Origin of the sequence: Streptomyces amakusaensis (assembly GCF_039532665.1) — a bacterium.
Taxonomy (GTDB): Bacteria; Actinomycetota; Actinomycetes; order Streptomycetales; family Streptomycetaceae; genus Streptomyces; species Streptomyces amakusaensis.
The window spans coordinates 341170-397741 of sequence record NZ_BAAASB010000002.1 but is presented as its reverse complement, the minus strand read 5'-3'; the positions used below and the strand labels follow the sequence as shown (position 1 = coordinate 397741).

48 protein-coding genes and 1 pseudogene (2 of these 49 running past the window's edge) are annotated in these 56572 nt (G+C 72.3%); 10 read left to right on the top strand and 39 right to left on the bottom strand.

What is annotated here, in order from left to right:
• The 10 genes and pseudogenes from ABD371_RS04305 to ABD371_RS04260 all read right to left on the bottom strand — a co-directional run.
• Window positions 1-1352, bottom strand: partial view of a hypothetical protein gene (locus ABD371_RS04305; protein ID WP_344472864.1) — the 5' portion only. It extends 70 nt beyond the left edge of the window; only the first 1352 of its 1422 coding nucleotides appear in the window; its start codon is at window positions 1350-1352; the stop codon falls past the left edge of the window.
• Between the two features lie 50 nt (window positions 1353-1402).
• The gene (gene cimA, locus ABD371_RS04300) at window positions 1403-3028 is read right to left on the bottom strand and encodes a citramalate synthase (RefSeq protein WP_344472862.1); all 1626 of its coding nucleotides are present in this window, start codon (window positions 3026-3028) and stop codon (window positions 1403-1405) included.
• A gap of 606 nt (window positions 3029-3634) precedes the next feature.
• Window positions 3635-4984 carry an MFS transporter gene (locus tag ABD371_RS04295; RefSeq protein ID WP_344472860.1) on the bottom strand — a complete coding sequence of 450 codons (1350 nt, stop codon included), beginning with the start codon at window positions 4982-4984 and terminating at the stop codon, window positions 3635-3637.
• Window positions 4985-5117: 133 nt separating this feature from the next.
• Complete coding sequence (locus ABD371_RS04290; protein ID WP_344473198.1) at window positions 5118-5732, bottom strand: TetR/AcrR family transcriptional regulator; 615 nt, start codon at window positions 5730-5732, stop codon at window positions 5118-5120.
• A 25-nt stretch (window positions 5733-5757) separates the two neighbouring features.
• Complete coding sequence (locus ABD371_RS04285; RefSeq protein WP_344472857.1) at window positions 5758-5994, bottom strand: hypothetical protein; 237 nt, start codon at window positions 5992-5994, stop codon at window positions 5758-5760.
• Between the two features lie 176 nt (window positions 5995-6170).
• Window positions 6171-6674 carry a tetratricopeptide repeat protein gene (locus tag ABD371_RS04280; protein WP_344472855.1) on the bottom strand — a complete coding sequence of 168 codons (504 nt, stop codon included), beginning with the start codon at window positions 6672-6674 and terminating at the stop codon, window positions 6171-6173.
• A gap of 56 nt (window positions 6675-6730) precedes the next feature.
• The gene (locus ABD371_RS04275; RefSeq protein ID WP_344472853.1) at window positions 6731-7819 is read right to left on the bottom strand and encodes a branched-chain amino acid aminotransferase; all 1089 of its coding nucleotides are present in this window, start codon (window positions 7817-7819) and stop codon (window positions 6731-6733) included.
• Between the two features lie 242 nt (window positions 7820-8061).
• On the bottom strand, window positions 8062-9102 hold the full coding sequence (locus tag ABD371_RS04270) for a 3-isopropylmalate dehydrogenase (RefSeq protein ID WP_344472851.1): 1041 nt from the start codon (window positions 9100-9102) through the stop codon (window positions 8062-8064).
• A 79-nt stretch (window positions 9103-9181) separates the two neighbouring features.
• Window positions 9182-9322, bottom strand: a complete 141-nt coding sequence (locus tag ABD371_RS04265) for a hypothetical protein (RefSeq protein ID WP_344473218.1) — start codon at window positions 9320-9322, stop codon at window positions 9182-9184.
• 294 nt (window positions 9323-9616) lie between these two features.
• A pseudogene (locus ABD371_RS04260) lies at window positions 9617-9877 on the bottom strand (GNAT family N-acetyltransferase); the annotation flags it as partial.
• Between the two features lie 161 nt (window positions 9878-10038).
• On the opposite strand from ABD371_RS04260, the gene ABD371_RS04255 reads away from it, so the two are divergent.
• The gene (locus ABD371_RS04255) at window positions 10039-10497 is read left to right on the top strand and encodes an SRPBCC family protein (RefSeq protein WP_344472849.1); all 459 of its coding nucleotides are present in this window, start codon (window positions 10039-10041) and stop codon (window positions 10495-10497) included.
• 135 nt (window positions 10498-10632) lie between these two features.
• Here ABD371_RS04255 and pruA read toward each other — a convergent pair whose 3' ends face one another.
• Window positions 10633-12264: an L-glutamate gamma-semialdehyde dehydrogenase gene (gene pruA, locus ABD371_RS04250; protein WP_344472846.1), complete on the bottom strand. Its 1632-nt coding sequence runs from the start codon at window positions 12262-12264 to the stop codon at window positions 10633-10635.
• Between the two features lie 46 nt (window positions 12265-12310).
• A complete protein-coding gene (locus tag ABD371_RS04245) occupies window positions 12311-13237 on the bottom strand; it encodes a proline dehydrogenase family protein (protein WP_344472844.1) in 927 nt (308 codons plus the stop codon).
• Window positions 13238-13413: 176 nt separating this feature from the next.
• On the opposite strand from ABD371_RS04245, the gene ABD371_RS04240 reads away from it, so the two are divergent.
• Both ABD371_RS04240 and ABD371_RS04235 read left to right on the top strand, forming a co-directional pair.
• The gene (locus tag ABD371_RS04240; RefSeq protein ID WP_344472842.1) at window positions 13414-14694 is read left to right on the top strand and encodes a PucR family transcriptional regulator; all 1281 of its coding nucleotides are present in this window, start codon (window positions 13414-13416) and stop codon (window positions 14692-14694) included.
• Between the two features lie 503 nt (window positions 14695-15197).
• Window positions 15198-15968, top strand: a complete 771-nt coding sequence (locus ABD371_RS04235) for a class I SAM-dependent methyltransferase (RefSeq protein WP_344472840.1) — start codon at window positions 15198-15200, stop codon at window positions 15966-15968.
• Between the two features lie 85 nt (window positions 15969-16053).
• On the opposite strand, the gene serA is transcribed toward ABD371_RS04235, so the two are convergent.
• The 6 genes from serA to ABD371_RS04205 all read right to left on the bottom strand — a co-directional run bounded on the left by serA (window position 16054) and on the right by ABD371_RS04205 (window position 25994).
• Complete coding sequence (gene serA / locus ABD371_RS04230) at window positions 16054-17658, bottom strand: phosphoglycerate dehydrogenase (RefSeq protein WP_344472838.1); 1605 nt, start codon at window positions 17656-17658, stop codon at window positions 16054-16056.
• A 297-nt stretch (window positions 17659-17955) separates the two neighbouring features.
• Window positions 17956-18957: a ketol-acid reductoisomerase gene (gene ilvC / locus ABD371_RS04225; protein ID WP_190125305.1), complete on the bottom strand. Its 1002-nt coding sequence runs from the start codon at window positions 18955-18957 to the stop codon at window positions 17956-17958.
• Window positions 18958-19106: 149 nt separating this feature from the next.
• A complete protein-coding gene (ilvN, locus tag ABD371_RS04220; protein WP_344472835.1) occupies window positions 19107-19631 on the bottom strand; it encodes an acetolactate synthase small subunit in 525 nt (174 codons plus the stop codon).
• Window positions 19632-19660: 29 nt separating this feature from the next.
• The gene (locus tag ABD371_RS04215) at window positions 19661-21520 is read right to left on the bottom strand and encodes an acetolactate synthase large subunit (RefSeq protein ID WP_344472833.1); all 1860 of its coding nucleotides are present in this window, start codon (window positions 21518-21520) and stop codon (window positions 19661-19663) included.
• A 321-nt stretch (window positions 21521-21841) separates the two neighbouring features.
• Window positions 21842-24604, bottom strand: a complete 2763-nt coding sequence (locus tag ABD371_RS04210; RefSeq protein ID WP_344472831.1) for a putative bifunctional diguanylate cyclase/phosphodiesterase — start codon at window positions 24602-24604, stop codon at window positions 21842-21844.
• Between the two features lie 442 nt (window positions 24605-25046).
• A complete protein-coding gene (locus ABD371_RS04205) occupies window positions 25047-25994 on the bottom strand; it encodes a 2-hydroxyacid dehydrogenase (RefSeq protein WP_344472829.1) in 948 nt (315 codons plus the stop codon).
• Window positions 25995-26216: 222 nt separating this feature from the next.
• Here ABD371_RS04205 and ABD371_RS04200 point away from each other — a divergent pair, with 222 nt between their 5' ends.
• On the top strand, window positions 26217-27230 hold the full coding sequence (locus tag ABD371_RS04200) for an aldo/keto reductase (RefSeq protein ID WP_344472827.1): 1014 nt from the start codon (window positions 26217-26219) through the stop codon (window positions 27228-27230).
• 162 nt (window positions 27231-27392) lie between these two features.
• The gene (locus ABD371_RS04195; protein WP_344472824.1) at window positions 27393-28571 is read left to right on the top strand and encodes a PQQ-dependent sugar dehydrogenase; all 1179 of its coding nucleotides are present in this window, start codon (window positions 27393-27395) and stop codon (window positions 28569-28571) included.
• Window positions 28572-28583: 12 nt separating this feature from the next.
• Here the strand turns inward: ABD371_RS04195 and ABD371_RS04190 are convergent, their stop codons facing one another.
• The 6 genes from ABD371_RS04190 to ABD371_RS04165 form a co-directional block, all read right to left on the bottom strand.
• Window positions 28584-31631: a helix-turn-helix transcriptional regulator gene (locus ABD371_RS04190; protein ID WP_381733127.1), complete on the bottom strand. Its 3048-nt coding sequence runs from the start codon at window positions 31629-31631 to the stop codon at window positions 28584-28586.
• A 59-nt stretch (window positions 31632-31690) separates the two neighbouring features.
• Window positions 31691-31861: a hypothetical protein gene (locus ABD371_RS04185; RefSeq protein WP_344472820.1), complete on the bottom strand. Its 171-nt coding sequence runs from the start codon at window positions 31859-31861 to the stop codon at window positions 31691-31693.
• Between the two features lie 168 nt (window positions 31862-32029).
• Window positions 32030-32863: a GNAT family N-acetyltransferase gene (locus ABD371_RS04180; RefSeq protein ID WP_344472818.1), complete on the bottom strand. Its 834-nt coding sequence runs from the start codon at window positions 32861-32863 to the stop codon at window positions 32030-32032.
• A gap of 63 nt (window positions 32864-32926) precedes the next feature.
• Window positions 32927-33529, bottom strand: coding sequence for a hypothetical protein (locus ABD371_RS04175; RefSeq protein ID WP_344472816.1), 603 nt, complete (start codon window positions 33527-33529; stop codon window positions 32927-32929).
• A 58-nt stretch (window positions 33530-33587) separates the two neighbouring features.
• Entirely contained in the window at window positions 33588-34157 is a 570-nt protein-coding gene (locus ABD371_RS04170) for a GNAT family N-acetyltransferase (RefSeq protein ID WP_344472814.1), read from the bottom strand.
• Window positions 34158-34180: 23 nt separating this feature from the next.
• Entirely contained in the window at window positions 34181-36406 is a 2226-nt protein-coding gene (locus ABD371_RS04165) for an MMPL family transporter (RefSeq protein WP_344472812.1), read from the bottom strand.
• 240 nt (window positions 36407-36646) lie between these two features.
• Here ABD371_RS04165 and ABD371_RS04160 point away from each other — a divergent pair, with 240 nt between their 5' ends.
• Window positions 36647-37546 (top strand): hypothetical protein, encoded by a 900-nt coding sequence (locus tag ABD371_RS04160; protein WP_344472810.1) that lies wholly within the window; start codon window positions 36647-36649, stop codon window positions 37544-37546.
• Between the two features lie 97 nt (window positions 37547-37643).
• Here ABD371_RS04160 and gatB read toward each other — a convergent pair whose 3' ends face one another.
• The 9 genes from gatB to ABD371_RS04115 all read right to left on the bottom strand — a co-directional run bounded on the left by gatB (window position 37644) and on the right by ABD371_RS04115 (window position 48400).
• Window positions 37644-39155 carry an Asp-tRNA(Asn)/Glu-tRNA(Gln) amidotransferase subunit GatB gene (gatB, locus tag ABD371_RS04155; RefSeq protein WP_344472808.1) on the bottom strand — a complete coding sequence of 504 codons (1512 nt, stop codon included), beginning with the start codon at window positions 39153-39155 and terminating at the stop codon, window positions 37644-37646.
• A gap of 16 nt (window positions 39156-39171) precedes the next feature.
• Complete coding sequence (locus ABD371_RS04150; protein WP_190125318.1) at window positions 39172-39411, bottom strand: hypothetical protein; 240 nt, start codon at window positions 39409-39411, stop codon at window positions 39172-39174.
• The gene (gene gatA / locus ABD371_RS04145; RefSeq protein WP_344472805.1) at window positions 39408-40901 is read right to left on the bottom strand and encodes an Asp-tRNA(Asn)/Glu-tRNA(Gln) amidotransferase subunit GatA; all 1494 of its coding nucleotides are present in this window, start codon (window positions 40899-40901) and stop codon (window positions 39408-39410) included. Before gatA ends, ABD371_RS04150 begins: the two co-directional genes overlap by 4 nt.
• Window positions 40902-40908: 7 nt before the next feature.
• The gene (gene gatC / locus ABD371_RS04140) at window positions 40909-41205 is read right to left on the bottom strand and encodes an Asp-tRNA(Asn)/Glu-tRNA(Gln) amidotransferase subunit GatC (RefSeq protein WP_190125320.1); all 297 of its coding nucleotides are present in this window, start codon (window positions 41203-41205) and stop codon (window positions 40909-40911) included.
• Window positions 41206-41335: 130 nt separating this feature from the next.
• Window positions 41336-43489, bottom strand: a complete 2154-nt coding sequence (locus ABD371_RS04135) for a putative bifunctional diguanylate cyclase/phosphodiesterase (RefSeq protein ID WP_344472801.1) — start codon at window positions 43487-43489, stop codon at window positions 41336-41338.
• Window positions 43490-43815: 326 nt separating this feature from the next.
• On the bottom strand, window positions 43816-46053 hold the full coding sequence (ligA, locus tag ABD371_RS04130; protein ID WP_344472798.1) for an NAD-dependent DNA ligase LigA: 2238 nt from the start codon (window positions 46051-46053) through the stop codon (window positions 43816-43818).
• Window positions 46053-47060 carry a methionine synthase gene (locus ABD371_RS04125; protein WP_344472796.1) on the bottom strand — a complete coding sequence of 336 codons (1008 nt, stop codon included), beginning with the start codon at window positions 47058-47060 and terminating at the stop codon, window positions 46053-46055. Before ABD371_RS04125 ends, ligA begins: the two co-directional genes overlap by 1 nt.
• Before the next feature lie 71 nt (window positions 47061-47131).
• Window positions 47132-47839, bottom strand: coding sequence for an SDR family oxidoreductase (locus ABD371_RS04120; RefSeq protein ID WP_344472794.1), 708 nt, complete (start codon window positions 47837-47839; stop codon window positions 47132-47134).
• 21 nt (window positions 47840-47860) lie between these two features.
• Entirely contained in the window at window positions 47861-48400 is a 540-nt protein-coding gene (locus ABD371_RS04115; protein WP_344472792.1) for an LOG family protein, read from the bottom strand.
• 206 nt (window positions 48401-48606) lie between these two features.
• On the opposite strand from ABD371_RS04115, the gene ABD371_RS04110 reads away from it, so the two are divergent.
• Both ABD371_RS04110 and ABD371_RS04105 read left to right on the top strand, forming a co-directional pair.
• The gene (locus tag ABD371_RS04110; RefSeq protein ID WP_344472790.1) at window positions 48607-49458 is read left to right on the top strand and encodes a helix-turn-helix domain-containing protein; all 852 of its coding nucleotides are present in this window, start codon (window positions 48607-48609) and stop codon (window positions 49456-49458) included.
• 12 nt (window positions 49459-49470) lie between these two features.
• Complete coding sequence (locus tag ABD371_RS04105) at window positions 49471-49698, top strand: DUF397 domain-containing protein (protein ID WP_344472788.1); 228 nt, start codon at window positions 49471-49473, stop codon at window positions 49696-49698.
• A gap of 34 nt (window positions 49699-49732) precedes the next feature.
• Here ABD371_RS04105 and mnmA read toward each other — a convergent pair whose 3' ends face one another.
• The gene (gene mnmA / locus ABD371_RS04100) at window positions 49733-50857 is read right to left on the bottom strand and encodes a tRNA 2-thiouridine(34) synthase MnmA (protein WP_344472786.1); all 1125 of its coding nucleotides are present in this window, start codon (window positions 50855-50857) and stop codon (window positions 49733-49735) included.
• Window positions 50858-50917: 60 nt separating this feature from the next.
• Here mnmA and ABD371_RS04095 point away from each other — a divergent pair, with 60 nt between their 5' ends.
• Window positions 50918-51646 carry an N-acetylmuramoyl-L-alanine amidase gene (locus tag ABD371_RS04095; protein ID WP_344472785.1) on the top strand — a complete coding sequence of 243 codons (729 nt, stop codon included), beginning with the start codon at window positions 50918-50920 and terminating at the stop codon, window positions 51644-51646.
• 23 nt (window positions 51647-51669) lie between these two features.
• Here ABD371_RS04095 and ABD371_RS04090 read toward each other — a convergent pair whose 3' ends face one another.
• Both ABD371_RS04090 and ABD371_RS04085 read right to left on the bottom strand, forming a co-directional pair.
• On the bottom strand, window positions 51670-52833 hold the full coding sequence (locus ABD371_RS04090; RefSeq protein WP_344473196.1) for a cysteine desulfurase family protein: 1164 nt from the start codon (window positions 52831-52833) through the stop codon (window positions 51670-51672).
• Between the two features lie 120 nt (window positions 52834-52953).
• A complete protein-coding gene (locus tag ABD371_RS04085; protein ID WP_344472784.1) occupies window positions 52954-53940 on the bottom strand; it encodes a helix-turn-helix transcriptional regulator in 987 nt (328 codons plus the stop codon).
• Between the two features lie 122 nt (window positions 53941-54062).
• Here ABD371_RS04085 and ABD371_RS04080 point away from each other — a divergent pair, with 122 nt between their 5' ends.
• On the top strand, window positions 54063-54635 hold the full coding sequence (locus tag ABD371_RS04080) for a TIGR03086 family metal-binding protein (protein ID WP_344472782.1): 573 nt from the start codon (window positions 54063-54065) through the stop codon (window positions 54633-54635).
• Between the two features lie 20 nt (window positions 54636-54655).
• Here ABD371_RS04080 and ABD371_RS04075 read toward each other — a convergent pair whose 3' ends face one another.
• The 3 genes from ABD371_RS04075 to ABD371_RS04065 form a co-directional block, all read right to left on the bottom strand.
• Window positions 54656-55513, bottom strand: a complete 858-nt coding sequence (locus ABD371_RS04075) for an SRPBCC family protein (RefSeq protein ID WP_344472780.1) — start codon at window positions 55511-55513, stop codon at window positions 54656-54658.
• Between the two features lie 97 nt (window positions 55514-55610).
• On the bottom strand, window positions 55611-56462 hold the full coding sequence (locus ABD371_RS04070; RefSeq protein WP_344472778.1) for a thioesterase family protein: 852 nt from the start codon (window positions 56460-56462) through the stop codon (window positions 55611-55613).
• A 50-nt stretch (window positions 56463-56512) separates the two neighbouring features.
• A protein-coding gene (locus ABD371_RS04065; protein ID WP_190125334.1) for a trimeric intracellular cation channel family protein crosses the window boundary here: on the bottom strand, window positions 56513-56572 show its 3' portion. The gene runs 603 nt beyond the window's last position; the window shows 60 of its 663 coding nt (coding positions 604-663); its start codon lies off the right edge, out of view; its stop codon occupies window positions 56513-56515.

Below are 56572 nucleotides of genomic sequence, written 5' to 3'. Positions count from 1 at the left end.
CAGTCGCCCCCGAAGTCACCTCCGGAGTCGGCGCCCGGCTCCCCGCCGGATCCCGCGTAGTCCTCGCCGCCGTACTCCCCCGCGTACGCCGGGGAGGCGAGCATCCCGCCGAGCACGGTGCCCACCAGCAGCCCCGGGAGCAGGCCGCCGGCGAAGTAGCCGCCGGCCCAGGGGCCGTAGGCCGGGCCCGCCTCCCAGTAGGGTCGGCGGCCCTCCGCCGTGCCGACGGTACGGGCCGAGGGTTCGAGCCCGTCGTCCAGCCGGGCCGCGTCGGCCGCGCAGACCGGGACCTCGCGGGCCGCGCCGCCCGCCGGGGCCCAGCTCCGGTCGGTGACGGAGGGCCCGTGGCGCGGGTCGAAGAAGCAGGGGACGCGCCGGTCCGGGAGCGGCCGGCCGGTGCGGCGGGCGTCCAGGGCGGCCAGGCTGAAGCGGCCGTCCTCCAGGGCCCGGGTGACCTCGCGGACGTCCGATGGCCGCCCGGCGGACGCCATCAGGGACTTCGACCGGTCGTACGCGTCGAGCCCGCGCTCGTAGTCGGCGCGCATGGCGTCGTCCGCGCCCTTCTCCGCCGGGTGGAAGTCCAGCCGGTCCAGCTCCTCGCCGAACGCGGTGATGTCCTCGTCCACGACCACCCGCAGCCGCTCCAGCGCGGCCCGCTCCTCGGCCGCCCTGCGGCGGCGTCCGCGGTGGACGACGGTGTACGCGCCCAGGCCGACGGCGGCCAGGATCGCGCCGAGGGCGATCAGCGCCCCGGTGTTCTTGTCGCCTCCCCCGCCCTGCGCCGCGGCCTCCCAGGAGGCGGGGGCGGTGCCGCGCAGCCGCGGCAGGGCCTGGTCGGCGAAGTTGTTCAGCTGGGTGGCCGCGTCGGCCCCCGGGGGTGTGCGGACCGCCGTGACCAGGTCGCGCACGACGGGCCTGGCGAGGGCCCCGCCGTCCGCGCCCGCGTTGAACCGGTCGCCGAGCCGGACGGCGTACAGACCGCTGACACCGGTCCGGGTACGGAGATCCCTGAGCACGCTGTCCGGCGCGAACTCCGCGCCGGCCGGGAGCACGGCCACGAAGAGGGGCTTGTCCGCCTTCCTGATCCTCTCGGCGAGGGCGTTCGCGTCGGCGGCGGAGAGCTGTGCGGCGGCGCGCGGATCGACATGGACCGGGCCGTCCTCGAACGCCCGCGCCACGGCGGCGGCCCCGTCGGTCCCGGGCGTCGCGTCCAGGGGCGCGGCGGCCCGCGCGGGGCCGGTGGCCGACTGTTCGTGGCCGGTGGCGGCCGACGCTCCCGGGGCCGTGGTGAAGACGGCCGCCGAGAGCGCCAGCAGCAGACCGGACAGTGCGGAGAGCAGCCTGGTCCTCATGCATCGACGCTACCCGAAGAGCCGTTTCCCGGGACCGGCGTCGACGGCGGTCACTCGACCGGCTCGACCCCCGCGCGGAGCAGCCCGTAGGTGTACGCGTCCTCCAGCGCCTGCCAGGAGGCGGCGATGACGTTGTCGGCGACGCCGACGGTGGACCACTCGCCGGTGCCGTCACCGGTGGTGATCAGCACCCGGGTGGTGGAGTCCGAGCCGTGGCGGCCTTCGAGGATGCGGACCTTGTAGTCCACCAGCTGGAGCTTGGCCAGCGGCGGGTAGACCTGCTCCAGGCCGACCCGCATCGCCCGGTCGAGCGCGTTGACCGGGCCGTTGCCCTCGGCGGTGGCGACGATGCGCTCGCCCTTGACCCACAGCTTCACCGTGGCCTCGTTGGCGTGGGTGCCGTCGGGGCGGTCCTCGACGATGGCCCGCCAGGACTCGGTGCGGAAGTAGGTGCGCGCCCTGCCCTCGGCCTCCGCGCGCAGCAGCAGCTCGAAGGAGGCGTCGGCGGCCTCGTAGGTGTAGCCCTTCAGCTCGCGCTCCTTGACGCGTTCGACCACCCGGCCCACCAGCGCGCGGTCGCCGCCGAGCTCGATGCCGAGCTCTCGGCCCTTCAGCTCGACGGAGGCGCGGCCGGCCATGTCGGAGACGAGCATCCGCATGGTGTTGCCGACCAGCGCGGGGTCGATGTGCTGGTAGAGGTCGGGGTCGACCTTGATCGCGGAGGCGTGGAGGCCCGCCTTGTGGGCGAAGGCCGAGACACCCACATAGGGCTGGTGGGTGGAGGGCGTGAGGTTGACGACCTCGGCGATGGCGTGCGAGATACGGGTCATGTCGGCGAGCGCGCCCGGGGGCAGCACCCGCTTGTCGTACTTCAGCTCCAGCGCGGCGACGACCGGGAAGAGATTGGCGTTGCCGACGCGCTCGCCGTAGCCGTTGGCGGTGCACTGGACGTGGGTCGCGCCGGCGTCGACGGCGGCGAGGGTGTTGGCGACGGCGCAGCCGGTGTCGTCCTGGGCGTGGATGCCGAGGCGGGCCCCGGTGTCGGCGAGGACGGTCGCGACCACCGCCTGGATCTGGGCGGGGAGCATTCCGCCATTGGTGTCGCAGAGGACGACGACGTCCGCGCCGGCATCGGCCGCGGCACGGACGACGGACTTGGCGTACTCGGGGTTGGCGCGGTAGCCGTCGAAGAAGTGCTCGCAGTCGACGAAGACCCGGCGGCCCTTCGACCTGAGGTGGGAGACGGTGTCGCGGACCATCTCCAGGTTCTCTTCGAGGGTGGTGCGCAGGGCGAGTTCGACATGGCGGTCGTGGGACTTGGCGACCAGGGTGATCACCGGGGCGCCGGAGTCGAGCAGCGCCTGCACCTGGGGGTCGTCGGCGGCCGAGCCGCCCGCGCGGCGGGTGGCTCCGAAGGCGACCAGCCGGGCGTTCCGGAAGGTGATCTCGCGCTGGGCGCGGGAGAAGAACTCGGTGTCCCGGGGGTTGGCCCCGGGCCAGCCGCCCTCGATGAAGGCCACGCCGAAGTCGTCAAGGTGCCGGGCGATGGTGAGCTTGTCCGCGACGGTCAGATTGATGCCTTCGCGCTGGGCCCCGTCGCGAAGGGTGGTGTCGAAGACATGGAAGCTGTCGTCGGTGGCCGTGCCCATGTCCGTGTCCTTGGGCTGTGTGGTCATGGCTGCTGTGACTCCTGTCGGGTGAGTGGCTCCCGGAATTTCTGGCTCCACTTGCCCCCATTTTCGCGTGCCGCCCATTTCCGTCCGGGGTGGGGCCGGGAAATGAAAAAACCCCTCGCGGGTGCGAGAGGTCTGCGCGCGGGTCTGGGGCGTGGTGGGCGCTGCCGTACGGGTTGGTACGGAGCGATCACGGCGGACCGGCGCGCCTGCTGCCGATAATCATGGCGAACGAAAGCACCGGGGAAGTCTGTCACAACTCCGTGCGAAACGGTGTTCCGTCTCGGGATGCGGTCCCCCGCCCGGCGCACTCCGGCCATCGCGGCGGCGGCCGGATCCCTGGCCGGAATCAACCGTCGGCGCGGTGGGCGGGGAGGCGGTCGGGGAGGGCTGGGCGCGGACCGGGACGGGCCGGGATCCCTGGGGGCGGTGCGGTCGCGCGGGTGGAGTCCTGGGCCGACGTTGAGCCGGAGGCCATGGTTCCCCCCGAAATCATGAGCCCCGGCCCCCGCCGGGCCCTCATGAGATCCGGGGGCACCGCCGGGAGTCAACCGTCCGGCCCGGCGGTGCGCGACCTTCGGCCAAGATCACTCGACCGGGCGGTCCGGTTCAGGAGGAGGTGACCCGGGCGGGCTCCCGCTCCCCGGGCTCCCCCGGATTTCCGGGCCCGCCCGGCTTCCCGGAGCGGCCCACCAGGTTCAGATCGATGTCGCGGGTCTCCCGCATGCTCAGGTACACGATCAGCGAGACGGCCGCGCACCCCGCCACGTACCAGGAGAACCCGGCCTCCATGCCCGAGTCCTTGAACCAGAGCGCCACATACTCGGCGGTGCCGCCGAAGAGCGCGTTGGCGATCGCGTACGGGAGCGCGACGCCCAGCGCGCGTACCCCGGTCGGGAACAGCTCGGCCTTCACACAGGCGTTGATCGAGGTGTAGCCGGTGATCACCACCAGGGCGAGCAGGGAGAGTCCGAACGCGGGCCAGAAGGAGTCCGCGTGCTTGAGCATCGCCATGATCGGCACGGTGAGCAGGGTCGAGCCGACGGCGAAGGTGATCAGCAGCGGGCGGCGGCCGACGCGGTCGGAGAGCATGCCGGCGAGCGGCTGGAGGCAGGCGAAGACGATCAGGGCGCAGAAGGAGACCAGGGTGGCGGTCTGCTTGTCCAGCCCGGCGGAGTTGGAGAGGTACTTGGTGAGATAGGTGGTGTACGTGTAGTACGCGACGGTCCCGCCCATGGTGAGCGCGATGACGAGGAACGCCTCCCGCCGGTGCGCGAGCAGCGCCTTGATGGTGCCCTTCTGGCTCGCGGGGGTGTCGTCGGCGGACTCCTCGTACACCTCGGTCTCCAGCATGTTGCGGCGGAGGTAGAAGACGACCGCCGCGCCGAGTGCGCCGATGACGAAGGGGATGCGCCAGCCCCAGTCGTGCAGGGCCTGGTCCGACATGGTGCGCTGGAGGACGATCAGCAGGCCGAGGCCGAGGATCTGGCCGACGGTCATGGAGACGTACTGGAAGCTGGAGGCGAGGCCCCGGTGCCGGGGGGCGGACGCCTCGGTGAGATAGGTGGCGCTGGCCGCGTACTCGCCGCCGACGGAGAGGCCCTGGAGGAGCCGGGCGACCAGGAGGACGGCCGCGCCGCCGTACCCCGCGACCGCGTAGGTGGGGGCGACGGCGATGAGGAGGGCGGAGGCGGACATCAGGGTCACGGTGAGGGTCAGCGCCGCCTTGCGGCCCTTGCGGTCGCCGACCCGGCCGAGCAGCCAGCCGCCGACCGGGCGCATGAAGAAGCCGACGGCGAAGATCCCCGCCGTGTTCATGAGCTTGGCGGTGTCGTTCCCCTCGGGGAAGAACGCGCCCGCGAAGTAGGTGGCGAAGCTCGCGTAGACGAACCAGTCGAACCACTCGACCATGTTGCCCGCCGAGCCGACCCAGATCTTCTTCCAGTGCTCTCGTCCCATGGGGGGAAACCGTGCCGGAGGGGTGGGGGGCCGACAAGGGCCGCCGGGGCAACGATCGGGAGTACTTGCGTGCGTTGCGTTCCCGCCGTGGCCAGGGCCGGGAGGGGGGCGCTCCGGGGAGCTCCCGAGCGCCTCAGGGCACCGGCGCGAACAGGTTCTCGGCCAGGAACTCGGCGGTGTGGGCGAGGACTTCGGACCGTCCGGTGCCGGGGAGGCCGACGGCGACATGGACGCTGAATCCGTCGAGGAGTGCGCGCAGCCGGGTGGCGTGGCGGTCGGGGTCGACGGCCCGGAACTCGCCCCGGGCGATCCCCTCGGCGAGCAGGGCGACGAGGTCGCGGTGCCAGGCGGCCTCGATCGCTCCCTGGCGGGCGCGGGCGTCCTCGCCGCCGGCGGCCTGGGAGCGGTTCCAGACCTCCAGCCAGAGACTCCAGTGCGGATCGCGCGGCCCGTCGGGGACGTACAGCCCGACATAGGCGGTGAGCCGCTCGGCGGCGGTCCCCGGGCCGGAGAGCAGGGCGGCGCGGTCGGCCCCGAGGAGCGACTCGCTCCACTCCAGGGTACGCAGCAGGAGTTCGTCCTTGGTGCGGAAGTAGTAGAGGAGATGCCCGCTGCTCATTCCGACGTCCCGGCCGAGCCCCGCCATGGTGAGCCGGTCGAGGCCGTGTTCGGCGATGGTGGCCATGGCGGCGGCGAGCACGGCCTCGCGGGGCGGGGCGACATTGCGCCGCCGGGAGGGCGGGGTCATCCGGACGCCTCGGGGTGGGGTTCGTTCACTCATACGTTCTACCCGATCGGCGCGGTGACGTCGGCGGTGTCTCCCCTTCGGGCGGCCGTCGGCGGGCCGCCGTTCCGGCGCGGGGCGAGAGCATCCCGGTGAGCGCGGTGACCGCCGCCACCGCGAGGACGACCGCGAGCAGCGAGAGCGCGGGCGGCGGGTCGTCCGGGGAGTTCTCCTCCGGGCCCCGGTTCCGTACGGTGACCGCGATCACGGCGACGACCGCGATCACCGGGTGGCTCCCGGCCGGTGACGGGCGGCGCGGCACGGTGGGGCGGGCCGCCGGTCGCGCTCGGTCGAAGTCATTCGCATATCACCACATCTCTTATTAGAACAACACTCTAATCAGCTGATGTGGCGAGCAGAAGAGGCCAGTGGGAAACCATTGGGTAACGGCCGAAGTCCGGCTCATCCGGTGATCGCGGTCAGATCCCGGGCATAGTTCTCGATCGCCGCACGGAAGGGGCGTACCGACGGGTCCTCGCTCGTCGCCGCCAGCAGCTCCAGCAGCAGTCGTACGGACTCCTCGTGGCGGCCGGTGTTGAAGAGCGCCATGGCCAGGAAGGCCCGCAGCCCGCCGTGTTCCGGGAACTCCGCCACCCCGAGCCGCAGGGTCCGCTCGGCCTCCTCGTACCGGCCGAGCGCGCGGTAGGTGCTGCCGAGTCCGAGCAGCGCCTCCCGGCGGTCCTCCGGGGTCAGGCCCGGGGCGGCGAGGGCGCGTTCGTAGTGCGGCACGGCCTCCGCCTCGCGTCCGAGGACGTCGTGGGCCCAGGCCGTCTGGTAGGCGATCTCCGGGTCGGCGGGCAGGAGTTCGCCGAGCGCGAGCAGTCGCAGCCGGGCCTCCCCGGCGCTCCCCCGCTCACGCAGAAGGACGGCTTCGGCCAGTGCGCGGTCGCGCTCGGATGCGTTCATGCCCCCATCCTCGCCGCTGTACGGGAGGAGGGGGGCACGAGGGGACGCGGGGCGGGTCAGCCCAGTTCGTGCATCCAGCCGTGGGTGTCGGCGGCGGTGCCGCGCTGGATGTCCAGCAGGGCCTCGCGCAGCTTCATGGTGACCGCGCCGGGCTCGCCGGCGCTCTGGGTCCACTCGCCGCCGGCGGACTTCACCAGCCCGATGGGGGTGATCACCGCGGCGGTGCCGCAGGCGAAGACCTCGGTGAGGGTGCCGTTCTCGGTGTCGCGCCGCCAGTCGTCGGTGGAGATGCGGCTCTCGGCGGACTCGTGGCCGAGATCCTTGGCGAGCTTGAGGAGCGAGTCGCGGGTGATGCCCGCGAGGAGAGAGCCGGTCAGCTCGGGGGTGACGATGCGGTCCCCGTACACGAAGTACAGATTCATCCCGCCCATCTCCTCGACCCAGCGGTGCTCCAGCGCGTCCAGCCAGACGACCTGGTCGCAGCCCTGCGCGGCGGCCTCGGCCTGGGCCAGCAGGGAGGCCGCGTAATTGCCGCCGGTCTTGGCGAAGCCCATGCCGCCGGGGACGGCGCGGACATAGTTCTCGGAGAGCCAGACGGAGACCGGCTTGACGCCGCCGGCGAAGTAGGCGGCGGCCGGGCTGGCGATCACGATGAAGAGGTACTCGTTGGCCGGCCGGACGCCGAGGCCCACCTCGGTCGCGATCATGAACGGACGGAGGTACAGGGAGGCTTCGCCGCCGTGCGCCGGGACCCACGCCTTGTCCTGGCGGATCAGTGCGTCACAGGCCTCGATGAACAGCTCGGTCGGCAGCTCGGGCATGGCGAGCCGGCGGGCGGACCGCTGGAAGCGCTCGGCGTTGGCGTCCGGACGGAAGGTGGCCACCGAGCCGTCGGGACGGCGGTAGGCCTTCAACCCCTCGAAGATCTCCTGCGCGTAGTGCAGGGTCATGTTCGCCGGGTCGAGCGAGAGCGGGGCGTACGGCGTCAGCTGGGCGTCGTGCCAGCCCACTCCCTCGGTCCACTTGATGGTCACCATGTGATCGGTGAAGTGCCGGCCGAACCCGGGGTCGGCGAGGATCGCCTCCCGCTCCGCGTCGGAGAGCGGGTGCGAGGAGGGCTTCAGCTCGATCGTGGGCGTCGTCATGAATGCAATGTCCTTCACCGTTGGTTGTGACGGACCGCGCTCACGCCGCTACTGATGCCAAGGCGTCCGAGCATTCCCGCGAGCCACGGCCCGGTTCGATTATCGCCCGAAGGAGTCGATGCGAGAAACGGGGTGCAACGGGGTGAAAGCGGTCCCGGTTTCGATGGTGCACCCGGGAGCCGCACAGAGAGAAGCCGCCGGGCGCGGAATGCGCGGCCCGGCGGCTGTGGAAGCGTCGGGCCTCAGCTCGCTACTCGTACGGAGAGCGCGTCGCCGATCTCGTCGGTCGTACGGAACGAACCGTCGCGCTCCGCGAGGTCGGCCGAGACGGCCTCCTCGATGCGGACGGCCTCGGGCTCGAAGCCGAGGTGGCGCAGGAGCAGTGCGACGGAGAGGACGGTGGCCGTCGGGTCGGCCTTGCCGGTGCCCGCGATGTCGGGGGCCGAGCCGTGGACCGGCTCGAACATCGACGGGAAGGCGCCCGTCGGGTTGATGTTGCCGGAGGCGGCCAGGCCGATGCCGCCGGAGACGGCAGCGGCGAGGTCGGTGAGGATGTCGCCGAAGAGGTTGTCGGTGACGATGACGTCGAAGCGCTCGGGCTGGGTGACGAAGAAGATCGTCGCGGCGTCGACATGCAGATAGTCGGTGGTGACCTCGGGGTACTCCTGGCCGACCGCGTCGAAGATGTTCTTCCACAGGTGGCCCGCGTAGACGAGGACGTTGTTCTTGTGGACCAGCGTCAGCTTCTTGCGGGGGCGGGCGTTGGCCCGCTCGTACGCGTCACGGACGACGCGCTCCACCCCGTACGCGGTGTTCAGGCTGACCTCGGTCGCGACCTCGGCGGGAGTGCCGGTGCGCAGCGAGCCGCCGTTGCCGGTGTACGGGCCCTCGGTGCCCTCGCGGACGACGACGAAGTCGATCTCCGGCTGGCCGGCGAGGGGGGTGGAGGTGTTCGGGAAGAGCTTCGACGGACGCAGATTGACGTAGTGGTCGAAGGCGAAACGGAGCTTGAGCAGCAGCCCCCGCTCCAGCACGCCGGAGGGCACGGACGGGTCGCCGATGGCTCCGAGGAGGATGGCGTCGTGGCCCTTGAGGGCCTCCAGCTCCGCGTCGGGGAGGGTCTCCCCGGTGCGGTGCCAGCGCTGTGCGCCGAGGTCGTACTCCTTGGTCTCCAGCTTCACATCCTGGGGAAGCACCGTGGAGAGGACTTTCAGGCCCTGGGCCACGACCTCCCGGCCGATGCCGTCACCGGGGATCACTGCGATGTTGAGGCTGCGAGACATGTCGGGCACCCTACTCTCCGTCCCATCCCATGACATGCTCCGTCCACCATGTGGACGAGGCCCACGGGGAGGGCTCTGCTCAGCGCCCGGCGGCCCCGCCGTTGTCCCGGCGGTCCAGGGCGCGCTGGAGCGCCGCCGCCGCGTTCCTGCGGTCGGACTCGGACATACGGGCGGCGGCGTGACGGACTCGGCGGACGGTCTCGGCGGGGATCGCGGGCATGGTGATCGACTCCTTGGAGATCGCTGAATCGAGGGACCGCGGATCGCGGAGATGTTCGAGGACGCCGGGCGGGGCGGGGAGCGGGCCGCAGGGGTCGCCTGCGAGATCGCGCGCTCACGACCGCCCTTCGCTGGATCGAGCGAGGCGTTCGGCTCCTACCAAGCTAAGGCAGCCGGGCCCCCCTGTCTCCACAAGTAGTCGGACTTCCTACTATCTGAGACAGAGATCATGAACTCCGCAGGTCAGACCGGGGGTCGCGGGACTCGGACGGAGCAGCCGAAGGGCTGGGGCCGGTCAGAGAACGTCTCCGTCGCGCCAGTCGAAGGCGAGCGCGCGGGCCGGGTCCGGAGCCTTGCCCCACACGAAGGTGGAGCCCTCCTCCTCCGGGAAGGACACCGCGCCGTCCGGTCCGAGCCCCTGGATCCGGCCCTCCCACAGCCGCCGGCCGCGCGAGCGGTACAGCGCCGCGCCCTGGTCGGAGGCGGAGAGCGCCCCGAAGTCGTAGGCGCGCTCGACGATCTCCTCCAGCGCGTCCATCACCCGGCCGCCCAGCCCCTGGGGTGCGGATCGTCTCGGTCATGCGCCCGAGCCTCTCAGCTCCCCCGGCCCGGCCCCACGCGTTTTCCGGGACGCCCGCAGGGCCGGACGCTCCGGTTGCGGGTCCCGGGCCCGGGTGGGAAATCTGAGGGGGTACATCGGCCGAGGAGGAGACGAGGATGGGCGAGGACCGGATCGACCGGGAGATCGGGATCAGCGCGCCGGTGGAGCGGGTGTGGGCGGTGCTGACCGAGGGGGAGCATGTGGGGAAGTGGTTCGGGCAGGGGGAGCCGGTGCGGGTGGAGTTGTGGCCGGGGGGCACGATGCTGCTGGACCACGGAGAGTACGGGCGGTTCCCGACCACGGTCGTCGCGGTGGACCCGCCGCGCCGGCTCTCCTACCGCTGGGCCTCCGGGCACCCCGGGGAGCAGGCGGCCGAGGGCAATTCGACGCTGGTGGAGTACATCCTCACCGCCGAGGGCGAAGGCACCCGGCTGCGGATCACGGAGAGCGGGTTCGCCTCGGTGGACGTGCCCGAGGAGCACCGGGCGCAGGCCTCGTACGAGAGTCATGACGGCGGCTGGGCCGGTCAGCTGGTCAACATCCGGGATTATGCCGAGGCGCGGGGCGATCGGTGAAGAAATAGTGGCGGCAGGAACCGATCCGGGGGCTCGCTCGTCCTGAACAGATGGAACCGCCCCCGTTCCGGCGTGGGGGCCGGAACGGGGGCGGGTTCTTGGGGGCCGACGATCGGTCGGCCCGGGGGGGAGCGGTCAGCCCATGTGCGGGTAGCCGTACTCCGTCGGAGCGACCAGCGTCTCCTTGATGGCGCGGGTCAGCGTCCAGCGCATCAGGTTCTGCGGGGCGCCCGCCTTGTCGTTGGTGCCCGAGGCACGGCCGCCGCCGAAGGGCTGCTGGCCGACCACGGCGCCGGTCGACTTGTCGTTGATGTAGAAGTTGCCCGCGGCGAAGCGGAGCTTCTCCATCGTGTGCGCGGCGGCGGCGCGGTCGTTGGAGATGACCGCTCCGGTCAGCGCGTAGTCGGAGACCGACTCCATCTGGTCCAGCATGGCGTCGTACTGGTCGTCCTCGTACACGTACACCGCGAGGATCGGACCGAAGTACTCGGCCTTGAAGACCTCGTTCTCCGGGTCGGAGCACTCGATGACGGTCGGGCGGACGAAGTAGCCCACCGAGTCGTCGTAGCTGCCGCCGGCGACGATCGTGCAGCTCGGGTCGGTCTTCGCGCGGTCGATCGCGGCCTTGTTCTTGGCGAACGAGCGGTCGTCGATGACGGCGCCGATGAAGTTCGACAGATCGGTGACGTCACCCATGGTGATGCCGTCGACCTCGGCCGCGAACTCCTCCTTGAAGCCGTCGTTCCAGATGGACGCCGGAACGTACGCACGCGAGGACGCGGAGCACTTCTGGCCCTGGAACTCGAAGGAGCCGCGGGTCAGCGCGGTCTTCAGCACGGCGCGGTCGGCGCTGGGGTGCGCGACCACGAAGTCCTTGCCGCCGGTCTCGCCCACGATGCGCGGGTAGGAGCGGTACTTCTCGATGTTGTTGCCGACCGTCTTCCACAGGTGCTGGAAGGTGCGGGTCGAGCCGGTGAAGTGGATGCCGGCCAGGTCGCGGTGGTTCAGGGCCACCTCGGAGACGGCGATGCCGTCGCCGGTCACCAGGTTGATGACGCCCTTGGGCAGACCGGCCTCCTCCAGCAGCTGCATCAGCAGCACGGCGGAGTGGGTCTGCGTCGGGGAGGGCTTCCACACCACGACATTGCCCATGAGCGCGGGCGCGGTGGGCAGGTTGCCCGCGATGGCGGTGAAGTTGAAGGGCGTGATCGCGTAGACGAAGCCCTCCAGCGGCCGGTGGTCCATGCGGTTCCACACGCCCGGCGCGTTGGCCGGGGGCTGCTCGGCCAGGATGTCGCGGGCGTAGGCGACATTGAAGCGCCAGAAGTCGATCAGCTCACAGGGAGTGTCGATCTCCGCCTGCTGGGCGGTCTTGGACTGGCCCAGCATCGTGGAGGCGGCCAGCGTCTCGCGCCAGGGGCCGGAGAGCAGCTCGGCGGCGCGCAGGATGATCGCGGCGCGGTCGTCGAAGGACATCGCGCGCCACGCGGGGGCCGCGGCCAGGGCGGCGTCGATCGCGTCCTGGGCGTCCTGCTGGGTGGCCCCGGCGAAGGTGCCGAGCACCGCGCCGTGGTTGTGCGGCTGAACGACGTCGACCCGCTCGCCGCCGCCCATCCGGCGCACGCCGCCGATGGTCATCGGCAGCTCGATCGGGTTCTCCGCCAGCTCCTTGAGCTTGGCCTCGAGACGGGCGCGCTCCGGGGAGCCGGGGGCGTAGCCGTGAACCGGCTCGTTGACCGGCGCGGGGACCTTGGTCACAGCGTCCATGGGTGCCGAATCTCCTTAAGCAGTGGGGCGGTCAGATGGGGGGTGTTCAGCCGCGGCTGACCAGCGAGCGCAGGAAGAACGCCAGGTTGGCGGGGCGCTCCGCGAGGCGGCGCATGAAGTATCCGTACCAGTCGGTGCCGTAGGCGATGTAGACACGCACCCGGTGGCCCTCGGCGGCGAGGCGGTGCTGCTCGGCCTCGCGGATGCCGTACAGCATCTGGTACTCGTAGTCCTCCAGCTTACGGCCGGCGCGCCGGGCCAGCTCCTGGCCGATGGAGATGATCCGCGGGTCGTGGGACCCGATCATCGGGTAGCCCTCGCCCTCCATCAGGATCTTCAGGCAGCGGATGTACGCCTTGTCGACCTCGGCCTTGTCCTGGTACGCGACGGTCGCGGGCTCCTTGTAGGCGCCCTTCACCAGCCGGACCCGGGAGCCCGCCCCGGCGAGGGCGTGGCAGTCGTCCTCGGTGCGGAAGAGGTACGACTGGACGACCGCGCCCGTCTCGGGGAAGCGCTGACGCAGCTCGGCGTGGATCGCCAGGGTCGAGTCGACGGTGGTGTGGTCCTCCATGTCGAGGGTGACCGTGGTGCCGATCTCGGCGGCCGCCTCGACGACGGGGGTGACGTTCTTGAGCGCCAGCTCGTGGCCGCCGGTGAGGGCCTGGCCGAAGGAGGAGAGCTTGACCGACATCTCGGCGCGGACGCCGAGGCCGAGCGGCTCGAGGGCCTCGATCAGCTCCAGGTAGGCGTCCCGGGCGCGGAGCGCCTCGGAGGGGTCGGTGATGTCCTCGCCGAGGACGTCGAGCGTGATCTCCAGACCGCGGGCGGCGGTCTCCTGGACGACGGGGATCGTCTCCAGGACCGACTCGCCGGCGATGAAACGGTTCACCACGGGCTTGGTGACCGGGGCGGCCGAAACGATGCGGCGCATCTGGTCGCTGCGCGAGGCGGCGAGGATCACGGGACCCAGCACGGGGACCTCCATCAAGAAGTACGGGCGCCGGGCGGATCGCGGGGAACGGATCCGGAACGGCACGAAGAACCACTGTGAAATTTAAGGATCACCACGGGGTCCGGCCATCGACAGCTGTCACGCATCCGTGGCCCCGATCTCAGACAGATGTCTGAAGGGCATGCCAGAATGTCCGGATGAAGGGCGATTACCAGGAACTGGTCGACGAGATCTCCGGCCTGCTGGCGGCCCCGGCGACGCTGGAGAACCGCGATTTCGGGCTGATCGCCTTCGGCGCGCACGACAGCGACGACGACAGCGAGATGGACCCGGTCAGGACCCGGTCGATCCTCACCCGGAAGTCCTCCCCCGCGGTCCGCGCCTGGTTCGAGGGGTTCGGCATCGCCCGGGCGACGGGCCCGGTGCGCATCCCCGCCGCGCCGGACGCGGGGGTCTTCCGGGACCGGATCTGCCTTCCGGTACGCCACCGGGGCATCGTCCTCGGCTATGTCTGGCTGCTGGACACCAGCCCCGGCCCCTCCGAGGAGCGGCTCGCGGCGGCGATGGAGGTGGCCGAGCGGATCGGCGGACTGCTCGCGGACGAGGAGCGGGCCGGCACGGACCTGGCCCGGGAGCTGCGCGCGGCGCTGACGGCCCGGCGGGGCTGGCAGTACGACATGGCGGTGGCCGCGCTGCGGACGGCGCTGGGCGGCGACGAGCGCGGCTCGGAGGGGCCGCACGCGGTGGTCTGTGTGACCCCCTGGCCCTCGGCGGACCCGGCGTCCGCGCGCTCGCTGCCCGGGGTGGCCGCGGTGTGCACGGTGCCCGCGGGGCCGGTGGAGCAGGACGGGACGCCCTCGGGGGCCGACTCCCCGCCGCCGTCCGATCCCGACCCCGGCTCCGGTTCCGGTTCCGGTCCGGGCGAGGAGGAGCCGGAGCCTTCCGGTTCCTCCGGGGAGGGGCGTACGGGCGTCCACTCGCTCGCCGTGCTGATGCGGCTGCGGGCGGCCGACACCCCGGCCCCCGCGCTCACCGCCGCCGAGCGGCTGCGCGCCTCGGCGGTCGGGGCCGCGACCGCGGGCGTCGGCGAGCCCCGGCGCGGGCTCGCCGAGCTGAACGCGGCCTGGCGGGAGGCCGCCGCGGCGGCCCGGGCCGCCGCGGCCCAGCCGGAGCTGGGCCCGGTCGCCCGGTGGGCGGAGATCGGACCGTACCGGCTGCTGACCGCGCTGGCCCCGCGGACCGCCCCCGACCCGGCCGTCCGGACGCTGCTGGAGCGTTCGCACACCGAGCTGGCCCGTACCGCCGAGGTCTTCCTGGACTGCGCCGGGCAGGCGGGGCGCACCGCTTCGGCGCTCGGCGTCCACCGCCAGACCCTCTACTACCGGCTCTCCCGGGTGGAGCAGCTGACCGGCCTGGATCTGGCGCGGGGCGAGGACCGGCTGCTGCTGCACATGGCGCTGAAGGCGGCCCGGCTCTGAGCACCGGGGAGTACGGGGTGCTCGTACCGGAATCCAGGGCGGGCGGGTGGTCCGCCGGCTCCCGGGGGCCACTGTCGGCTGTCCGGAATAAACCTGTGTCTGGTGTGACAGGAGTTGCGTATGGCCCTCTTGAGGCCCGAGGACCTGCGGGCTAGCATCTGATCTTGTGCCAGGCCCCGTACGCGGTGGCCGATTAGTTCCCTCGATTCCCTTGCCCATCGCCCGATTGACCATCGACGGAAGGCAGGCGAAGAGGAATGTCGGCATCGCAGGGGGTCCCCGCCCCGTTATCCGGCGCGGGAGAGGCTCATCCACCACCGTAGCCGTGCGACGGCAGGCCGTTCCCGGCCGGATTCCGCATGTCTCACGGGCTCTCTCCCGCGACATCGGCACGGTGGGTCCGAGCAGGCCGTCACGGCGTCACCGCATCACCGACAACGGACAAAAACGGTGCGCACCGCAGACAATCATGCCGCTCGACGACTGTACGGAAAGGAGCAGCGATGCTCGGTGAGACCGCTCGCACGTGGCTGCGACGATGGGACGAACAGCAGGAGCGCTACAGCCCGGACCGCGATGAACGGTTCGAGGTGGTCGTCGATGTCACCCGGTGGTCCCTGGAGCGGACCGCTCCCGCGCGGCCCGGAATCGTCGATCTGGGATGCGGGACCGCGTCGCTCGCGACCCGCCTCGCCCGTGCCCTGCCGCACGCCGATGTCGTGGGCATCGACGGCGACCCGCTGATGCTGGGACTGGCCGAGGAGGCCGTCGTGGGCACCGGCGCCCGGCTGCTGCTGGACGATCTGAACGCCCCCGGCTGGGCGGACCGCGCCGCCGTGGACGGCCCCTGGCACGCGGCCGTTTCCTCGACGGCGCTGCACTGGCTGACCCCGGAGGCCCTCACCGAGGTCTACCGCGAGCTGGCGGCCAGGCTGGTTCCGGGCGGTGTCTTCGTGGACGCCAACAACCGCGGCCCGGACGGCTCGGACGCCGTGCGCGGTCTGGCCCGTGAGATCCGCGACCGCCGTGCCGAGCGGGCGGGCCGGGCGGACCGCGAGGACTGGGCCTCCTGGTGGAAGGCGTTCCTCGCCGAACCCGAGCTGGCCGATCTGGTGGAGGCCCGCTCCCGTACGGCGGTCGGACAGCACGCCTTCGCCCCTCCGTACTACCCGAGCACCCCGGAGCAGACGGAGCTGCTGCTCGCGGCGGGCTTCAGCGCGGTCACCACGGTCTGGCAGTGCGGCGACGACAGCGTCCTGGTCGCCGTTCGCTGACGGATGGGGTTACGGGTGAGGGCCCGGCCCCACGAAGCTCGGACTTCGTGGTGGCCGGGCCCTCACCCGTGGCGGCGGTGGCCGCTCAGTCGGTCAGATTGACCGAGCGGGCGGAGGTCGCGCCGATCTCCTCGGCGATCTCGTTGAGCACCGGCTGCGGGACGTTCTCGTCGACGGTGAGCACGACGAGCGCCTCGCCGCCCTCCTCCGCGCGGGAGACCTGCATGCCCGCGATGTTCAGACCGGCCTCGCCGAGGATCCGGCCGACGGTGCCGACGACGCCGGGGCGGTCCTCGTAGCGGAGGACGGCCATGTGGTCGGCGAGGGCGAGGTCCACATCGTGCTCGCCGATGGCGACGATCTTCTGGAAGTTCTTGGGGCCGGCCAGGGTGCCGGAGACCGACACTTCCTCGCCGCCGGAGAGGGTGCCACGCACGGTGACGACATTGCGGTGGTTCGGGGACTCCGAGCTGGTCGTCAGCCGGACCTCGACACCGCGCTCCTGGGCGAAGAGCGGGGCGTTGACATAGGAGACCGTCTCGTCGACGACGTCCTCGAACACGCCCTTGAGCGCGGAGAGCTCCAGCACCTTGACGTCGTGCTGGGTGATCTCGCCGTACACCTCGACGTCGAGCCGGACGGCGACCTCGCCCGCGAGGGCGGTGAAGATCCGGCCGAGGCGCTCGGCCAGCGGCAGACCGGGCTTGACGTCCTCGGCGATCACGCCGCCCTGGACGTTGACCGCGTCGGGGACCAGCTCGCCGGCGAGCGCCAGCCGCACGGAGCGGGCGACCGCGATGCCCGCCTTCTCCTGGGCCTCGTCGGTGGAGGCTCCGAGGTGCGGGGTGCAGACCACCTGGTCGAACTGGAAGAGCGGGGAGTCGGTGCACGGCTCCTTGGCGTAGACGTCGAGGCCTGCGCCCGCGACCCGGCCCTCCTTGAGCGCCGAGTACAGCGCCTCCTCGTCCACGATGCCGCCGCGCGCGGCGTTGACGATGCGGACGGTCGGCTTGACCTTGTGCAGGGCCTCGTCACCGATGAGTCCGAGGGTCTCGGGCGTCTTGGGGAGGTGCACGGTGATGAAGTCGGCGACTTCGAGCAGCTCGTCGAGGGAGAGCAGCTTGACGCCCATCTGGGCGGCGCGCGCGGGCTGCACATAGGGGTCGTACGCGACGATCTTCATGCCGAAGGCGGACATCCGCTGGGCGACCAGCACGCCGATGCGGCCGAGGCCGACCACGCCGAGGACCTTCTCGCTCAGCTCGACGCCGGTGTACTTGGAGCGCTTCCACTCGCCGTTCTTCAGGGCGGTGTTGGCCTGGGGGATGTTGCGCGCGGTGGCGACCAGCAGGCCGCAGGCCAGCTCGGCGGCGGTGACGATGTTGGAGGTCGGGGCGTTGACCACCATCACGCCGGCCTTGGTGGCGGCGGAGACGTCGACATTGTCCAGACCGACGCCGGCGCGGGCCACGACGCGCAGCCTGGGCGCGGCGGCGACGGCCTCGGCGTCGACCTTGGTGGCGGAGCGCACGAGGATGGCGTCGACATCGGCGAGGGCGGGGAGCAGCTCCGCGCGGTCCGCACCGTTGCAGTGGCGGATCTCGAAGTCGGGGCCGAGCGCGTCCACAGTGGCGGGCGACAGCTCTTCAGCGATGAGTACCACTGGCTTCTTGCTGGGTTTCGAGCTCACGTGAGTCCTCACATGTCCAGTGCGGACGGCCGTCCCGACGGCCGCAGGCGGTGGAGGGGGCAAGCCGCGTGGAAGACGCACGACGCTGTGGGCCTGACGCGTAAGTGTTGTTGAGAAGTGTAGTGGTGCATCGGGCGATCTCTTACGCCTCAGTGGCAGGATCACCCGTCCGTGGAGGCCCAGGGGGCGCACCCGGCGCGTCCGCGGGGCGGACGGTGAGCGGGCGGTGAGTGGGCCGCGGAGGGCCGGAGTACGGCGAAGGGCCGGGACACAGTGGCCCCGGCCCTCCCCCACGACTCACGCGTCGTCGTTGTCGACCCAGCTCATGAGCTTGCGCAGCTCCTTGCCGGTGGTCTCCAGCAGGTGGTTCTCGTCCTGCTTCTTGTACTCGTTGTACTTCTTCAGACCGCCGTGGTACTCGTCCATCCAGTTACGGGCGAAGGTGCCGTCCTGGATCTCGGCGAGGACCTTGCGCATCTCGACCTTGGTCTGGTCGGTGATGATGCGGGGGCCGGTGATGTAGTCGCCCCACTCGGCGGTCTCGGAGACCGACCAGCGCATCTTCTCCAGGCCGCCCTCGTACATCAGGTCGACGATGAGCTTCAGCTCGTGGAGGCACTCGAAGTACGCGATCTCGGGCTGGTAGCCGGCCTCGACCAGGGTCTCGAAGCCCGCCTTGACGAGCGCCGAGGCACCGCCGCAGAGCACGGCCTGCTCGCCGAAGAGGTCGGTCTCGGTCTCTTCGGTGAAGGTGGTCTTGATGACGCCGGCGCGGGTGCCGCCGATGCCCTTGGCGTAGGAGAGGGCCAGCGCGAAGCCGTTGCCGGTGGCGTCCTGCTCGACGGCGGCGATACACGGAACGCCGCGGCCCTCCTCGTACTGGCGGCGGACCAGGTGGCCCGGGCCCTTGGGGGCGACCATGGCGACGTCGACACCGGCCGGCGGCTTGATAAAGCCGTAGCGGATGTTGAGGCCGTGGCCGAAGAACAGTGCGTCGCCGTCCTTCAGGTTCGGGGCGATGGACTCCTCGTAGACCTGGGCCTGGAGCGGGTCCGGCACCAGGACCATGATGACGTCGGCCTCGGCGGAGGCCTCCGCCGCGCTGACCACGCGCAGACCCTGCTCCTCGGCCTTGGCCTTGGACTTGGAGCCCTCGTGCAGACCGACGCGGACGTCGACGCCCGAGTCGCGGAGCGACAGCGCGTGGGCGTGGCCCTGGCTGCCGTAGCCGATGACCGCGACCTTGCGGTTCTGGATGATGGACAGGTCGGCGTCGTCGTCGTAGAACAGCTCGGCCACTGGGATATCTCCTTGATGTACGGGTGTGCGTCCCACCGTACGGCGGGTGCGCCTGAGGAAGTCTTCCGGTCTCGCATAGCGAGCACTGCCGCGGGGCTGTGCCGTCGGTGTGCCGGCGGATGCCACAGCCCCGGGCGGGGGTTCCGCTTCTACGCGCTGCGGTCCAGGGCACGCAGGGAGCGGTCCGTGATGGAACGCGCGCCGCGCCCTATGGCGATGGTGCCGGACTGGACCAGTTCCTTGATGCCGAACTGCTCCAGCATCTTGAGCATGGCGTCCAGTTTGTCACCGGAGCCGGTCGCCTCGATGGTGACCGCGTCGGGCGAGACGTCCACCGTCTTGGCGCGGAAGAGCTGGACGATCTCGACGATCTGGGAGCGGGTCTCGTTGTCGGCGCGGACCTTCACCAGCACCAGCTCGCGCTGGATCGCGCCGCCGGGCTCCAGCTCGACGATCTTCAGCACGTTGACCAGCTTGTTGAGCTGCTTGGTCACCTGCTCCAGCGGCAGATCCTCGACATTGACCACGATGGTGATGCGCGAGATGTCGGGGTGCTCGGTGACTCCGACGGCGAGCGAGTCGATGTTGAAGCCCCGGCGGGAGAACAGCGCGGCGATCCGGGCGAGGATGCCGGGCGTGTTCTCCACCAGGACGGAGAGCGTGTGCTTGGACATGGATCGGTCTCTCGTCTCTCTCTGCTCGCTCAGTCGTCTTCGCTGTCGCCGAAGTCGGGGCGGACGCCCCGGGCGGCGAGCACCTCGTCGTTGGAAGTGCCGGCGGCGACCATGGGCCACACCATGGCGTCCTCGTGGACGATGAAGTCGATCACGACCGGCCGGTCGTTGATCGCGTTGGCCTCGGCGATCACCTTGTCGAGGTCGTCCGGGGACTCGCAGCGCAGCGCGTAGCAGCCCATGGCCTCGGACAGTTTGACGAAGTCGGGGACCCGGGTGCCGGCGCTGGGCTCCTTGCCGGAGGCGTCGGGGCCGGAGTGCAGCACGGTGTTGGAGTAGCGCTGGTTGTAGAAGAGGGTCTGCCACTGGCGGACCATCCCGAGGGCGCCGTTGTTGATGATGGCGACCTTGATGGGGATGTTGTTGAGCGCGCAGGTGGTGAGTTCCTGGTTGGTCATCTGGAAGCAGCCGTCGCCGTCGATCGCCCAGACGGTGCGGTCCGGGGCTCCGGCCTTGGCGCCCATGGCCGCGGGGACGGCGTATCCCATCGTTCCGGCGCCGCCGGAGTTCAGCCAGGTGGCGGGCTGCTCGTAGGTGATGAAGTGGGCGGCCCACATCTGGTGCTGGCCGACGCCGGCCGCGTAGATGGTGTCGGCGGGGGCGAGCTGGCCGATGCGCTCGATGACCTGCTGCGGGGAGAGGCTGCCGTTGTCGGGCTGGTCGTAGCCGAGGGGGTAGGTGTCCCGCCAGCGGTTGAGGTCCTTCCACCAGGCCGCGTAGTCGCCGGTGTGGCCCTCGCTGTGCTCGGCCTGGACGGCCTGGACCAGATCGGCGATGACCTCGCGGGCGTCCCCGACGATCGGGACGTCGGCGGTGCGGTTCTTGCCGATCTCGGCCGGGTCGACATCGGCGTGGACGATCTTCGCGTACGGGGCGAAGCTGTCCAGCTTGCCGGTGACGCGGTCATCGAAACGGGCTCCGAGGGCGACGATCAGGTCGGCCTTCTGGAGTGCGGTGACGGCGGTGACCGCACCGTGCATGCCCGGCATTCCGACGTGCAGCGGGTGGCTGTCGGGGAATGCGCCCAGCGCCATCAGGGTGGTGGTGACGGGGGCTCCGGTGAGTTCCGCGAGAACCTTCAGCTCGGCGCTGGCGCGGGCCTTGATGACCCCGCCGCCGACGTAGAGGACCGGGCGCTTCGCCTGGACGATCAGCTTGGCGGCCTCACGGATCTGCTTGGCGTGCGGCTTGGTGACCGGGCGGTACCCGGGCAGGTCCAGGACGGGCGGCCAGCTGAAGGTGGTCTTGGCCTGGAGGGCGTCCTTGGCGATGTCGACCAGGACGGGTCCGGGGCGGCCGGTGGAGGCGATGTGGAAGGCCTCGGCGATGGTGCGCGGGATGTCCTCGGCCTTGGTGACCAGGAAGTTGTGCTTGGTGATCGGCATGGTGATGCCGACGATGTCCGCCTCCTGGAAGGCGTCGGTGCCGATCGCCTTGGAGGCGACCTGGCCGGTGATCGCGACCAGCGGGACGGAGTCCATGTGCGCGTCGGCGATCGGGGTCACCAGGTTGGTCGCGCCGGGCCCTGAGGTGGCCATGCAGACCCCGACCTTGCCGGTGGCCTGGGCGTAGCCGGTGGCCGCGTGTCCGGCCCCCTGCTCGTGGCGGACGAGGATGTGCCGGACCCGGGTGGAGTCCATCATCGGGTCGTACGCGGGGAGGATCGCGCCTCCGGGGATGCCGAAGACGGTGTCGGCGCCCACCTCTTCGAGAGAGCGGATGAGGGACTGCGCGCCCGTGACGTGCTCAACTGCGGAGGTCTGGTGTCCGCCGTTACGGGCCCGCGGCTGCGGATGGTGGGCCCCGGTGGCCTGCTCGGTCATCGGCATTCTCTTCTCGAAGCTGAGGGCTGAAGCTGAGGGTTCTGCGATGTCTGGCTGAGGGTTTCGTGTGGATTCTTGTGCTTGTGCACGGGCGTCTGTGCAATAAAAAACCCCTCGTGCCGTGAGGCAAGCGAGGGGAGCGCGTCGGTGGGAGTCAGCGGGGGCCTGTGGTGCAGGTCCCCGCTCAGCCGACGCGCTTTCCAAGTACGAGAATTCGGGTGCGCATGGCATTGACCCTCTCCCTGACCCGCTGTCACTGTCAAGCGGGTGGGACGCGCGTCTCACTATCTGGTCTGGGGGGCGTCTCGGCGGACAGCCCCCGGGCGGCTACTTGGTCCATTGCGGATGCTCCACCCGCCAGCGGTGGGGCACGGGCAGGGCGAGGCCGGCCGGTACGGGGAAGTCGTCCCGTACCAGCGCGCGGCGGAGCCGGTACTCGTCCAGCAGTCCGGAGAAGGCCATGCCCTGGCCGTGGGTGCAGCCCATGGCGCGCAGGGCGATCACCTGCTCCGGCGCGTCCACCCCGTCGGCCACCGTCTGGAGGCCGAGATCGCCGGCGATTCTCAGCAGCCCATTGGTGATCTTGTGCAGCCGGGCGGACTCCACGACCCCCTCAACCAGACATCGGTCGAGTTTGACTATGTCCACGGGGAGCCTGCGCAGTGCGGTGAGGGCGGCGTGGCCGGTGCCGAAGCCGTCGAGGGCGATCCGGACGCCGAGTCTGCGCAGGGAGACCAGACGCTGTTCCAGCTCGTCGAAGGAGATCCTCGGGTCGCTGTCGGCCAGCTCGACGATGAGCGCCCCGGAGGGCAGTCCATGGCGGCTGAGCAGGGCTTCGACGGTGCCCATCGGCAGCGATCTGTCCAGCAGCCGGCGGGCCGAGAGCCGGACCGAGACCGGCACCCGGTGGCCGAGCCGGTCCCGCTCGGCGGCCTGCTGCACGGCCTCCTCCAGCAGCCAGCGGCCCAGCTCGGCGGTGCGGTCGCTGTCGGCGGAGACCCGGAGGAACTCGGCGGGGGTGAAGAGGATGCCCTGGGCCGAGCGCCAGCGGGCCTGGGCGGTGACGGATTCGATCCGGCCGGTGGTGAGGCTGACCACCGGCTGGTGGAGCAGGGCGAACTCACCCTCGTGCAGGGCGCTGCGCAGCCGGGCGGCCAGCTCGGTGCGGCGCACCACCTCGGCCTGCATCTGGGGGACGTACAGCTCGACGCGGTCCTTGCCGCCGGCCTTGGCCCGGTACATGGCGAGGTCGGCGTTGCGCATCAGATCGCTGGGGGTGATCCCCTTCTCGGCGAAGGCGACCCCGATGGAGGCGGCCACCCGGACGTCGTTGCCGTCGATGCGGTAGGGCTGGGAGAGGGTGAGCCGCAGCCGGTCGGCGATCTCGACCACCTGGCTCTCGCGGTCGGCCTGGTCGCGGATGCCCTCGCCGAGGATGAGGGCGGCGAACTCGTCGCCGCCGAGTCTGGCTGCGGTGTCCCCGGAGCGTACGGATTCCTCCAGCCGGTGGGCGGCCTGGATCAGCAGCTGGTCGCCCGCCTGGTGGCCGAGCCGGTCGTTGACCGCCTTGAAGCCGTCGAGGTCGATGAAGAGCACGGCGGTGCCGGGGTCGCCCGCGCGCCGGCCGGTGAGCGCCTGGCGGACCCGCTCGGTGAACAGCGCCCGGTTGGGCAGATCGGTGAGCGGATCGTGCTCGGCGCTGTGCTGGAGCTGGGCCTGGAGCCGGACCCGGTCGGTGACGTCGCGGCTGTTGAAGATCAGCCCGCCCTGGTGGCGGTTGACGGTGGACTCCACATTGAGCCAGTCGCCCGCGCCGGAGCGGAAGCGGCACTCGATGCGGGTGGTGGGTTCGTCCGGGGAGGGGGCGGCCAGGAATCTGCGCACCTCGTGCAGGACCCGGCCGAGGTCGTCGGGGTGGATGAGGGAGGAGAGCGGGGAGCCGACCAGATCCTCCGCCTCACGGCCGTAGACCCCGGAGGCGGCGGGGCTGACGTAGTGCAGCGTCCCGCCCGGGGCGGCGATCATGATGACGTCGCTGGAGCCCTGGACCAGCGAGCGGAAGTGGTTCTCCTTCTGGGCCAGCTCATGGGTGAGGGCCACATTGTCCTGGAGCATGATGCCCTGCCGGACGACGAGGGCGAGGACGACGGTGCAGCCGGTGAGCACCACGACGCGGTCCACGGTGCGCCCCTCGACCACGTTGTAGAGGATTCCGAGCGTGCAGACGGCGGCGGCGAGATACGGCGTGAGCGCGGCCAGCGAGCCGGCCGCCGGGCGGCCGGGGTGGCGCGGCGCGGCCGGCTGCCGGGCCGGCTCGGCGCCGCGGCGCGCGCCCCAGGGGGCGTAGGCCAGCAGCAGCGAGCCGGCGAACCAGCCCGCGTCGAGCAGCTGTCCCGAGCGGTAGCTCTCGCGGAGCAGCGGCGAGGTGAACAGGGCGTCGCAGACGACGGTGAGGGCCAGTGCGCCGATCGCGGTGTTGACGGCGGAGCGGTTGGTGGCCGAGCGCCGGAAGTGCAGGGCGAACACCATGCTGACCAGCACGATGTCCAGCAGTGGATAGGCGAGCGCTAGTGCGGCGGGAGCCACGCTCTCGCCCTGCACCCGGGTGGTGTGGGCGAGCGCGAGGCTCCAGGAGAGGGTCAGCAGCGAGCCGCCGATCAGCCAGGCGTCGAGGCCGAGGCAGACCCAGCCGGCCCGGGTGACCGGGCGCTTGGCGAGGACGAGCAGGCCGATGATGGCCGGCGGGGCGAAGCAGAGGAAGAAGAGATCGGCGACGGAGGGGCCGGGCACCTCGCGGTCGAGGACGATCTCGTACCACCCCCAGACCGCGTTTCCCGCGCAGGCCATGGCGGAGGAGAGCGCGAAGAGCAGCCAGGCGGGCCGGGCGCGGGGCGGGCTGATGCGGGCGTAGAGGAAGCAGGAGACGGCGGCGATCAGGGCGCCGGCGCTGAGGCCGAAGTCGCCCATGATCAGTGCCAGTTCGCGGGAGCCCCAGCCGAGGGCCGCGCCCACGGCGTATCCGGCGCAGACGAGGGCGAGGAGAAGCTGGGTGAGCAGTCCCGTGCCGGCGGGGACTGACTCACGCGCCATCAGCGCCCCCTGGGCGTTCACCGCCCCGCTCCTCGCGGCGCGGCGGGCCGGGCCCGGGCGGGGAGGGAGCGGGCCGGCGGCGGCGCGGGAGCGCGCCGTGCTGCGGGCGAGGGTCGTCGGCGACGTCCTCGCCGTGTCGGATCTTGGGTCCATTGGCCGTGCATCGCCCGTCGCCCCCCTCAAAAGTCTGATCGGCAGTCAGGTCGCGTCAGCCGGGTCGTGTCAGCGCACCGCCCCTTTGCACCGGCGCAGCCCCCAGGTCCGGACGATACACCAGGATTGTCACTCAGGGACATAGGCCCTCTACTCTCAGTGACCATCATTCGCCACGCAGGCACGCGGAGCGATCGGATGACTTCGCAGAGTTTTCGCTTGTGACGACGGAGTGACGGGGCGTCGCTGTCATGGTGCCTGTGCACCGGGTGGCTGGGGAAGGCTGGGGCTATTCGGTGGTGAGTACGACATTCTCCAGCGGCAGACCCTCGACAAAACGGCGGACCTGGGCCGCCAGCAGCCGCCGAGCGCGCGGGAGAAAGGCGGAAGTGGAACCTCCGACGTGGGGACTGATCAGCACTCCAGGAGCGCCCCACAGCGGGTGTCCGGAGGGCAGCGGCTCGGGGTCGGTGACATCCAGGGCGGCCCTCAGCCGCCCCTGGGTCACCTCGGCGAGCAGCGCCCCGGTGTCCACCACCGGGCCCCGGGCGACATTGACCAGAAGTGCACCATCCTTCATCCCTGCCAGGAACTCCGCGTCCACCAGGCCCTTCGTCAGAGCGGTCAGCGGAGTGGCGAGGACGACCACATCGGCGTCCGGGAGCAGAGAGGGCACATCGGCGAGCGCGTGCACCTCTCCGCGCTCCGTGGTGCGTGCGGAGCGCGCGACGCGCACCACCCGCGCGCACTCAAAGGGAATGAGCCGGTCTTCGATCGCCGCGCCGATCGCCCCGTATCCAATGATCAGCACCGACTTGTCGGCAAGGGCCGGATAGAAGCCCGTCCGCCATTCCCGGGCGTCCTGGCCCCGGACGAATTCGGGGATGCCGCGCAGTGAGGCGAGGGTGAGAGTGAGTGCTATTTCGGCCGTGGAGGCGTCGTGCACGCCCTTGGCGTTGCAGAGGCGTACGCCGGAGTGAAGCGTTCCGAGGTCCGGTTCGAGATGGTCGATGCCTGCGGAGAGTGTCTGAATGACCCGCAAAGAAGTCATCCCGGGCAGTGGGAGCACCCCGATGCCGGGCTTGAGGTAGGGGACGGTGTAGAAGACGCAGTCGGCCGGGTCGGCGGGAAATTCCGGTTCGCCGTCCCAGAAACGGTAGGCGAAATCCGTTCCGGCGAGCGTCGGGAGCCCGCTGATCCCGTCGGCCGGCAGTGAGAGCCAGATGTCAGACGTCATGGCCAGCAGGCTAATTGGTTAGGGTCTTTCGTTTGGATCAGGCTGGATGAGCGAGCGGGGTCTGGTGCCGTGGATCGCAAGGCGGAGGAGGGAGTCGACGCGGTGGGGGTACCACCCGGGCCGCCAGGCCCAGGGGGAGCATGGTGCCAGGGCACGCGAGCCCAGCAAGATCCAAACGAAAGACCCTGGTTTGGTGGGCGGCTGAGGGAGGGGTACGGGCAGGTGGAGCGCAGGACACTGGGTGCGGCGGCTCTGGAGGTGGGCGCGGTCGGGCTCGGCTGTATGCCGATGAACTGGGCCTACACCACCTCTCAGCAGCGCGGGGAGCAATCGCTGCGCACGGTGCACGCCGCGCTGGACGCGGGCTCCACCCTGCTGGACACGGCGGACATGTACGGCCCGTTCACCAATGAGCTGCTCATCGGGCGGGCGTTGAAGACGCGGCGCGCGGACGCCTTCGTCTCCACGAAGGTCGGGCTGCTCGCCGGGGATCAGCATGTGGTGGCCAATGGGCGGCCCGGCTATGTGAAGCGGGCGTGCAACGCCTCGCTGCGGCGGTTGCAGACCGATGTGATCGATCTCTATCAGCTGCACCGCGCCGATCCGGAGGTGCCGGTCGAGGAGACCTGGGGGGCGATGGCGGAGCTGGTGGGGGCGGGGAAGGTGCGCGCGCTCGGGGTGTCCGCGATGGGGGTCGGCTCGGTGGGGGTGCGGACCGCGCACCGGTCCGACGGAGATCTGTACGAGGGAACGATCCGGCAGCTGGAACGGGTCCAGCAGGTGTTCCCGGTGAGCGCCGTCCAGGCGGAGCTCTCGGTGTGGTCGCGGCAGGCGCTGGAGCGGCTGCTGCCCTGGTGCGAGACGCGCGGCATCGGGTTTCTGGCGGCGATGCCGCTGGGGAACGGGTTTCTGAGCGGGACGCTCACCCCTGGGCAGGGGTTCGAGCCGGACGACATACGGGCGCGGCACCCGAGGTTCACGGCGGAGATGATGGCGGCGAACCAGCCGCTGGTGGCGGGGTTGCGCAGGATCGCCGAGCGGCACGGTCCGGGGATCACCCCGGCGCAGGTGGCGCTGGCGTGGGTGCTGGGGCGCGGACGGAACGTGGTGGCGGTGCCGGGGACCAAGCGGGTGGAGTGGGCGGTGCAGAACGCCTCGGCCAGCCGGCTGGGGCTCTCGCCCCGGGACGTCTGGGAGATCGAGGGGCTGCCGGGGGCGCGCGGGTCGTGGGACTGAGCGCGGTTCGGCCGCCGGCGTACGCGGCCGGCCCCGGTCGGCGGCGGGAAGCGGTGTCCGGCGCGGAATCGGGAACCTTGCGGGGCGCGGTGGAGTAGGAAGGGGTGTGAGGGGGCACGAGCCGCCGCCGTCGGGAGGATCGGAACTGTGCAACGTCCTGGGATGACGGCCGCGTTGGCCGCGGTCGTGGCTCTGCTGGCCACCGGATGCTCTTCGGAGGGCGGGGACGCCGGATCGGGCGGACTGCCGGGGCTGACCCCCTCGGCCTCCGCCCCCGCCCCGGCGTCCTCGTCCACCGGCCCCGGCGGCGCGGGCCGCGGCGCGTCGGACGCCCCGCCGCCGCCCGCGAAGGGCTCGGTGAAGGTCGCGGCCACGCTCACCGAGGGGCTGAAGTCACCGTGGGGCGCGGCCGTACTGCCCGGCGGCGATCTGCTGGTCGCCTCCCGGGACGAGGGCACGATCACCCGGGTCGGCGCGGCGGACGGGAAGCAGACCGTGGTCGGCTCGGTGCCCGGGGTGGCCCCCGCCGGCGAGGGCGGGCTGCTGGGGCTGGCCGTCTCCCCGAAGTTCGCCTCGGACCGGCAGGTGTACGCGTACTTCACCACCGCTTCGGACAACCGCGTCGCCCGCATGCTCTTCGACGAGCGGAAGCCCGCCGGGAAGCAGCTGGGCGCGCCGGACACGGTCCTGCGGGACATCCCCAAGGGGATCACCCACAACGGCGGGCGGATCGCCTTCGGCCCGGACGGGATGCTGTACGCCGGGACGGGCGAGGTGGGCGAGACGGGGCTGTCGCAGGACCCCAAGTCCCTCGGCGGGAAGATCCTGCGGATGACCCCGGACGGCCGGCCCGCGCCGGGCAATCCGGATCCGGACTCGCTGGTGTACTCGCTGGGCCACCGCAATGTGCAGGGGCTGGCCTGGGACTCCGGGGAGCGGCTGTGGGCGGCGGAGTTCGGCCAGAACACCTGGGACGAGCTGAATCTGATCGAGCCGGGGAAGAACTACGGCTGGCCGGAGGCCGAGGGCAGGGCCGGGAAGGCCGGTTTCGTGGACCCGGTGGCGCAGTGGTCCACCGAGGAGGCGTCCCCCAGCGGGATCGCCTACGCCCGGGGCTCGATCTGGATGGCGGGGCTGCGCGGCGAGCGGCTGTGGCGGATCCCGCTGGACGGCCCGAAGCTCGCCGCCGAGCCCGAGGCCTTCCTCACCGGCGAGCACGGCAGGCTCCGCACGGTCCTCCCGGCGGACGGCTCCGGCCTCTGGCTGCTGACCAGCGAGACGGACGGCCGGGGCACCCCGGAGCCGGAGGACGACCGGATCCTCCGGCTCGATGTGCGCTGAGAACGCCCCGGGTCAGGCGGGGACCTGGTCGTCGGCGGAGGGGAAGAGGCGGAGGCGGTGGGCGAGGGCGGCGGCCTCGCCCCGGCCGGAGACGGAGAGCTTGGCGAGGATGTTGGAGACGTGCACGCTCGCCGTCTTCGGGGAGATGTAGAGCGACTGGGCTATCTGGCGGTTGCTGCGGCCCGCCGCCACCAGCCTCAGGACGTCCTCCTCGCGCGGGGTGAGGCCGAACGCCGGGCCCGGCGCGGCGGCGGGAGCGGCGGGCGCTCCGTCCGTCAGGGCGAGCCGGGCGCTCTGTGCGAGCAGGGCCGTCTCGTCCGCCAGGGGGCGCGCGCCGAGCCGCCGGGCGGTGCCGGCGGCGCACCGCAGCAGCTCGGCGGCGCGGTCCCGGTCCTCGGGGAGGAGCGCCTGTGCCCGGCGGACCCGGACCACCGCCCGCTCGTACGGGAAGACCGCGCCCTCGAAGGCCTCGTCGGTCTCCGCCCAGTCCCGGGCCGTGTCACGGCCCTCGGCGCGGAGCAGTTCGGCGCGGACCCATCGCTCATGGGCGATCCACACGGGAACCGTGGCGGCGAGCGAGCCGGCCGACTTCCGGATGAGGCGCAGCGCCTGGTCGCGGCCCTCGTCCGCCGAGGGGAGTCCCCGGGCGTCGGCCTCCAGGGCGGCAGCGGCGCGCAGCAGCGGCCAGGCGTACCGCTGGGTGCCGGGCGGGAAGCCCTGCTCGGCGACGCGGCGGAACTCGGCGCGGGCGGACTCGACCCGCCCCTGTCCCACGGCGACGCCGATGGCGATCGCGGCCATCGGGAGGGAGCTCTGCGGCATCGGGTCGTTCGGTCCGAAGTGGTCGCGGGCGGCCGTCAGCAGGCGGGCCGCCCCCTCGGTGTCGCCCCGGGCGAGGCCGAGGGCGGCGAGCTGGAGGGTGGCGAAGCCCCGGGGCTTGGGGCTCGGTCCGATGCGCAGGCCCCGCTCGGCGGCGGCGAGCGCCTCGTCCCAGCGGCCCAGGGTGTAGTAGGACTCGGCGAGGTTGCCGAGGATCCAGGCCTCGGAGTCGAGCAGTCCGTAGTGGTGGGTGAGGCCGATGCCCTCGGTCATGACCTCCACGGCCTCCTGGGAGCGGCCGACGCCCTCCAGGACGGTCGGGAGGGTGGCGTGGACCCGGCCGATGAGCGTCGGCAGGCCCCGGGCGACGACGAGGTCGCGGACGGCGCGCATCTCGGCGAGTCCGGCGTCGTGGTCGCCCGCGTCGACCATGAGGACGCCGAGGACGAACCGGGCGCGCAGCTCGATCTCCTCCGCCCCGACCATCCGGGCGTACTCCACGGCGCGCTCGGCCGTTCGGAGGGTGTCGGGGCCGGGGGCGTGCAGCCTTCGCCAGCCGGCCGCCTCGGCGAGCACTTCGGCGTGGACGGCGGACGGCGGCAGTCCGCGCACCAGCTCCTGTGCCTGGGTCAGCTCGGCCCAGCCGTCGCCCCGGCCGAGCGCGGAGACGAGCCGGGAGCGCTCGACGGAGAACCAGGCGGCGCGGAGCGGGTCGCGCTCGTCCGCCGCCAGCCGCTGACCGCGCTTGGTGATCTTCAGTGCGCGCTCGCGCTCGCTGCTGAGCCGGCCGGCGACGGTGGCCTCGGCCATCAGGTCGAGGAAGCGCAGGGGGGTGGTGTCGGGGTCGCAGCCGCACGCCGGATACGCCTCGGCGTAGTCGAGGGGCCGCAGCCCGGCCCGGGTCTCGTCGGGGACGGCGTCCCACAGCTCCATGGCCCGCTCCAGCAGTCTGAGCTGCTCGGCGTAGGCGTGGCGCAGCCGGGCCTCGACGGAGGCGCGGAGCACGGCGGGCAGGGCCTTGGCGGGGACGCCCGCGTGGTACCAGTAGCTGGCGAGGCGGGTGGCCCGCTCGTCCTCCCGGACGAGTGAGGGGTCGGCCTCCAGCACCTCGGCGTAGCGGCGGTTGATCCGGGAGCGCTCGCCGGGGAGCAGATCGTCGCTGACGGCCTCGCGGGCGAGGGAGTGACGGAAGCGGTAGCCGTCGCCGTCGGCGCTGGCCAGCAGGATGTTCGCGCCGACGGCGGCGCGCAGCGCCTCGATGAGGTCGTCCTCGGGGAGCCGGGCGACGGCCAGGAGCAGTCCGTACTCGACGGTGGAGCCGCCCTCGGCGAGGATCCGGGCGATGCGCTGGGCGTCCTCGGAGAGGGCCTCGACCCGCACGAGCAGGATGTCGCGGAGGGAGTCGGAGAGTCCGCAGACATTGCCCTCGGCCATGATGCGGGCGAGTTCCTCGACGAAGAAGGCGTTGCCGTCGGAGCGGTCGAAGACGCGGTCGACGAGGGCCGCTTCGGGTTCGGCGCCGAGGATGCCGGCGAGCTGGCGGTGGACCTCGTCACGGGTGAAGCGGGTCAGCTCGACACGCTGGACGGTGCGCAGCCGCTCCGTCTCGGCGAGGAAGGGCCGCAGCGGGTGGCGGCGGTGCACGTCGTCGGAGCGGTAGGTGGCGATGGCGACGAGGCGGCCCCGGCGCAGGGTGCGGAAGATGTACGAGAGCAGATGGCGGGTGGAGGCGTCGGCCCAGTGGATGTCCTCCAGGACGAGGACGACGGTGCGCTCCGCGCTGATGCGTTCGAGCAGGCGGACGGTCAGCTCGAAGAGGCGCGCCATGTCCTGTTCGTCGTACCGGCTGTGCTCGCCGCGCGGGCGCGGGCGCGGGCCCAGCTCGGGCAGGAGGCGGGCCAGCTCTTCCTCGTGGCCCTCGGCGGCGGCCGCCAGCTCGCCGGGGAGCAGGCGCTCCAGGGCCCGCAGGGCGGTGGCGAAGGGGGCGAACGGCAGCCCTTCCGCGCCGATCTCGACGCAGCCGCCGACGATGACGACCGCGCCCTCGCGGCACGCCCCGGTGAGCAGCTCCTCGATGAGCCGGGTCTTGCCGACGCCGGCCTCGCCGCCGACGAGCAGCGCCTGCGGCCCGCCGGCACGGGCCGCCGAGGCGAGGCCGAGCGCGCCGGTGAGCACGGACAGCTCACCGGCGCGCCCGACGAATACGGGACTGACTGACCTGGTCTCCACGCTGTGGAGCATCGCACAGGGCTCTGACAGCGCGACAGCTCCGACGGCGGTGAGGGCGTTCATGGCGCTGGTCAGGCGGCTCGTGCGAACCGTTCTGACGGGTCGCTCACCCGGCCCTCCCGGTTCTCGCCGGAGCGATTCGCGGCCCGGCGCGCCGTGCGGAGCCGGCGGGCGAGCCGGTAGGTCTCGGCCTGCTCGACCAGTTCGGCCCTGCGCAGTTCCTGAAGCCGGTAGTGAAACATCTCTGCCCCCTGGGGATCGGTGTCGGTGCGGCCGGCGTGTTCGCCGCCGGGCCGTGACACCAATCTCGTCCGCCAGGGGGGTGCGGCGCATGGGGAGGGTTCCGCATCTTCGCGCGGGGAGGGTCCTTAGACGCGGCTCCCCCGCCCGGACCGGGCCCGGCCGCCGTTCTAAGGCCGGTTCGGGGACGCCTTAGAAAGCACCCCCGGCCGGGTCGGCGACACGGGTCGGCGGGGTACGGAGTAGAGGTGGGGCGTGGTGGTGCTCAGCCGGGTGAAGCCGAGCCGCAGCAGGATCGGGCGGCTCTCGTCGGAGGCGTCGACCTGGAGGTGGCCGTGGCCCCGGGCGGCGGCGACGGCGGCCCGGTGGGCGACCATGGCGCGGTAGACGCCCCGGCCGCGCCAGGCGGGCACGGTGCCGCCGCCCCAGAGTCCGGCGAATCCGGCCGCCGGGTTCAGTTCCAGGCGCGCGGCGCAGACCGGTTCGTCCCCGGCGAGGGCCACGGTCATCACCACGGTGTCCAGGCCCAGCTGCGACAGCAGCTGCTCGCGCAGCCGGGTGGGGCGCTCGCCGAAGGCGCGCTCCTGGGCCCGGGCCATCAGCTCGACGCCCGCCGCGTCGGTGACCTCGACCAGCCGGACGCCCTCGGGCGGCCGGGCCGAGGTGTTCAGCGCGGAGGTCTCGGCGACCATGAGCGCCTCCGGGGGCTCGGCCGCGAAGCCCGCCCCCAGGAGGCGTTCGCCCAGGTCGCCGGGGAGGTCGTGGGAGTAGAGCTTCCACTCGAAGTCCAGGCCCAGCGCGGTGTAGTGGCCGATCTGGGCGGCGATGGCCGCGTCCGCCGTCCTCTCGTCGAGGCCGGACCAGAGAACGCCGTTCCAGTCGTTCTCGCCGCCGGTCTGGCGCACCACGGGGCCCACCCGTTCGACCCGGGCCCCGGGGCTGTCGGGGACGGCCTCCCGGCGTACCCGGCGGTCGAACAGGGCGAGGGTTCTCTCATGATCCATCCGCCGAGTGGAACACCGCCGCGGGGCGGACGCCACCGGTATTCGCCGCGTGGGGGCGGTCGGTCAGCTGCCGCCGCCCGCGCCCGCGCCGCCGCCGTCGGGCATGGGCAGGACGTCGACGTACATCCCGATCGCGGCCAGCAGGCCGAGGACGCCGAGGACGGCTCCGCCGGCGGCGACGGCGCGGATCCACACGGGGGTGCGCGGGAGCGCGAGGACGGCGATGCCGACGATGACGGCGAGGGTCGCGAAGAAGCCGTTGACCAGGGCGGTGGTGTGCCAGGCGTCACCGTAGAGCGCGGAGATCTGCTCGGCGGGGGTGGCGCTCTGGGAGGTCTCGAACCGGCCCAGCAGGGACTGGCGCTCGGCGGCGATGGTGCCGACCCAGCTGCCGCTGAGACCGATGACGCCGAGTCCGGCGGCGACGACGCCCGCGGTGGCCGCCAGCAGCCCGGAGGACTCGCGGGGGGCCTCGTCCAGCTCCTCGGTGCCGGCCTCGGCGTCGCCGTCGGAGTCGGAGTCGGCGGCGGCTTCCGCGCCCTCGGGAGCCTCAGGGGCCTCAGGGGCCTCCGTGGTCTTCGCGGAGGCCTCCTCGGCGTCCTTGTCCTTGCGGAGGCCGGGAGCGGTGGTGTCGTCGGTGGTCTTGTCGGTGTCCGTGGGGTTCATTGGGCGCACGGTAGGCGGCCTGTCTGAGAGTCCCCTTAACGACCGGCGCGCCGGAGCGCTACGCGTCCGACCGGCGCTCGCGCCACTCGGGGGCGAGCACGGACCAGACTTCCAGGTCCTGGCGCGCGCCCCGGTGGGAGGAGGCCTGCCGCAGCACGCCGTCCCGGCGCATGCCCAGGCGCTCGGCGACCCTGACGCTCGGGGTGTTCTCGCTGGAGACGACCCACTCGATCCGGTGAATGCCGCGCTCCTCGACCGCCCAGTCGATGATCGTCCCGGCGGCCCGGGTGACGAGGCCCCGGCCCGCGGCGGACGGCTCCAGCCAGCAGCCGACCTCGCAGGTGCCGGAGCCGGCGTCGAAGAGCCGGAAGAGCACCCCGCCGACGAGGACCCCGTCGAGTCGGATGCCGTAGATCCGGCCGCTGTCGGCGGCCTGCTTGTCGGCGTACGACTGGAGGTAGGCGCGCGCCGCTCCCAGGTCGCCGACGACGTCCGGGAGGCCGATGTGGCGTCCGACGTACTCCCGGCCCCGGTCCATGTGGGCGAGGAACTCCGCCGCCTGCCACGGCTCCAGGGGGCACAGCTCCGCGCGCCGGCCGTCGGTCGTCTCCAGGGGTGTCGCGAACATGGTGGTCTTTCCTCCGGACCGGTTTACGGCACGAGCCGTTCGTCCTGGCTCATGCGCGGCTGAGGAATCTTCGCATAATCGTGGGAATCGGGCGGTTCGATGCTGATACGGGGCAGCCGCCGGTCCAGGGCGCGCGGGAGCCACCAGTTCGCCCCGCCGAGCAGATGCATCAGGGCGGGGACCAGCAGGGTGCGCAGGACGAAGGCGTCCAGGGCGACGGCGGCGGCGAGCGCGATGCCGAACATGGCGATGACCCGGTCGCCGCTGAGGACGAAGGCGAGGAAGACCGAGATCATGATCACGGCGGCGGAGTTGATCACCCGGCTGGTCTCGGCGAGCCCCACCCGCACCGCGCGCCGGTTGTCGCCGGTGGCCAGCCACTCCTCGTACATCCGGCTGACCAGGAAGACCTGGTAGTCCATGGAGAGTCCGAAGAGCACCGAGACCATGATGACCGGCAGGAAGGGCTCTATCGGGCCCGCCCGCCCGAGGCCGAGCAGTTCGCTGCCCCAGCCCCACTGGAAGATCGCGACGACGACGCCGAAGGAGGCGGCGACGGCGGCCACGTTCATCAGGGCGGCCTTCAGCGGGACGGCGACCGAGCGGAAGGCCAGCAGCAGAAGCAGACAGCCGAGGGCGATGACGACGCCGACGAAGAGCGGCAGCTTGCCCACGATGATCTCGGCGAAGTCGTCGTAGCTCGCGGTCACGCCGCCGACGTGCACGGCCGGTCCCGAGGGGCCGACGGCGGCGGGCAGCAGCTCGCCCCGGAGCCGGTCGACGAGTTCGCTGGTCCGCTTCGACTGGGGCGAGGAGTCGGGTACGACGGTGAGCACCGCCGTGTCACCGGCGGGGTTGTACGCGACCGGGCCGGCCGAGGCGATGCCCCGGGCCCCGCCGAGGGCGGCGGGCAGCCGCTCCAGCGCGGCCCGGTCGGCCGGAGAGCCGACGCGGGCGACGAGGGTGAGCGGGCCGTTGACGCCGGGGCCGAAGCCGCCCTCCGCGCCGGGGCCGCCGTGGGCCAGCAGGTCGTAGGCCTTCCGGCTGGTGGAGCCGGCCGGGTTGTTGCCCTGGTCCGAGGTGCCGAGGTGGAGCGAGAGGGCGGGGAGCGCCAGGACCGCCATGATGACGGCGGCGACCGCGCCCAGCGCCCTGGGGCGCTTCTCCACCAACGCGGACCAGCGGGCGGCGAATCCGGTCGGGAGCTGCGGCCTCGGCCCGGACTCGCGCAGCTGCCGCCGCTCCCGGCCGCTCAGCGCCCGGGGGCCGGTGTACGAGAGCAGGGCGGGCAGCAGGGTCACCGAGGCGGCGACGGTGAGGACCACCGTGAGGCAGGCGGCTACCGCCACGCCGTTGAGGAAGTTCAGCCGCAGGATGAGCATGCCCAGCAGGGCGATGCAGACGGTCGCCCCGGCGAAGACGACCGCGCGTCCGGTGGTGGCGACGGCGGTGACCGCGGCCCGCTCCACGGGGAGTCCGGCGCGCAGCCCGGTGCGGTGGCGGGTGACGATGAAGAGGGCGTAGTCGATGCCGACGCCGAGGCCGATGAGGAGTCCGAGCATCGGGGCGAAGTCGGCGACGGTCATGACATGGCCGAGCAGGACGGTGCCCGCGTACGCCGCGCCGACGGAGACGAGGGCGGTGGCGATGGGGAGCAGGCTGGCGGCGAGCGAGCCGAAGGCGAGGAAGAGGACCACGGCGGCGACCGCCACCCCGACGGCCTCGGCCAGATGCCCCTGGGGGGCCTCGGCCGGGCCGATGGCGGCACCGCCCACCTCTACCTGGATCCGGTCGGTCGCGGCGGCTCTCGCGGTCTCCACCAGCTCCTCGACCGCGCCCGCCGGGAGGTCCTCGGCCCGCTGGCGGAAGGTGACGTCCGCGTAGGCGGTGCGCCCGTCGGGGCTGATCCGTACGGCTCCGCCCACCTCGTACGGGCCGGTGACCGCGGCCACCGGTTCGAGCGCGGCGACCGACGCGAGCATGCGCTCCACCGGCTCCCGTACGGCCCCGGCGCGGACCCCGCCGTCCTCGGCGTGCCAGACGACGGTGGCGCTGTCCCCGGCGGTGCCGGGGAAGCCCCGCTCCAGGAGCTGGGCGGCGCGGCCGGACTCGGTGCCGGGGACCTCGTAGTCGTTGGAGTAGGCCGTTCCGGCGGCTCCGGCCGCGAGGGCCACACCCGCGGCGGCGAGCACCCATATCAGCACGGTGACGAGTCGGTGCGTGACGCACCAGCGGGCGATGGCTGCCAACGGAGGTGCCCCCTGGGTGAAATTCTTGGATCTTCGCTGGGGAACACCCCGGAAAGAACGCGTGACATGCTGGTCGACTCACTCTGTCAGCCAATCCCCGCCCTTTGCCCTTTTAGCCGGTTTTCGTGGGCTTAGTCACAGGCGCGGGGGCGTGCGCTCCCCGAGCCGGCACGCGCCCGGCGCGACAAACGCCCCGGCGGGCAGCGGCTGTTGTCGGCCCCGGCTGGCACGATGGACGGCATGGAGACGACGGGGACCAACCAGCCGACCCTGACGCCCGGCGAGGCCGCGCAGTTCGCCCTCACCCTGCACGACGCGACCGCGACCCGCGCCGGCCACGGCCCCCGGGCGGTGCTCGTCCATGAGCCGGGGGCCTCGCTCCGCGAGCGGCGGGAGTCCTTCCGGGAGGTGTACGGAGCGATAGTCGCCCGGATCGGCGAGCCGACGCTCTACGGCGGCTCGGCCCACGGTCCCAATGTCCGCTGGCGCGACGCGAGACGGATCGTCCTTCTCTCCGGGGACTGCCACCGGGCCCGGCTCTCCGTCCATGACACCGAGGGCATGGAGGCCGACGAGCTGCGCACCTTCGCCTGGGGCGGCGCGTGGGCGGCCGACGAGCCGCACGACTTCGATCTGCTGCCCTACATCTGGCAGCTGGACCGCAGCGGCCCCGGCGAGCGCCCCACGGAGCACACCGGCGGGCGTACGGCGTCCTCGCTGGAGCACTTCGCGAGCGCGCTGGAGCTGATGCTCGGCGCCTGGATCGAGCAGCTGCCGGTGCAGGTCGGCGGCGACTGGGCGGGATTCTCCCTGACCAGCGACGCGGACCGGGGCCGGCGGATCCAGCTCTCCTACGCCCTGGCGGACGGGCTGCATGTCTCGGTGGACGACCGGGACGGCGAGGACACCCCCGAGCGCGACCGGCTGATGCGCTCGCGCGGCTGGCACTCCCGCGACCGGGGCTGGTGGCAGGCGGAGTTCCCCGACCCGGACCGGCCCGAGGCCGCGGAGGCCGCCCGGCTGGCGATCGCCGAGCTGAGAGCCCGGGGCACCCTGGAACCCAAGGACCTGCGGGCCCGGGACGTCAGCTGCAAGGACCGGGGCGAGCTGCTCCTCCCCGGGCTGGGCATACGCCACTGACCGTGCCGCCGCCCCGCGAGAGGCGCGGGCGGGGGTACGGGCAGGGGGCGGCCCGCACCACCACGGTGCGGACCGCCCCCTGCCTCGCCCGTACGGCTCAGCCCTCGGTCACGCCGAGCTTCTCCAGGATCAGCTCCTTGACGCGAGCCGCGTCCGCCTGACCCCGGGTGGCCTTCATGACCGCGCCCACGAGCGCGCCCACGGCCGCCACCTTGCCGCCGCGGATCTTGTCCGCGACGCCCGCGTTCGAGGCGATCGCCTCGTCCACGGCGGTGCCGAGCGCGCCCTCGTCGGAGACGACCTTCAGCCCGCGCCCGTCCACGACCGCGTCCGGGTCGCCCTCGCCCGCGAGCACGCCCTCGATGACCTGGCGGGCCAGCTTGTCGTTGAGATCGCCGGCCGCGACCAGCGCGGTGACCCGGGCGACCTGCGCGGGGGTGATGGGCAGCTCGTCCAGCGCGCGGCCGGACTCGTTGGCGTTGCGCGCCAGCTCGCCCATCCACCACTTGCGGGCCTGGTCGGCCGGAGCGCCCGCCTCGATCGTGGCGACGATCGGCTCGACCGCGCCCGCGTTGAGGATCGACTGCATGTCGTGCTCGGAGACGCCCCACTCCTCACGGAGCCGGTTGCGGCGCACCCTGGGCAGCTCGGGGAGGAGAGCGCGCAGCTCCTCGACCCACTCCCGGGCGGGAGCCACGGGAACGAGGTCGGGCTCCGGGAAGTACCGGTAGTCCTCCGCGTTGTCCTTGATCCGGCCGGAGGTGGTGGAGCCGTCGTCCTCGTGGAAGTGACGGGTCTCCTGGACGATCGTGCCGCCGGACTCCAGCACGGCGGCGTGCCGCTGGATCTCGAACCGGGCGGCGCGCTCGACGCTGCGCAGCGAGTTGACGTTCTTGGTCTCGCTGCGGGTGCCGAACTTCTCGACGCCGTGGCGGCGCAGCGAGAGGTTGACGTCGCAGCGCATCTGGCCCTTGTCCATCCGGGCCTCGGAGACGCCCAGCGCCTTGATCAGCTCGCGCAGCTCGGCGACGTACGCCTTGGCGACCTCCGGCGCGCGCGTCCCCGCGCCCTCGATCGGCTTGGTGACGATCTCGATCAGCGGGATGCCGGCGCGGTTGTAGTCCAGCAGGGAGTGGGACGCGCCGTGGATACGGCCGGTGGCACCGCCGACGTGGGTCGACTTGCCGGTGTCCTCCTCCATGTGGGCGCGCTCGATCTCCACCCGGAAGATCTCCCCGTCCTCCAGCTGGACGTCCAGATAGCCGTTGAAGGCGATCGGCTCGTCGTACTGGGAGGTCTGGAAGTTCTTCGGCATGTCCGGATAGAAGTAGTTCTTCCGGGCGAAACGGCACCACTCGGCGATCTCGCAGTTGAGCGCGAGACCGATCTTGATGGCGGACTCGATGCCGATCGCGTTGACGACCGGGAGGGAGCCGGGCAGACCGAGACAGGTGGGGCAGGTCTGCGAGTTGGGCTCCGCGCCCAGCTCGGTGGAGCAGCCGCAGAACATCTTGGTCTTGGTACCGAGTTCGACATGGACCTCAAGGCCCATGACGGGGTCGTAGCCGGCGAGGGCCGCCTCGTACGACACCAATTCAGTGACGGTCACGGTGAAACTTTCCCTCTCAGCCGAACAGGACGTCGTCGTCGCCGAGGCGCTTCAGCTCGCGCACCAGCAGGGCGACGCCCGTGACGATGGCGGCGCCGGTGATCGCGGCGTCGATCAGCCGGAGCGTGTCGTGCTCGGCGCGGGCCGCCTTCACCTGCTTGAGGACACCGAGCGCGCCGAAAGCGGTGGTGCCGATCGACAGATAGGTGCCTGCCTTTGACTTCTTGAAGCCCTTGGCCTTGGTCAGTGCGCTCACAGCGACGGTGCCTCCTCCAGCAGCGGGTGTCCCCACTTTTCCACGAAGGCGGCCTCGACGGCGGCACCGACCTTGTAGAGCCGGTCGTCCTTCATGGCGGGGGCGATGATCTGGAGCCCGACCGGGAGGTTGTCCTCCGGGGCCAGCCCGCAGGGCAGCGACATCGCCGCGTTGCCGGCCAGGTTGGTCGGGATGGTGCAGAGGTCGGCGAGGTACATCGCCATCGGGTCGTCGGCGCGCTCGCCGATCGGGAAGGCGGTGGTCGGGGTCGTCGGGGAGACGATCACGTCGACCTGCTCGAAGGACGTGTCGAAGTCCTGCTTGATGAGCGTGCGGACCTTCTGGGCGCTGCCGTAGTACGCGTCGTAGTAGCCGGAGCTGAGCGCGTAGGTGCCGAGGATGACGCGGCGCTTGACCTCGTCGCCGAAGCCGGCCTCACGGGTGAGGGCGGTGACCTCCTCGGCCGACTTGGTGCCGTCGTCGCCGACCCGCAGGCCGTAGCGCATGGCGTCGAAGCGGGCGAGGTTCGAGGAGCACTCGGAGGGGGCGATCAGGTAGTACGCGGAGAGACCGAGGTCGAAGGACGGGCAGTCCAGCTCGACGATCTCGGCTCCGAGCCCCTTGAGGAGGGTGACGGCCTCGTCGAAGCGCTGCATCACCCCGGCCTGGTAGTGCTCGCCGCGGAACTGCTTGACCACGCCGACGCGCATGCCCTCGACGCTGCCGTTGCGGGCGGCCTCGACGACCGGCGGGACCGGGGCGTCGATGGAGGTGGAGTCGAGCGGGTCGTGACCGGCGATGACCTCGTGCAGCAGGGCCGCGTCGAGGACCGTGCGGGCACAGGGGCCGCCCTGGTCCAGCGAGGAGGAGAAGGCGACCATGCCGTAGCGGGAGACCCCGCCGTAGGTGGGCTTGACGCCGACCGTGCCGGTGACGGCGGCGGGCTGGCGGATGGAGCCGCCGGTGTCCGTGCCGATGGCGAGCGGGGCCTCGTAGGAGGCGAGGGCCGCGCTGGAGCCGCCGCCGGAGCCGCCGGGGATCCGGGTGAGGTCCCAGGGGTTGCCGGTGGGGCCGTAGGCGCTGTTCTCGGTGGAGGACCCCATGGCGAACTCGTCCATGTTGGTCTTGCCGAGAATGACGACGTCGGCCTCCTTCAGCTTGCGCGTCAGGGTGGCGTCGTACGGCGGGATCCAGCCTTCGAGGATCTTGGAGCCGACCGTGGTGGGGATGCCCTCGGTGGTGAAGATGTCCTTCAGCGCGAGGGGCACGCCCGCGAGGGGGCCGAGCTTCTCGCCCGCGGCGCGCTTGGCGTCCACGGCACGGGCCTGCGCGAGCGCGCCCTCGCGGTCGACGTGCAGGAAGGCGTGGACCTTCTCGTCGATCGCGTCGATACGGGCGAGGTGGGCCTCGGTGACCTCGACGGCCGTGAGATCGCCGGCGGCGATCTTCGCGGCGATCTCGGCCGCGGTGAGCTTGATGATGTCCGTCATGATGTGGTTAGTCCTCCCCCAGGATCTGCGGCACCTTGAAACGCTGCTGCTCCTGGGCCGGGGCGCCGGAGAGCGCCTGCTCGGGGGTGAGCGACGGACGGACCTCGTCCGCGCGCATGACATTGGTCAGCGGCAGCGGGTGGGAGGTCGGGGGCACGTCTTGGTCGGCGACTTCGGCGACGCGGGCGACCGCGCCGATGATGTCGCCGAGCTGACCGGCGAAGTGGTCCAGCTCGTCGCCGGAAAGCTCCAGACGTGCCAGCCGGGCGAGGTGGGCGACCTCCTCGCGCGTAATGCCAGGCATGCAGCGATCCTCAGGGGTGAGTGAGTGTGGTTTGGGCCAATCCTATGGGGCGAGGGGCGCTGACCACGAAACGGTTCGGCTCCGGGGGCCGCGAGGACCGGTCCGGGGCGTCACCGCCGCGACGGCGGGGTCAGGGGACCGCCTGGCCGGAGGGCTCGTCGGCGTCGGTGGAGTGCGGGGCGGGGGGCTGGAGCTCGGGCCGCCGCTCGGGCTGGGGCTGGCGGTGCCAGCCGCGCTCGCCCCGGGCGCGGAGCCAGGCCGTCGTCTCCTGCGGGGGCATCGCGGCGGCGACCAGCCAGCCCTGGACCGCGTCGCAGCCCAGGTCGCGCAGCCGCTCCCAGGTCTCGTCGTCCTCGACGCCCTCGGCCACCACCAGCAGGCCCAGGGAGTGCGCGAGGTCGACGGTGCAGCGGACGATCTCCGCGTCCTCGGTGTCCACGGCGAGCCGGGCCACGAAGGAACGGTCGATCTTGAGTTCGCTCACCGGGAGCCTGCGCAGATGGACGAGGGAGGAGTAGCCGGTGCCGAAGTCGTCCAGGGACATCTTGACGCCGTGGTCGGTGAGCCCGGCCAGGGTGTCCGCGGCCCGCTGGGGATCCTCCAGCAGCACATGCTCGGTGATCTCCAGCTGGAGCGCTCCCGGGGGCACCCCGTGCCGGGCGAGCCGGGCGGCGACCGAGCCGGCGAAGCCGGGGGTGTGGACGTCGCGCGGGGAGACATTGACGGCGACGGGGACCTTCAGCCCCTGGGCCCGCCACTTGGCGACCTGGGCGAGGGCGGTGTCGAGTACGTACTCCGTGAGGTGCGGCATCAGCCCGGAGGACTCGGCGATCGCGATGAACTCGTCGGGGGGAACCCGGCCGCGCTCCGGATGGACCCAGCGGACCAGCGCCTCCAGCCCGGCCACATGGCCGTCGAAGCGCACCTTGGGCTGGTAGTGCAGCTCCACCTCGCGGGCGTCCAGCGCCCGGCGGAGGTCGCCGAGGAGACCGAGCCGGTCGGGGGTGTTGCTGTCGCGCTTGGACTCGTACACCTCGACGCCCGTGCGGTCGCGCTTGGCCTGGTACATCGCCACGTCCGCACGGCGCAGCAGCCCCTCCGCGTCGAGCGCGTGCTCGGGGAAGACGGCGACGCCCGCGCTGGCCTCCAGGACGAGGGTGAGTCCGTCCAGGTCGAGCGGCGAGGAGAGTTCGACGGCGAGCTGGCGGGCGACGCGCTGGGCGCTGGTGATGGAGTCGGCCGTGGGCAGCAGTACGGCGAACTCGTCGCCGCCGAGCCTGGCCGCCTCCGCGCCGCGCGGCAGGGCGTGCCGCAGCCGCTGGGCTATCTGGAGCAGCAGCCGGTCGCCGGCGAGATGGCCGAGGGTGTCGTTGACCGACCGGAAGCGGTCGAGGTCGATCAGGACGAGCGCGGCGCGGCTGCCGCTGGTCTCGGCGTCCTCCAGGGCGGCCCAGGTCCGCTCCAGCAGCCACTGCCGGTTGGGGAGCCCGGTGAGCGGGTCGCGCAGCTGCTCCTCGGCCCTGGCGCGGGCGATCCACAGGGTGGAGTCCAGGGCGATGAGGGGTATGGCGAAGAGGGGCAGCAGCACCGGCAGCACGGCGGCGACGACACAGATCAGCGGGGCGATGCCGAGCAGCGCGACCGCGACGAGGCCCTGTCGCAGCAGGGCGGTGCGGGCGATGGTGGGGAGTCCGCTGCCCTGCGGGGTGAGGACATACCACAGAAGCAGCCGGGTGACCGCGAGATAGGCCGTGGCCGCGAGGATCACTTCGGGTGCGGCCTCGATGCCCCAGTCGAGTGGTTCCCAGGGGTGCTCGACGCTGGGGGACGCGCCGAAGGCGGAGAGGACGAGGGCGGCAGCGCCGATGCCGAGGATGTCGACGGAGCCGTGCAGCACGCCGTGCCGCCAGCGGTGTTTGCGGACGGTGCCGACCAGGGCGACGACGGCGAGGCTGACCAGCCCGGCGGGCACCCAGCCGTAGAGGAGGAGGGCGGCGATGGTGAGGGCGGCCCCGGAGCCGGTGCCGCCCCACCAGCGGTCGCGGCCCAGGGCCACCAGATGGCCGACGATGATCCCGGTGAGCACGGCGAAGGCCCAGCCGACGGCTCCGCCGGGGAAGAGCGCGCGGTCCTCGCGCACCGCTCCGGAGATCCCGGTGGCGAGGACGATCGCGGCACCCGTCACGACGACGGCGTGCAGTCCGGGGGTCAGGCCCACCAGGCTCGCGAGGGCCGTGAGCCCACGCGGCCGCGGGACCGGGGCGGCGCTCTCGGTCGGTTCCATTCCCGTCCCTCTCACAGCCGGCGGTGCCGATGCCTGGCGATGGTCCTTTTGTCATGCCACCACGACTGAAATCCCACCACGCAGCCGTGCACGACAGGCGCACGGCTCAACAGTAGGCGGCCCAGGGCCCTGACGGGCATCGCTCTACTGCTCTTGCCCGAATGCGACCGGACCACCCTTATCCATCTGCTATGCGCCGAACGGGTGAACCTGTACCAGTCGATTCCCACCGCGCCGAGCGGCCTGTTCTCGCCCGTCGGGGCGGATTCGGCCCCTCGGGCGACCCTGCGCCAACTCCCGTGCGCGCCCCCGCCGTCGGACCGCTGTCACGCCTCGGCGGGCACAGCCGCCTCACGAGCCGCTTCCGGCCCCTGGGCCAACAGGATCGCGAATCCGTCCTCGTTCAGAACCGGAACCTTCAATTGCATCGCCTTGTCGAACTTGGACCCCGGATTATCACCAACCACAACGAACCCGGTTTTCTTGGAAACAGAACCGGTCACTTTCGCACCGAGTCGCTGCAACGCCTCTTTTGCGCCATCCCTGGTGTAGTTCTCCAGGGTTCCGGTGACGACGACGGTGAGCCCTTCGAGCGGCCGGGGCCCGGCGTCCTCCCCCGCGCCCTCGTCCTCCATGCGGACGCCGGCCGCCCGCCACTTGCGCAGGATCTCCTGGTGCCACTCCTCGGCGAACCACTGCTTGAGGGAGGCGGCGATGATCCCGCCGACCCCGTCGGTGGCGGCCAGCTCCTCCTCGGTGGCCTCCTCGATCCGCTGGATCGAGCGGAACTCACGGGCGAGCGCCTCCGCCGCGACCGGGCCCACATGGCGGATGGAGAGACCGGTGAGGATCCGGGCGAGCGGGCGGTTCTTGGCCGCCGCGATGTTCTCCAGCATGGCGACCGCGTTCTTCCGCGCCTCGCCCTCCTGGTTGGCGAAGACCGTCGCGGTCTTGTCCTCGCCCGTCTTCGGGTCCCGCTTGGGCAGCTTGCTGTCCGGGTCCAGGACATACGCCCGGATCGGCAGCAGCTGCTCCATGGTGAGGTCGAAGAGGTCCCCCTCGTCCTTCAGCGGCGGCTCGGCGGGCTCCAGCGGCCTGGTGAGCGCCGCCGCCGCCACATAGCCGAAGTGCTCGATGTCGAGCGACTTGCGGCCCGCGAGATAGAAGAGCCGCTCCCGCAGCTGGGCCGGGCAGGAGCGGGCGTTGGGGCAGCGCAGATCGACGTCCGCCTCCTTCATGGCCCGCAGCGGCGTACCGCACTCGGGGCACTGGGTGGGCATCACGAACTCCCGCTCGGTGCCGTCCCGCAGCTCGGCGACCGGGCCGAGGATCTCCGGGATGACCTCGCCCGCCTTGCGCAGCACCACCGTGTCGCCGATGAGGACGCCCTTGGCCCTGACCACGTCCTGGTTGTGCAGGGTGGCGAACTCGACCTCGGAGCCTGCCACCTGGACCGGCTCGACCTGGGCGTAGGGCGTGACCCGGCCGGTGCGGCCGACGCCGACGAGGATGTTCACCAGCTTGGTGTTGACCTCCTCGGGCGGGTACTTCCAGGCGATGGCCCAGCGCGGGGCCCGCGCGGTGGAGCCGAGCCGCCCCTGGAGGGGGATCTCGTCGAGCTTGACGACCACGCCGTCGATCTCGTGCTCCATGGAGTGCCGGTTCTCGCCGTAGTGGGCGATGAACTCCCGCACCCCCTCCAGCGAGTCCACCACCCGGTTGTGGCGGGCGGTGGGCAGCCCCCAGGAGCGCAGCAGGTCGTAGGCGTGCGAGAGGCAGTCGATGGTGAAGCCCTCACGGGCCCCGATGCCGTGGACCACCATGTGCAGCGGCAGGGTGGCGGTGACCCTGGGGTCCTTCTGCCGGAGCGAGCCCGAGGCCGAGTTCCTCGGGTTGGCGTAGGGCTGCTCGCCGGCCGCGACCCGTCTCTCGTTGAGAGCCTGGAACTGGTCCATCGGGAAGTAGACCTCGCCGCGGATCTCCACGAGGTCCGGCACGTCCTCGCCGAGCAGCCGCTCGGGGACGTCGGAGATGGTGCGGATGTTCGGGGTGATGTCCTCGCCGACGCGGCCGTCGCCCCGGGTCGCCGCGCGGGTCAGCCGGCCCTTCTCGTAGGTCAGATTGACGGCGAGGCCGTCGACCTTCAGCTCGCACAGGAAGTGGAAGCCGGAGCTTCCGACCTCGCGCTCGACCCGCTCGGCCCAGGCGGCCAGCTCCTCCTCGTCGAAGGCGTTGTCCAGGGAGAGCATGCGCTCGCGGTGCTCGACCTTGGCGAGGTCCGTCTCGTACTGCCCGGCGACCTTCTGGGTCGGGGAGTCGGGGGTGCGGAGGGCGGGGTGGCGCTCCTCCAGCTCCTCGAGCGCGCGCAGCAGCCGGTCGAAGTCGGCGTCGCTGACGACCGGCTGCTCCTTCACGTAATACCGGAAGCGGTGCTCCTCGATCTGCCCGGCGAGGTCGGCATGGTGCTCCCGCGCCTGTGCGGGCAGCCCAGAATCCTCCTGCGCCGACAGATCCGTCCGCTCTTCGCCAGCCACCGTTTCGTCCTCCCGTTTCCCGGCACCCATTACTCAGGGTTGTCCGCGAGCGATCTCGCGGCGGTGACGCAGTGGGCGAGCGCCGCCCGTGCGTACGCCGGAGACGCACCCGCCAGACCACAGCTCGGGGTGATGACCACGGACTCGGCGAGAGTCCCCGGATTCAGCCCCAACCTGCGCCACAGCTTCCTTACCCCCATGACGCTACCTGCCGGGTCCGACAATGCGGCATCGGTGGACGGCACGACTCCCGCGAACAGCCGGGTGCCGCCCTCGACGGCCTCACCAATCGCCTCTTCGTCACGCTCGGTGAGAAGTCCGAAGTCGAAGGAGACTCCCGCCGCCCCCGCCCGGCGCAGCAGCGCGAAGGGGACGTCCGGGGCGCAGGAGTGGACGACGGTCCGCTCCTCGCCGATGAGTTCCCGCAGCGCGGACTCCACGATCTGGCGGTCCGGGGCGCGGTGGACGCGGTAGCCGCTGGCGCTGCGGATCCGGCCGAGCAGGACGGCGGTGAGCGAGGGCTCGTCGAGCTGGAGCACCACGTCCGCGCCCGGGATCCGGCGGCGCACCTCGGCGAGATGGGCGCGGAGCCCCTCCGCGAGCGAGCCGGCGAGATCGCGGCAGGCTCCGGGGTCGGAGAGCACCGCCTCGCCGTTGCGCAGCTCCAGCGCGGCGGCGAGCGTCCAGGGGCCCACGGCCTGGATCTTCAGCGGCCCCGTGTACCCCTGGGTGAACTCCTCCAGCGCGTCGAGGTCCTCGCCGAGCCAGGAGCGGGCGCGGCGGGTGTCGCGCCCGGGGCGGTCGCTGACGCGCCAGCCGCTGGGCTCGACATGGGCGTACATCTCGACCAGCAGCCCGAGGGTCCGGCCGATCATGTCGGCACCGGGTCCCCGGGCGGGCAGCTCGAACAGATGGGGGAAGGTCTCGAAGGATCCGGTGACGGTCCTCGCCGCCTCGCGTGCGTCGCCGCCGGGCATGGATCCGACACCGGTGGCGGGGCCCCAGCCGGCGTTTCGCGTCTCGCTCTTCTCGGTCACCCGGGAAGGGTACGCGGCGCTCCGGCCGGGCCCGCGAAAGGCCCGCACACCCCCGTACGGACCCTCCGGGGTCAGCGCACCGCCGGGCCGGGCCGGACGCTGATGTTGTCGATCACCGCGTCGCGCGGCAGGTCGAGCGCGGTGACGATCGCGGTCGCGACCGACTCGGGGTCGATCCACCGCGAGGGGTCGTACTCCCGGCCCTCCTGGGAGTGCACCTTGGCCTGCATGGGACTGGCCGTGCGCCCGGGGAAGACGGAGGTGACCCGGACGCCGTTGTCGGCCTCCTCCAGCCGCAGGGCGTCCGCGAGGGCCTTGAGCCCGTGCTTGGCGGCGGAGTACGCGGACCACTCGGCGTGGGTGGCGAGCCCCGCGCCGGAGTTGACGAAGAGGACCTGCCCGCGCGAGGCGCGCAGCTGCGGCAGGGTCAGCCGGGTCAGTTCGGCGGGGGCGATCAGATTGGTGTTGAGCTGCTGGTGCCAGGTCTTGGGGCGCAGATCGCCGACCGGGCCGAGGTCGACGATGCCCGCGATGTGCAGCAGCGAGTCGAGCCGCTCGGGCATCGGCTGCTTCGAGAACGCCCAGGAGATGCGGTCGGGGTCGGCGAGGTCGGCGACGAGGGTGCGCGCGCCCGGGTGGGCCGCCGCCAGCTGCTTGGCGCGGCCGGCGTCCCGGGCGAGCAGGATGAGTTCCTCGCCGCGCTCATGGAGCCGGCGGGCGACCGCCGCGCCGATGCCGGAGCCGGAACCGGTGATCAGGTGTGTTCCCATGCCGCCCATGCTCGCACCCGGGGACCGCGCCTAACGAATCCCGGCCGTCTCCTCCAGATATGCGAGCGCCGAGACCCCGTCCTCGGCGAAGAACACCAGCTCGGTGAGGGGGAGCGGCAGAAAGCCCTCCTCGTCCATCCGCCGGAGCTGCTGCTTCAGCCCGTCGTAGAAACCGGCGGTGTTCAGCAGCACCACCGGCTTGTCGTGCAGCCCGTGCTTCTTCAGCTCCAGGATCTCGGTGGCCTCGTCCAGGGTGCCCATGCCGCCGACCATGACGACGACCGCGTCCGACTTGGCGAGCAGCAGCGCCTTGCGCTCGGCGAGATCGGCCGCGACCACCAGTTCGTCGGCGTCCGCCCGGGCCGTCCCGGAGAGGAAGGCCACGGAGACGCCGACGAGCCGGCCGCCCGACTCCCGCACCCCGTCGGCGACGACCTTCATCAGCCCGCTCTCGGAGCCTCCCCAGACGAGGGTGTGGCCGCCCTTGCCGAGCAGTTCGGCGAATTCCCGGGCCGGGCGGGTGTAGCGGTCGTCCAGCTCGGCGGCGGAGAGAAAGACACAGATGTTCATGACAGCACGGTAGGCGCGGCGCGGCCGTGCCCGCGAACGGATTTCCCGCGCGGTCCGGGTACGGGACCGGTGTACGGGATCGCTGTACGGGAGCCGCGTTCGAGTTTCCGTACGGCGCTCACCAGAACGGGTGGACTGTCGCGTTCTGGTGGACGCGGGGCGCGCGCCGGTCGGCAAGATGTGCGCGCGAGCGAGGAGTTGACCCCATGGCCCCCAGGCACAGTCCCACCGTCCGCCAGCGCCGTTTCGGCGCGGAATTGCGCAGACTGCGGGAGGAGGCCGGGCTCTCCGCGCCCGTGGCGGCGCAGCGTCTCGGGGCGGACCGCACCATGATCTCGAATATCGAGGCGGGCCGTTTTGGCATCAGCGAGGGGCGGCTGCGCAGACTCGCGAGCATTTACGCGTGCGGGGACGCCGGGCTCGTCGACGCGCTGGCCGCGATGACCGGCGGGCGCGTCAGGGGCTGGTGGGACGAGTACCGGGGAAAGATCCCGGCGGACTTTCTCGATGTCGCGGAGGTGGAACACCACGCTTCGGCGCTGAGGACGCTCCAGACCGCGCACATTCCCGGCATGTTCCAGACCGAGGACCATGCCCGCGCGCTCTTCGGGCTGTACATTCCGGCCCTGCCCAGGCTGGAGATCGAATTGCGGATCGCGCATCGGCAGGCCCGCCGTGAGGTGATCACCCGCACTCCGGCGCTGCCTTATGTGGGAATGGTCCACGAGGCGGCGCTGCGCATGTGCGTGGGCGGGCGGAAGGTCGCCAGGGCCCAGCTGGAGCGGCTGGCCCGGGAGAGCACCCGGGCCAATGTGCGGCTGCTCGTCATCCCTTTCGGGACGGAGGGTTTCCCTCTGGCCGGGGAGACAGTGCTGTACGCGTCGGCGGCGAATTCGCGTCTGGACACGGTGGAGGTCGACTCGCCGACCGGTGCGGTCTTCTTCGACTCCCCCACGCAATTGGCCAACTTCCGAAAGCGCCTGGACGTGGTCGAGCGGGTCACGTTGAATCCGGGGAGGTCGAGGGATCTCATCCTCGAAATCGCCCGGAGTCTCTAAAAGAGGTACCGCTTGTCCACGCCTCGCTGGTTCAAGTCCTCGTTCTCCGAAGCGTCCGGCAACGCCTGTGTCGAGGTCTGTCTCGACGGCCGGGCGGGGGTGGTGGCCGTCCGGGACAGCGGGCGGCCGGCGCGGGTGGTCGTGGCGGACCGCCCGGTCTTCGCGGCCTTCGTTGCTTTCGCCGCCCGCGCGGGGAGCGGGCCGCCGGGGGAGCGCGGCGGGCGCTCCCCGGGCGGCTGACCCCCGGGGTGTCTCCGGCGGGCGCCGGTACGGCTCAGGCGACCCGGGCCGCCGTGCGCGAGGTCGCGGAGATCGTCGCCGAGCCGACGACGCGGGTGCCGTCGTAGAGGACGATCGCCTGGCCGGGGGCGACGCCCCGGACCGGCTCGCTGAAGGAGACGGTCAGCTCGTCGCCCTCCAGGGCGGCGGTGACCTCGGTCTCGCCGCCGTGGGCGCGCAGCTGGGCGGTGTAGACGCCGGGGCCGGCCGGGGCGGAGCCGCACCAGCGGGGGCGGATCGCGGTCAGGGAGGTGACGTCGAGGGCCTCGACGGGGCCGACGGTGACCGTGTTGTTCACCGGGGAGATGTCGAGGACGTACCGCGGCTTGCCGTCGGCGGCGGGGTGGCCGATGCGCAGGCCCTTGCGCTGGCCGATGGTGAAGCCGAACGCGCCCTCGTGGGTGCCGACCTTCGTGCCGGACTCGTCGACGATGTCGCCCTCGGCGGTGCCGAGGCGGGAGGCGAGGAAGCCCTGGGTGTCGCCGTCGGCGATGAAGCAGATGTCGTGGCTGTCGGGCTTCTTGGCGACCGCCAGTCCGCGCCGCTCGGCCTCCGCGCGGATCTCGTCCTTGGTGGTGAGGGTGTCGCCGAGGGGGAACATGGCGTGGGCGAGCTGGCGCTCGTCCAGCACTCCGAGGACGTACGACTGGTCCTTGGCCATGTCCTCGGCGCGGTGCAGCTCGCGGCTGCCGTCCTCGCGGGTGATCACGGTCGCGTAGTGGCCGGTGCAGACCGCGTCGAAGCCCAGCGCGAGCGCCTTGTCCAGCAGCGCCGCGAACTTGATCTTCTCGTTGCAGCGGAGACAGGGGTTGGGGGTGCGGCCGGCCTCGTACTCCGCGACGAAGTCGTCGACGACGTCCTCGCGGAAGCGTTCGGCGAGATCCCACACGTAGAAGGGGATGCCGATCACATCGGCGGCGCGGCGGGCGTCGCGCGAGTCCTCGATGGTGCAGCAGCCGCGCGCGCCCGTGCGGAAGGACTGCGGGTTCGCGGAGAGCGCCAGATGCACTCCGGTCACATCGTGGCCGGCCTCGGCGGCGCGGGCGGCGGCGACGGCGGAGTCCACACCGCCGGACATGGCGGCGAGCACGCGCAGGGGGCGCTGGGAAGTCTGAGTCATAGCCCTACCAGAGTACGGGCCCGGGGAACCGAGGAGGCTCCCGGCCGCGTTGAACAGGCCATGGGAAGCAGAGCGGGGAGCGGTGCCGGGACCGGCGGCCGGGGCCGGGGCGGCAGCGGCGCGGGAAAGGGCGGGCGGGGCGTGCCCCGGATCGGCAGACGGGGGGTGCTGATCGGGGGCGCGGTCGCGGTGGCGGGCGGCGGCCTGCTCGCGCGGGAGGAGCTGGAGCGGCTGTGGTGGAAGGTGCCGGGGATGGCGAAGCCGCGCAAGGAGGGTGAACTCGATCACGCCGGCGCGGAGTGGACCGCCGCGTCCACGGCGAACTGGCGGCTGGCCGACCGGCCCGACGACTTCGAGATCGACCGGGTGATCATCCATGTGGTGCAGGGCAGCTATCCGACGGCGCTGAGGGTGTTCAAGAACCCGGGGCACGGCGCGGCGACGCACTATGTGGTGCGGAAGGACGGCCATGTCGCCCAGATGATCCGCGAGCTGGATGTGGCCTTCCACGCGGGGAACCGCTCGTTCAACGAGCGCAGCATCGGGATAGAGCACGAGGGCTTCGTCGACCGGCCGCAGGATTTCACGGACGCGATGTACCGGGGCTCGGCGCGGCTCACGGCGGACATCTGTGTCCGCCACGGGCTGCCGGTGGACCGTGAGCACATCATCGGGCATGTGGAGGTGCCGGGGACGGATCACACCGACCCGGGGCCGCACTGGGACTGGGACCGCTATCTGAGGCTGGTGCGCGCGGCGATGCCCTCGGCTCGGCGGGCCGCCGAGTAGCGGCCCGCCGGGGTCACCGGGGGTCAGCTGAGTCCGGCGGTGCGGGCGCGCTCCACGGCCGGGCCGATGGCCTCGGCGACCGCGTCGACGTCGGCCTTGGTGGAGGTGTGGCCGAAGGTGAAGCGGAGGGTGCCGCGCGCCAGGTCGGGGTCGGTGCCGGTGGCGAGAAGGACATGGCTGGGCTGGGCGACGCCGGCCGTGCAGGCCGATCCGGTGGAGCACTCGATGCCCTGGGCGTCGAGGAGGAGGAGCAGCGAGTCGCCCTCGCAGCCGGGGAAGGTGAAGTGGGCGTTGGCGGGGAGCCGGTCGGCCGGGTCGCCGCCGAGGATCACGTCGGGGACGGCGGCGCGGACGGCGCGGACCAGTTCGTCGCGGAGGGAGCCGATCTCCCGGGCGTACTCCTCGCGGCGCTCGGCGGCGAGCCGGCCCGCGACCGCGAAGGCGGCGATGGCGGGGGTGTCGAGGGTGCCCGAGCGGACGTGCCGCTCCTGGCCGCCGCCGTGCAGCACGGGCACGGGGGTGTACTCCCGGCCCAGCAGCAGGGCTCCGATGCCGTACGGTCCGCCGATCTTGTGGCCGGACACGGTCATCGCGGCGAGCCCGGAGTCCGCGAAGCCGACCTCGGTCTGGCCGAAGGCCTGGACCGCGTCGGAGTGCAGGGGCACGTCGAACTCGCGCGCCACGGAGGCGAGGGCGGCGATCGGCATGATGGTGCCGATCTCGTTGTTCGCCCACATCACGGTCGCGAGCGCCACATCGTCGGGGTTCCGCCCGATGGCCTCGCGCAGCGCCTCGGGGTGGACTCTGCCGTAGTGGTCGACCGGGAGGTACTCGACGGTCGCGCCCTCGTGCTCGGCGAGCCAGTCGACGGCGTCGAGCACGGCGTGATGCTCGACGGGGCTGGCGAGGACGCGGGTTCTGGCGGGGTCGGCGTCGCGGCGCTGCCAGTAGAGCCCCTTGACGGCGAGGTTGTCGGCCTCGGTGCCGCCCGAGGTGAAGACCACCTCGCTGGGGCGTGCGCCGAGCGACTCGGCGAGCGCTTCGCGGGCCTCCTCGACGGTCCGCCGGGCCCGGCGGCCGGCGGCGTGCAGTGCGGAGGCGTTGCCGACAGCGGTGAGCTGGGCGGTCATCGCCTCGACGGCCTCCGGCAGCATCGGAGTGGTCGCGGCGTGGTCGAGGTAGGCCATGGTGTGGCTGATTCTACGAGGCGGCCGGGGGGCGCGGACGCGGCGCAGGGGGGTACGGGGCGTGCGGCCCGCCACATCCGCCCCTCGGCCCCCTCGGGCGGGGGCCGGCGGGTGGTCCGGTCAGCGGGGCCCGGGGGCCGCGTACAGGGCGGTGACGGCGGCGGCCGTGCGGATCAGCTCCTCGCGGGCGGCGGGCGGTGAGAGGACCTCGACGCCCTCGCCGAAGGCCAGCAGCGCGCGGACGGCCGGGAGGACGTCGAAGCCCAGCTCGATCCGGGACCACTCGCCGTCGCCCTCGCCCTCGCCGTCCTCGGGGACGGGGTCGCCGGTGAGCAGACCGCCGTACATCCGCAGCAGCAGATCCAGCCGGTCGCGGTGGATCCGGGCGGTCACCACGGCCCCCGGGGGCCGTTCGCTCATCCGGGAGCGCAGGCTCTGCCAGAGGGCCGCCAGCTCCAGACCGGGCCGGCGGCGCACCGGCTCGTCGAGGACGGTGGCGGAGACCACACGGTCCACCCGGAAGATCCTCGGCTCCCCCGCCTTGTCGGCGACCAGGTACCAGATCCCCGCCTTGGCGACGAGGCCGTACGGGTCGAGGAGGTAGTCGCGCGGCCCGCTCGTCACCGACCGGCGGTAGCGCAGGCCGAGCCGGCGGTCGGTGAAGACGGCGGTGTTCAGCACGTCCAGGTCGACGGCGGGCCCGGGCCGGGTCAGCCAGCGCTCCGGGTCGACCAGGACGCGCCGGCTCGTCAGCTCGGCCGCCGGCCGGTGCGGTTCGGGCAGCGCGGCCATGATCTTGCGCAGGGCGGAGCCGAGCGCCCGGTCGAGGCCGAGCGCGGTGTGCGCGCCCTGGGCCGCGAGGACGAACAGGGCGCGGGACTCGTCCTCGGTGAGGCCCGTGACATCGGTGCGGTACCCGGGGAGCAGGGTGATCCCGCCGTGCCGGCCGCGTTCCGCGTAGACCGGGACCCCGGCGGCGGAGAGCGCCTCCACATCCCGGTAGATGGTGCGTACGGACACCTCGAGACGCTCGGCCAGCACGGCCGCGGGGACCAGCCCCCGGGTCTGGAGCAGCAGCAGGATCGACAGCAGCCGGTCGGATTTCACGGGACGCGCCTTCGCGGACGAAACCTCGGTTCATACATGACGGTTGTTGTCAGGTTATCCGGCCAGAGTGAGCCGCGTCGGCCCGCGCCGGGCCGCCGACGACTTCCTGGGAGATGGACCGCATGAACGACTTTCGCCTCCTCCACGAGCGCGCCGCCGACCAGTTCGCGGAGCTGCTGAAGACCCTGACGCCCGAGCGGATGGGCGATCCGACGCCGTGTCCCGAGTTTGACGTCCGGGCGCTGCTGGCCCATGTGGTGAACAGCACCCACTGGATGGCCTTCGTCGGCGAGGGCGGGGACTTCCGTACCGCGCCCACCTGGTCGGAGGAGGTCGCGGACGGCGAGTGGGTCGCGGTGTACGAGGAGGCGCGCCGCCGCTTCGACCGGGCCTGGGCGGACGACGCGAAGCTGGCCCGGACGACCGAGCTGCCGTGGGGCACCATGCCGGGCGCGGGGGCGGTGGCGAGCGCGGTGATGGAGACGGCGACGCACACCTGGGACCTCTCCAGGGCGCTGGGGCATCCGCTGGTCCTGGACCCGGAGCCGGCCGAGGCGGTCCTGCCGCTGGCGCGCGAGGCGCTGACCGCCGACCGGCGCGGCGAGGAGGTCCCGTTCGGGCCGGTCCGCGAGGCGGGGCCGGACGCGGGGGCGCACGAGCGGCTCGCGGCCTGGCTCGGCCGCGAGGTCTCGTAGGCGGTAGGCGGTAGGCCCGGCTAGCGGCGGCGCAGCCGGGCCGCGAGGGCGGCGACGCGGGCCTCCCAGGCGGCCAGCACCGGTTCGGGCGGCGCGGTGGCCGGGCCGGTCTGGGTGAGGATCAGCCGGGGGCCGTGGCCGGTGCCTTCGGCGAGCTGCCAGCGGACCTCTCCGGCGGGGGTGGTGCGGTACGAGAGCAGCCGGGGCGGGCGCAGCCCGGTGATCCGGCCGGGCGGGCTCTGCCCAGTGGTGAAGCCCCGGGGGGCGGGGCCGCCGAGGAGGGGGGTGGAGCCCGCCGAGAGTTCGGCCCAGACCTCGTCCCCGGGCCGGACGAGCTGGCGTTCGAGGCGGATTCGCCAGCCGTCGGCGGTGGTGTCGACGGCACCCCGGTCGAGGCCGAAGGCGGCGAGGTACTCCTCGTGCAGCTGGTCGCCGGGGTCGTTCCCGGCCGGGGGCTCCGCGCCGTCGAGCAGCCGGGCGAGCGCGCCGAGGCAAAGATGCCAGCCGGCGGCGAAGCTCGCCGCGCCGTACCGGTCGCCGAAGGTGTGGGAGAGGGCGAGGAGCGAGCCTTCGCCGTCGGGGGCGATCTCGAAGCGGAGGCCGTCCTCGCCCCAGGTGAAGGCGAGGAGCTCCGGTGCACGGGCTTCGGTGACGGTGCCGGTGCTCCCGGGGGCGCTCCCGTCCGGGCCGGTGAAGTCGATCCGTCCGCCGGGGCGCGGGTCCACGCTCGCCTCGACGGGGAACCACCGGGCGAGCGGGGCCGGCCGGGTGAGCGCCTCCCAGACCCGGGCGGGCGGGTGGGCGAGGCGGCGCTCCATCCGCAGCGTGCTCCGGCCGTCGTCGTCGGCGGCGGTGAGGGTGTCGGGGTGCGGGGTCATGGGGGCGGGCCTCCATCGCGTCGCGATGATCCCCCGGACGAAGTCTGCGGGAGCGGGCCCGCCCCGTCCACCGCTGTGCCCGCCCGCGTCCCCGGCGTCAGCGGCCGACGGGCATCTTCGCCAGCTGGCGCGACTGGGCCACCAGCCGGTTCTCGCTGTCCCAGACCTCGGCGTCCTCCTCCAGGAATCCGCCGGCCGCGTTACGGGTGGTGAGCGCCACCCGCAGCGGGCCGGGGGCGGGGCGGCGGCGGATGTGGACGGTCAGTTCCACCGTCGGGGTCCAGCCCTTGATGCCCAGCTCGAAGGCGGTGGGCGGGAGGGCGTCGACGGTCAGCAGCAGGGAGAGCGGGTCGGCGTCCCGGCCGTCCGCCAGCGAGAACCAGCCGCGCATCTCGCCCTTCCCCGAGGGCGCGCCCACCGCCCAGCCCGCGGTGGCCGGGTCCAGCCGGATGTTCAGCCGGTCCAGGATCTCCGAGCCGCCGGGTATCGGCGGCCGGGGCCCGTCGGAGGCCCCGAGGCACTTCTCGTACGGCGGGAACGGCGGCGGGGCGGCCGGGGTGCGCACCTCGGCGGGGAGCGTGTCCAGCTCCCCGTAGGTGGCGAGCAGCCGGATGCGCTCCACCTCCGTGCCGTCCTTGTCGTACTGGAAGAGGGAGGCCTGGCCGGTGGAGAGCGAGCCGCCGGAGCGTATGACCTCGGTCCTGATCACCGCGGGGCCCGGCCGGGAGGCGCTCAGATAGTGGGCCGAGACGGTGAAGGGGTCGGGGTGCGGGAGCGCGTCGCCGAGGGCGCGTCCGAGGAGGGCGAGGAGATAGCCGCCGTTGACGGCCCGCATGATCGTCCACCCGGCGGACAGCTCCGCGTCGTAGACGCCCGGTGCGCGCGGGGTGAGGGCGGTGTCGCGGTCGAACTCGCTGTCCCCGATGGATGCCTGAACTGCCTGTGCCATGGCCGTACCGTACAAGACCCGCATACTGAGCGGTAGCTTTCAGCGGTGGGTCACTGGCCGTCGTCGGCGGTGGCGGAGCGGCGGTTCCAGGCGCGCGGGGCCCGCCAGTG

Excerpts from the sequence above, each read along its gene's own strand:
- ABD371_RS04080 (WP_344472782.1), top strand. The coding sequence starts at position 54,063 with ATGAACGACTTTCGCCTCCTCCACGAGCGCGCCGCCGACCAGTTCGCG.
- ABD371_RS04240 (WP_344472842.1), top strand. The coding sequence starts at position 13,414 with ATGAAGGGCGATTACCAGGAACTGGTCGACGAGATCTCCGGCCTGCTG.
- ABD371_RS04210 (WP_344472831.1), bottom strand. The coding sequence starts at position 24,604 with ATGGCGCGTGAGTCAGTCCCCGCCGGCACGGGACTGCTCACCCAGCTT.
- ABD371_RS04270 (WP_344472851.1), bottom strand. The coding sequence starts at position 9,102 with ATGTCTCGCAGCCTCAACATCGCAGTGATCCCCGGTGACGGCATCGGC.
- gatC (WP_190125320.1), bottom strand. The coding sequence starts at position 41,205 with ATGCCTGGCATTACGCGCGAGGAGGTCGCCCACCTCGCCCGGCTGGCA.
- ABD371_RS04195 (WP_344472824.1), top strand. The coding sequence starts at position 27,393 with ATGACGGCCGCGTTGGCCGCGGTCGTGGCTCTGCTGGCCACCGGATGC.
- ABD371_RS04205 (WP_344472829.1), bottom strand. The coding sequence starts at position 25,994 with ATGACGTCTGACATCTGGCTCTCACTGCCGGCCGACGGGATCAGCGGG.
- ABD371_RS04110 (WP_344472790.1), top strand. The coding sequence starts at position 48,607 with ATGGCCCCCAGGCACAGTCCCACCGTCCGCCAGCGCCGTTTCGGCGCG.
- gatA (WP_344472805.1), bottom strand. The coding sequence starts at position 40,901 with ATGACGGACATCATCAAGCTCACCGCGGCCGAGATCGCCGCGAAGATC.
- ABD371_RS04175 (WP_344472816.1), bottom strand. The coding sequence starts at position 33,529 with ATGAACCCCACGGACACCGACAAGACCACCGACGACACCACCGCTCCC.
- mnmA (WP_344472786.1), bottom strand. The coding sequence starts at position 50,857 with ATGACTCAGACTTCCCAGCGCCCCCTGCGCGTGCTCGCCGCCATGTCC.
- ABD371_RS04275 (WP_344472853.1), bottom strand. The coding sequence starts at position 7,819 with ATGACGACGCCCACGATCGAGCTGAAGCCCTCCTCGCACCCGCTCTCC.
- ABD371_RS04180 (WP_344472818.1), bottom strand. The coding sequence starts at position 32,863 with ATGGATCATGAGAGAACCCTCGCCCTGTTCGACCGCCGGGTACGCCGG.
- ABD371_RS04280 (WP_344472855.1), bottom strand. The coding sequence starts at position 6,674 with ATGAACGCATCCGAGCGCGACCGCGCACTGGCCGAAGCCGTCCTTCTG.
- ABD371_RS04170 (WP_344472814.1), bottom strand. The coding sequence starts at position 34,157 with ATGTTCGCGACACCCCTGGAGACGACCGACGGCCGGCGCGCGGAGCTG.
- ABD371_RS04185 (WP_344472820.1), bottom strand. The coding sequence starts at position 31,861 with ATGTTTCACTACCGGCTTCAGGAACTGCGCAGGGCCGAACTGGTCGAG.
- ABD371_RS04265 (WP_344473218.1), bottom strand. The coding sequence starts at position 9,322 with ATGCCCGCGATCCCCGCCGAGACCGTCCGCCGAGTCCGTCACGCCGCC.
- ABD371_RS04090 (WP_344473196.1), bottom strand. The coding sequence starts at position 52,833 with ATGGCCTACCTCGACCACGCCGCGACCACTCCGATGCTGCCGGAGGCC.
- ligA (WP_344472798.1), bottom strand. The coding sequence starts at position 46,053 with ATGGGTGCCGGGAAACGGGAGGACGAAACGGTGGCTGGCGAAGAGCGG.
- ABD371_RS04190 (WP_381733127.1), bottom strand. The coding sequence starts at position 31,631 with ATGCTCCACAGCGTGGAGACCAGGTCAGTCAGTCCCGTATTCGTCGGG.
- ABD371_RS04095 (WP_344472785.1), top strand. The coding sequence starts at position 50,918 with ATGGGAAGCAGAGCGGGGAGCGGTGCCGGGACCGGCGGCCGGGGCCGG.
- ABD371_RS04295 (WP_344472860.1), bottom strand. The coding sequence starts at position 4,984 with ATGGGACGAGAGCACTGGAAGAAGATCTGGGTCGGCTCGGCGGGCAAC.
- ABD371_RS04135 (WP_344472801.1), bottom strand. The coding sequence starts at position 43,489 with ATGGAACCGACCGAGAGCGCCGCCCCGGTCCCGCGGCCGCGTGGGCTC.
- ABD371_RS04255 (WP_344472849.1), top strand. The coding sequence starts at position 10,039 with ATGGGCGAGGACCGGATCGACCGGGAGATCGGGATCAGCGCGCCGGTG.
- ABD371_RS04290 (WP_344473198.1), bottom strand. The coding sequence starts at position 5,732 with ATGACCCCGCCCTCCCGGCGGCGCAATGTCGCCCCGCCCCGCGAGGCC.
- pruA (WP_344472846.1), bottom strand. The coding sequence starts at position 12,264 with ATGGACGCTGTGACCAAGGTCCCCGCGCCGGTCAACGAGCCGGTTCAC.
- cimA (WP_344472862.1), bottom strand. The coding sequence starts at position 3,028 with ATGACCACACAGCCCAAGGACACGGACATGGGCACGGCCACCGACGAC.
- ABD371_RS04160 (WP_344472810.1), top strand. The coding sequence starts at position 36,647 with ATGGAGACGACGGGGACCAACCAGCCGACCCTGACGCCCGGCGAGGCC.
- ABD371_RS04115 (WP_344472792.1), bottom strand. The coding sequence starts at position 48,400 with ATGAACATCTGTGTCTTTCTCTCCGCCGCCGAGCTGGACGACCGCTAC.
- ABD371_RS04070 (WP_344472778.1), bottom strand. The coding sequence starts at position 56,462 with ATGGCACAGGCAGTTCAGGCATCCATCGGGGACAGCGAGTTCGACCGC.
- ABD371_RS04120 (WP_344472794.1), bottom strand. The coding sequence starts at position 47,839 with ATGGGCGGCATGGGAACACACCTGATCACCGGTTCCGGCTCCGGCATC.
- ABD371_RS04075 (WP_344472780.1), bottom strand. The coding sequence starts at position 55,513 with ATGACCCCGCACCCCGACACCCTCACCGCCGCCGACGACGACGGCCGG.
- ilvN (WP_344472835.1), bottom strand. The coding sequence starts at position 19,631 with ATGTCCAAGCACACGCTCTCCGTCCTGGTGGAGAACACGCCCGGCATC.
- ABD371_RS04215 (WP_344472833.1), bottom strand. The coding sequence starts at position 21,520 with ATGCCGATGACCGAGCAGGCCACCGGGGCCCACCATCCGCAGCCGCGG.
- ABD371_RS04235 (WP_344472840.1), top strand. The coding sequence starts at position 15,198 with ATGCTCGGTGAGACCGCTCGCACGTGGCTGCGACGATGGGACGAACAG.